Origin of the sequence: Rhodoplanes elegans (assembly GCF_016653355.1) — a bacterium.
Taxonomy (GTDB): domain Bacteria; phylum Pseudomonadota; class Alphaproteobacteria; order Rhizobiales; family Xanthobacteraceae; genus Rhodoplanes; species Rhodoplanes elegans.
Genome location: NZ_NHSK01000164.1, coordinates 1 through 57329 on the forward strand (window position 1 = coordinate 1; position 57329 = coordinate 57329).

Here is a 57329-nt window from a genome sequence, read left to right on the forward strand (position 1 = left end):
ACCCGGGCGATGCCGGGCTCGCCGACGCGGCGGCCGCGGCCGACGGCTGCGTCGCCCGCGCCATCGCGCTGTCGGGCGGGTCGCTCCTGGCGTTGCGCGAGAAGGTGGCGGCGCTGCTCGCCGACCTGCCGCGCCCGGACCCGCGCGGCCTGCACGCGCTCGGCGACACGCTGGAGCGGGCCGACCGCGAGACCGTGGAGGCCTTCGTCGACACGGTGCGGGACTGGCTGTCGGCGCAGCTGCGCCGCGGCGCGCCGGCGCCGGCCCGCCTCGCCCCCTACGCCGAGGCGTGGAGCCGGCTCGACGCCGCCGCCCGCGACGTCCTCACCCTCAACCTCGACCGCCGCGCGCTGGTCTTCGCGGTGTTCGGCTGGCTTGCCGAGGCGGCACGGGGTTGATACCCAGGCCCGGGCGAGAGGGCTCAAGAACCTCATGGTGAGGAGCGCTCCGAAGGAGCGCGTCTCGAACCATGTGGCCGCCCTCGTCCTTCGAGACGCGGCCTTCGGCCGCTCCTCAGGATGAGGGCGGATCGAGTTCTTGGCGCGGTCGCGCGCCCGAGAAATTGCGAGCTGCAGAACAATGGCCTCCAAGCGCTACTACCTCACGACCGCCATCGCCTATCCGAACGGGGCGCCGCACATCGGCCATGCCTACGAGGTGATCGCCACCGACGCGATCGCCCGCTTCATGCGGCTCGACGGCTACGACGTGCACTTCCTCACCGGCACCGACGAGCACGGCCAGAAGATGGTGCAGACGGCCGCCAAGGCGGGGCTCGGCGCGCGCGAACTCGCCGACCGCAACGTCGCGCTGTTCCGCGCCATGGACGAGAAGCTGAACATCTCGCACGACGACTTCATCCGCACCACCGAGGAGCGCCACCACCGCTCGTCGAAGGCGATCTGGGAGCGGATGAAGGCGAACGGCGACGTCTATCTCTCGAAGTACGAGGGCTGGTACTCGGTGCGCGACGAGGCGTTCTACGCCGAAAGCGAGACCCAGCTCGATCAGAACGGCACCCGCGTGTCGACCAAGACCGGCACGCCGGTCGAGTGGGTCGCCGAGGAGAGCTGGTTCTTCCGGCTGTCCGCCTATCAGCAGAAGCTGCTCGACCTCTACGAGCGGGTGCCCGACTTCGTGCTGCCGAAGGAGCGCCTCAACGAGGTCGCGAGCTTCGTGCGCGGCGGTCTTCAGGATCTGTCGATCTCGCGCACCACCTTCGACTGGGGCATCCCGGTGCCGGGCGACGAGAAGCACATCATGTATGTGTGGGTCGACGCGCTCACGAACTACATCACCGGCGTCGGCTTCCCCGACACCGACAGCGCCATGTTCCAGAAATACTGGCCGGCCGACCTGCACGTGATCGGCAAGGACATCGTGCGTTTCCACGCCGTCTACTGGCCGGCCTTCCTGATGTCGGCCGGCGTCGCGGTGCCCCGCCGGGTCTTTTCGCACGGGTTTCTGTTCAACCGCGGCGAGAAGATGTCGAAGTCGGTCGGCAACGTCATCGATCCGATCGCGCTCGCCGACGCCTACGGGGTCGACCAGCTCCGCTACTTCTTCCTGCGCGAGGTGCCGTTCGGTCAGGACGGCAACTACTCGCACGAGGCGATCGTCAACCGCATCAACGCCGATCTGGCGAACGATCTCGGCAATCTGGCGCAGCGCTCGCTGTCGATGCTGGGCAAGGCGTTCAAGGGCGTGATGCCGACGCCGGGCGCGTTCTCCGAAAACGACAAGACGATCCTGGCCGCGACCGACGCGCTGGTCGGCAAGGCGCGCGAGCAGATGGCGACCCAGCAGATCCATCAGGTGCTCAACGCCGTGTGGGCCGTCGTCGCCGACGCCAACCGCTACTTCGCCGGCGAAGCCCCGTGGGTGCTGGCGAAGACCGATCCGGTGCGGCAGGGCACGGTGCTCTACGTCACGGCCGAGGTGCTGCGACAGGTCGCCATCCTGGCCCAGCCCGTGATGCCGACGGCGTGCGGCAAGCTGCTCGACATCCTGGCCGTGCCGGCCGACGCCCGCGACTTCTCGCGGCTCGGCGGCCACGAGCGGATCGCGCCGGGCAGCCAGCTCCCGCCGCCGAGCCCGGTGTTCCCGCGCTGGATCGAGCCGGCGACGGAGTGAGAGCGTTGACCGACAGCCACAGCCTGCGTCCTCGTCCCGAGGAGCCCGCGACAGCGGGCGTCTCGAAGGACGCGGCCTCGGAGCCGGCCACGCACGGGCCGCATCCTTCGAGACGCCGCCTGCGGCGCCTCCTCAGGATGAGGTCGGAGTCATTCGGTCGCGGACCGACCGCGGAGTGACCGGAATGCTGGTCGACAGTCACTGCCATCTCGACTTCCCCGACTTCGCCGACGATCTCGACGGGATCGTCGCGCGCGCTCGTGCCGCCGGGGTCGGCCGCATGGTCTCGATCTCCACGCGGGTGCGCCGGCACGATGCGCTCCTGAAGATCGCCGAGCGCTACGACGACGTCGTCTGCTCGGTCGGCACCCATCCGCACCAGGCCGGCGAGGAGCGCGACGTCACGCTGGACGAGCTGCTGGAGCGGGCGACGCATCCCAAGGTCGTCGCGATCGGCGAGGCCGGGCTCGACTACTTCTACGACTACGGCCCGCGCGACCTCCAGAAGGCGGGCTTTCGCATGCATGTCGAGGCGGCGCGGCGAACGGGGTTGCCGCTGGTGATCCACTCCCGCGAGGCGGACGCCGACATGCAAAAGATCCTGGAGGAGGAGGCAGGGCGGGGGCCGTTCACGGCGGTGCTGCACTGCTACACGGGCGGGCGGAAGCTCGCCTTCCGGGCCGTCGAGCTCGGCCACTACGTGTCGTTCACCGGCATCGTGACGTTCAAGAAGTCGGAGGAGCTGCGCGCGCTCGCCGCCGACCTTCCGGCCGACCGCATTCTCGTGGAGACCGACGCGCCGTATCTGGCGCCGGGAAAATTCCGCGGCAAGCGCAACGAGCCGGCCTATGTGGTGGAGACGGCGAAGGTGCTGGCCGAGACCCGTGGCGTGACGCCGGAGGCGTTCGGGGCGCAGACCACGGAGAACTTCTTCCGGCTGTTCGCCAAGACGCCGCGGCCGACGGAGGCGGGGACGTGAGACTTTGACGACGGCCTCCGCTCGTCCCCGCGAAGGCGGGGACCCAGCGCGACAAGACTGGATTCCCGCTTGCGCGGGAATGAGCGGAGTATGGGGCAGGGCGAGTCGACGAACGCGGAGTTCGACATGACGCTGACGGTCACGATCCTCGGCTGCGGCTCGTCGGGCGGGGTGCCGCGGCCGGCGCTCGGCTGGGGCGTGTGCGATCCGACGAACCCGAAGAACCGGCGCCGGCGCTGCTCCCTGCTGGTCGACCGCGCCGGCCCCGAGGGGACCACGCGGGTGCTGGTCGACACCTCGCCGGACCTGCGCGAGCAGCTCATCGACGCCGGGGTCGAGTGGCTCGACGCCGTCCTCTACACCCACGAGCACGCCGACCACACCCACGGCATCGACGACCTGCGCGGGCTCTTCCTCAAGCGCCGCCAGCGGCTCGACTGCTATCTGGACGAGGCGACGTGGCGGGTGATGTTCGCGCGCTTCGGCTATTGCTTCGTCACGCCGCCGGGCAGCCAGTATCCGCCGATCTGCAACGAGCACCGCATCGCGCCCGGTCATCCCGTCACCATCCATGGGCCGGGCGGGCCGGTGACGGCCCTGCCGTTCGTGCAGGACCACGGCGACATTCCCTCGCTCGGCTTCCGGTTCGGCGGCGTCGCCTATTCGAGCGACCTCGTCGACATGCCGGAGGAGAGCGCCGCGCTGCTGCACGGCCTCGATCTGTGGATCGTCGACTCGCTGCGCGACCGCCCGCATCCGAGCCATTTCTCGGTCGGCCAGGCCCTCGCCTGGATCGAACGTCTGAAGCCGAAGCGCGCGATCCTCACCAACCTGCACAGCGATCTCGACTACGCCGAGCTCAAGGCGCGCCTGCCGGCCGGCGTCGAGCCCGCCTATGACGGCATGCGGGTGCGCCTCGCCGACGGCGAGGCGGTGGTGGAGGAGACGGCGCAGGCCCGGTTCTGACGTGGGTGCCGCTGCTGTCGAGACTCAACCGCGCGGCGTCCAGAAGCCGAGCTGCAGGGCGGCGGCTTCGTCTTCCAGCAGCGGGCCGATCACCGCGACGGGGCGCTGGCCTGCGCCGAAGACGGTGCGGCAGGGCAGGTCGAGGGTTGGGTTCTCGGGATGGTCGCCGGTCTGCGCCTTCAGATGGCGCTCGCTCTGGCCATAGACGACGCGGCCGATGCCGGCCCAGTAGATCGCCCCGGCGCACATCGCGCAGGGCTCCGCCGACGTGTAGAGCGTGCAGGTTGCGAGGAATGCCTGCGGGTGGGTGCGCGAAGCGCGGCTCGCCAGCAGGCGCTCGGCGTGCGCCGTCATGTCCCGGCCCTCGGCCGTGTAGCCGTTGCCCTGCTCCATCAGCACGGTGCCGTCGGGGCCGACCAGGATGGCGCCGAACGGATGGTCGCCGCCCTCGCGCGAGCCCCGGGCGACCTCGAAGGCGCGGCGTAGCAAACTCTCGTGGTCGAGGTCGGGCAGGGGATGGCTCATGGCCTCACGCGTCTCGGCGGTCTATCTCTTCAGCGCTCGGATTTCGGCAGCGACCACGGCACCAGGGTCCGTTGCGCGAGCCCGACCAGACGGAACAGCACGAGGCTGATCGCGACCAGCACGACCAGCCCCGCGAACGCCGCCGGGATCTTGAAGAACGAGGTGGAGAACAGGATGAAGAAGCCGAGCCCGCGCTCGGCGGCGACGAACTCGGCGACGACGGCGCCGATCACGGCGAGCGTGGTCGAGATCTTCAGCGCCGAGAACAGGTGCGGCACCGCATAGGGCAGGCGGATGTGGAGAATCTCGCGGTTGCGCCCGGCGCGCAGCGAGCGCGACAGCTCGATCAGCTCCTCGGGCGTCGACAGGAGGCCCGTGACGGTCGAGACGACGATCGGGAAGAACGTGATCAGGAACGTGATCGCGACACGCGGCAGGTCCGAGGCGCCGAGCGTCACGACGATGATGGGCGCCACCGCGACGATCGGGGTCGACTGCACCACGACTAGCATCGGATAGAGGGTGCGCGACAGCAGCCGCGACGAGGCGAGCGCGACGGCGAGCGGCACCGACACGACGATGGCGAGGACGTAACCCATCAGCGCGACCCGCAACGTCGCCCAGATGTGCCCGAGCCAGACGTCTACGGGCGTCGCCAGCCCGGCCGACAGGATCGCGCTCGGGGCGGGGAGCAGGAAGGACGGGATGGCGAACAGATGCGTCGCGCCCTCCCACGCGGCGAGCGCCGCCGCGAAGGCGATCGCCGGCGCGAAGCGGTCGAGCCAGACGAGAAGCGTCGTGCCCACGCCGACGGCGGGCGTCGACGCGGGAGCGTCGGCATCCGGAACGACGGTCTCGGAGGGGGCTGCGGTCGTGTCCGTCATGGCGGCCTCACGCGGCTGCGGGGCGGGTGAAGAGGGTGCCGCGGATATGATCGGCGAGCGCATGGAAGGTCGGGTCCGTCAGGGTGGCGAGGGAGCGCGGGCGCGGCAGCGGGACGTCGAGGATTTCCCGCACACGGCCGGGCCGCGGCGTCATCACCACGATGCGGTCGGCGAGCAGCACCGCCTCCGGGATCGAGTGGGTGATGAACAGCACGGTCTTCGGACGCTCCGACCAGATGCGCAGGAGCTCGAAGCTCATCTCGTCGCGGGTGAGCGCGTCGAGTGCCGAGAACGGCTCGTCCATCAGCAGGATGTCGGGGTCGAGCAGCAGCGCTCTCGCGATCGCGACGCGCTGCTGCATGCCGCCGGACAGCTCGTCGATGCGCTTGTCGGCGAAGTCTGCGAGATCGACCAGCGCGAGCAGCTCGCGGGCGCGCGTGCGTTCCGCCTCGCCGACCCGCCCGTACTTGTGGCGCATCGGGAACGTGACGTTGCCCAGCACGTCGAACCACGGCAGCAGGGTCGGACGCTGGAACACGATGCCGATCTCGTCGCGCGGCTCGGTCACCGGCATGCCGTAGATCTCGACCGACCCGTGGGTCGGCGCGATCAGGCCGGCGATCAGCCGCAGCAGCGTGGACTTGCCGCAGCCGGACGGCCCGAGCACGGCCACGAACTCGTGACGGCCGATGTCGAACGAGACTCCGTCGAGCGCCGTCACGGCGCGGCCGGCCGCGGTCTCGAAGACCTGGCCCGTTCGTTTGAAGGAGATCACCGGGGGCTGCATGATCGGTCCTTGTGAGGTCGATGTGAGAAGGCCGCGCGATTGAAGTGCCTTGTCTCCGCCCTCGCCCTGAGGAGGCTGCGAAGCAGCCGTCTCGAAGGGCGAGGGCGGCCCGGACCGGGGCCCGGGCCGCATGGTTCGAGACGCGGCCTGCGGCCGCTCCTCACCATGAGGGCAGAGGTGGGCGAGCTACTGCAGTCCTCACTTCGCCGCGGCGCGGTCGACGACGGTCTCGGGGTCGAGCTTGTCGAGCGGCAGGTTCTGCGCCTTGGCGACCCACTCCCACGACGTCTTCAGGAGCGCGGCGTCGAACGCCCCGTCGCCGTCGCGCTTGGACACCTCGTTGACCATCAGCGGGATCGACGAGACGAACTGCTTCTCGGCCGTGGCGACGTCGATCTCCGGCACCATCGCCTTCAGCGCCTCGGCCGCGGCCTTGGGATCGGCGATCGCCATCCGGGTCGCCTCGGCATAGGCCTTGACGAACTTCTTCACGACCGCGGGGCGTTCCTTCAGCATCTTCTCTGAGACGAACAGCGACAGGCCGTAGCCGTCGTAGCCGTAGTTCGACCACGGCAGCACCGCGAGCTTCTTCTTCGCCTCGCCGACCGGACCTTCGAAGGCGGCCGCGACCGTCACCCAATTGATGGTGGCGACCACCTGGCCGGCGGCCAGCATCGGGGCCAGGGCGCCGGGATCGACCTTCAGGAGCTGCACGCTCGCCGGGTCGATGCCGTTGGCGCGCAGCACCAGCGGCCACGCCACGTTGGAGGACGAGAAGGTCGCGGTCGCGATCTTCTTGCCGGCGACGTCCTTCAAGCTGGTGATGCCCGAGCCTTCGGTGGTGAAGATCGCGTCGGCCTGCTTGGTGTAGATCGAGTACACGGCCTTCACGGGCACGCTCGTCTCGGCCTTGGCCTGCAAGAGCGCCGCGAGCCCGCCGGTGCCGATGTCGGCCGCGCCGGTGCCGAGCTTGGTGACGACGTCGCTCGAGCCGCGGCCGCTCTGGATCACGACGTCGAGCCCTTCGGCGGCGAACAGGCCCTTCTTCACCCCGAGATAGGGCGCCGCCTTGTCGCCGGCCGGCAGCCAGTCGATCATGAAGGTGACCTTTTCGGCGGCTCGGCCGGGGGTGCCGAGCAGCACGGCCAGCGACAGCGCCAGCACGGTGATCCGGGTCGCTCTGCCTGTCATCGAGTCCTCTCTCGTTGTTGAATTCTGGTGGCGAAATCGTCGGCGGTGAGATCGTCGGCGATGGAATGGTCGGCGGTGACGTATTCAGTGGTGGCGTGCTCGACGCGGCGTCTCGCCGTCGTCGTCGTGAGGAACGGTGTGATCGCCTCGGCCAGAAGCCGCGGCGCGACGAGCTGCGGGGCGTGACCGGTCGGCAGCGACACGACGGCGGCGCCCGGCACCAGCGCCTGCATGCGTCGCTGCAAGATCGGGACCACGGAACGATCGGCCGTGGCCTCCACATAGAGCCGCGGCACGCGACCGAAGCGCGCGGCGGTGAGCCGCGGCCGCACGGCGCGGCCGCCCTCGGGCTGCGGCGTGAGTCTTCGCGCGGCGCTGCGGGCCGTCTCTGCGGGACAGTCGTGATAGAAGAAGGCGAGTGCCGCGGCCTCCGGCACGGTGCTGCTGCTGCGGTCGTCGGACCAGACGAGATGCGGGCCGATGCCGGCCGCCTCCGGATGCTCGCCGATCGTGCCGCGCACCAGATCGGCGAACGCCATGCCGTCCGGCAGCATCATCCCGGTCACGTAGACGATGCGGGCGACGCCGTCGGGATCGGCCTCCGCCACCTGCGAGGCGACGAGGCCGCCGCCCGAATGGGCGACGAGCGACACCGGTCGCCCGATGCGCGCCATCGCGGCGCGCACGTGCCGGACATGGAGATCGAGCGACACCGGCTCGGTCGCCGGCGTCGTCCCGTTGCCGGGCAGGTCGAGCGCCTCGGCCGCGAGCCCGGCGGCGGCGAGCGCGGGCACGAAGGCGTCCCACGCCCAGGCGCCCTGCCAGGCGCCGTGGATCAGCAGCACCGGATCGAACCGCATTGCCGTGCCCGCGCGCAGAACCGCGCTCAAGCGTAGGTCCGGGCGTACATGTCCTTCAGATGCGCCTCGACGGTCGTCGGCGGGTATTTGGGCGTGTCGCCCGGCGCCAGGCAGGTCGGGATGCAGTCGATCGGCTGGTCGGGATTGCCGGTGTAGAAGAACGGCACCGAGTAGCGCTCGCGGCCCGGTACGTTGACGACCCGGTGCAGGGTCGAGCGGTAGCGGGCATTGGTCCAGCGGGCGATCAGGTCGCCGAGATTGACGACGTAGGCGCCCGGGACCGGCGGGGCGTGGATCCAGGTGCCGCCCGCCTCGTCCCACACCTGCAGGCCGCCGATGTCGTCCTGCAGCAGGAGCGTCAGGCTGCCGAAGTCCGTGTGGGCGCCGCAGCCCTTCTCGCCGGGTGCCGCATTGGCGGGCTGGGGCGGGTAGTGCAGCAGGCGCAGCGTCGCCAGCGGGTCGCGGTCGAACACCGAGAAGTGGTCCTCGGGCAGATCGAGCGACAGCGCGATGCCGCGCATCAGCCGCGCTCCGAGATCCAGCATGGCGGCGAAATAGGCCTGCATGGTCGGGCGGAAGCCGGGCAGGTCGGTTGGCCACAGGTTGGGGCCGCGGTTGAACCGCCGCGCCACGACGCGCGGATCGTCGAGCGGCAGGTCTGGGCCGATGTAGAAGCCCTCCTTCAGGTCGGGCGGGGCGCCGGGCTCGAGCGTCTGCCCCTTCAGCGGCTCGTAGCCGCGGTTGCAGAAGGAGAGCGCCTTGTCGATCGCCTGCTTGCGCGCCATCGGCTGGTCGAAGAACGCCTTCGACTCGGCCAGCACGGCCGCGATCAGGCCCTGCGGAACGCCGTGCCCGGTCACGTAGAAGAATCCCTTGTCGAGGCAGGCGCCCCGCAGCGCCGCGCCGACGGCGGCGCGGGTTTCCGGCCGCGATGCGCTGAGACCGGAGACGTCGATGATGGGCAGTTGCGCTTCGGCGATGCGCACGGCGTCGAGGGTAGCCGCCATGGTCAGGTCCTCCGTGACTACGGAGAAAACCCTAGGCGGCGGTGCTGTGTTCGCGAAAGAAGAGAATATGGCTCGGGCCGATGCCGAAACGGCATCAGGCTCGCGCGTTCTCGACCTGCTCGCGGTCGGCGAGCGCTCCGGCGAGGATCTGCAGGAACACGTCGAGCACGGCCGGCAGCGACCGGCCGGCCCGGACATAGACGCCGAGGTCGCTCCACACCGGCCCGCCGCTGTCGAGCGGCACATGGACGAGCCGGCCCTCGTCGAGCTGGCGCTCCAGGCCGACCCGGGTCTGGAACGCGATGCCGGCGCCGCGCTCGGCGAGCTCGCGCATCAGCTCGATCGACGACGCGGTGACGGACGGCTCGAACGAGCGGGGCAGGCGGGCGAGGGCCGGCCCGAGCAGCTGGTTGATCGAGAGGTCCGGCGTCGCCAGGATGATCGGGTGGTCGAGGCAGGCGGCGAGGCTGACGGTCTTGCGCCCCGCCAGCGGATGGTCCGGCGGCATGATGGCGCCGAGCTTGAACCGGCTCACCGCCACCTGGCGCAACTCCGGCGACCGGCGCAGCGCGAAGGCGACCCCGACGTCGGCGTCGCCGGCCGCGATCGCGTCGGGAATCGCGAACGAGCCCATGGTCGACACCGCGACGGTGACGCGCGGCGCGCGCGCCCTCAGCGTGCCGATCACCTCCGGCAGCAGCGCGCCGCAGACGCCCTCCACGGTGCTGATCTTGATGTGGCCGGCGCGGGCGCCGCGCAGCCCCTCGATGTCGGAGCGGGCGCGCTCCAGATCCTGCAGCACCACGAGGGCGTGGCGGGCGATCGCCTCGCCGGCCGCGGTGAGCTTCAGGCCGGCCGGCAGCCGCTCGAACAGCGGTGCGCCGATCTCCGCCTCGAGCTTGAGGATCTGCCGATTGACGGCCGAGGAGGCGACGTTCAGGCGGCGCGCCGCCTCGCGGATCGAGCCGGCCCGCCGGACGGCGTCGAAATACACGATGGCGGCCGAATGGATGCGCACGCGGTCCTCTCGCGACACGGAACAGCCCGGATCTTACCGCGCGAGAACGCCAGTTTCGAACGATTCCGCGCCGCCCGGGCGCCGCGGCGCCCCACGGTGCAACGGCCGGACGAGCCGTCGTGCCACAGTATCGAAGCGGTAAGCATGTCGCGGCATCGTCGACATTATCGGTGTCGCCTAACCGCCCGTTAACCGCTTCGGCGAAATCATGGTCCCGCCGCGCCACCGACGAGGACCGCATGTTCTTCCAGCGAACGACCGCGAAGTCAGTCGCCGTGATCGATGCGTTCCACGCCGCCGCGCCCGGGCTCAGAACCCCGGAGCACACGGTGGCGCAGGCGGCCTTCGCCGGCCTCGCCCAGTCGGTGCTCGACCGTCACCGCACCCGCAGCTACCGCTCGCTGCCGCGCCGCACGATCCGCGACCTCGCGCTGATCCTGGTGCTGGTGCACGACGACCAGCCGTCCTTCGATCGCGCCCTGGTCGCGACCGGCATTCCGGTCGACGACATCATCGCGCTGCGCGAGCGCGCCAGCCGGCGCGACGACCTGATCGAGCGCAGCCGCCTCGCCATGCGGATGGCGCTCGCCGAGGCCCGCGCGGTGCGCCGTGCCGCCCGCGCCGCGACGCTCGCCGCCGCGGTGCCGCTCGACGACCCGCTCGAGGACATCCTCATGGCGCCGGAGCCGGCCTCGGGACCCGGCCGTCTCGCCGCCTGATCCCGCATCACGAGGAACAACGCCGGACGGGCACGGTTGGCCGACGGGGGCCAATCGGAGACCGTGATGTTCCTGCGCATAGATCGCCTGCAGACCGAGCTGCCGATGCCGAAGGAGGCGGATCCCAACGCGGCCGCCGCGTTGCAGGAGCTGCTCGGCGGCAAGTACGGCGAGATGTCCACGCTCGGCAACTATCTGTTCCAGAGCTTCAACTTCCGCAGCAAGTCCAAGCTGAAGCCGTTCTACAGCCTGGTCGCCAACATCACGGCCGAGGAGCTCGGCCATGTCGAGCTCGTCTCCACCGGCGTCGCGATGCTCAACAACGGCCCCGGCGACCCGGAGGACTACGACATCGGCGCGGCGCCGTTCGAGGACATGAAGGACATCCGGCTCGCCGCGTCGTTCCTGTCGAACGGCGGTGGCGCCATGCCGATGAACTCCAACGGCGCCTCGTGGAACATGGACTTCGTCACCACCACGGGGAACGTGATCTTCGACCTGCTGCACAACTTCCATCTCGAATGCGGGGCGCGGCTGCACAAGCTGCGCGTCTACGAGACGCTGACCGACCCGACCGGCCGCGAGGTCTGCGGCTACCTGCTGGTGCGCGGCGGCGTCCACGCGCACGCCTATGCGCTGGCGATCAAGAAGCTCACCGGCGTCGAGATCGAGAAGATGCTGCCGACACCGAACATCCCGACCGACCGGATTCCCGAATCCGCCAAGTACCTGGAGGAGGGGTCGCACCGCCGGCTCTACCGCTTCAGCCCGGACGACTACAAGGAGATGGCCGGCATCTGGGGCGGCGGCGAGCAGGCGTTGCCCACCGATCCGAAGGGCACGCTGGAGGTGGTCGACGGGCCGCCCGAGGGCGGCAAGATCCCGGAGCTGGAGGGCACGCCCTCGGCCTTCGCACCCGACTACGCGCCCGAGGAGATGTACGAGATCGCCACCAAGCTCTGGAAGAAGTCCCGGTAACGGCGGACGCGCGCCTGCCGGTATCCGCGGGGCGGTCGGGACGGAAGTCCCGGCCGCCCCGTTGCATTCGGGGCGCCGCGCCCCTATAAGCGCGCCATCTCACACGCGGATTCCGTAGGCTTCGTGCCGTCCGGTGGCGTCGGGCGACCCTTTCGCGTTCACGCGAAAATCGTCCGGGCTACATGATCCGCGGAGGAAAAACCGGAGAAGAAACAATGGCGCTGCCTGATTACAGCATGCGCCAGCTCCTCGAAGCTGGCGTGCATTTCGGCCACCAGGCCCATCGTTGGAACCCGAAGATGAAGGATTACATCTTCGGCGCCCGCAACAACATCCACATCATCGATCTCGCCCAGACGGTGCCGCTGCTGCACCAGGCGCTGAAGACGATCTCGGACACGGTCGCCCGCGGCGGCCGCATCCTGTTCGTCGGCACCAAGCGCCAGGCCCAGGACATCGTCGCCGACAGCGCCAAGCGCTGCGCCCAGTACTACGTCAACTCGCGCTGGCTCGGCGGCACGCTGACCAACTGGAAGACCATCTCGGAGTCGATCAAGCGGCTGCGCAAGCTCGACGAGATGCTCGCCTCCGGCGAGGCCCAGGCCTACACCAAGAAGGAGCGGCTGACGCTCACCCGCGAGCGCGACAAGCTCGACCGGGCGCTCGGCGGCATCAAGGACATGGGCGGCCTGCCCGACCTCCTGTTCGTGATCGACACGAACAAGGAGGACATCGCGATCAAGGAGGCCAAGCGCCTCGGCATCCCGGTCGCCGCGATCGTCGACACCAACTGCAACCCGGACGGCATCACCTACATCGTCCCGGGCAACGACGACGCCGGTCGGGCGATCAGCCTGTATTGTGACCTCGTCTCGCGCGCCGCCATCGACGGCATCTCGCGCGCCCACGGCGAGGCCGGCATCGACATCGGCGAGGCCGAGGCCCCGATCGTGGAGGACCTGCCGGCCGAGACCGCCACGGGCGGCGTCGGCTACGAGCAGCTGTCGGGGCCGCGCGGCGTCGCCGACGACCTCAAGAAGCTCACCGGCGTGTCGCCGGCGATCGAGCGCAAGCTCAACGACCTCGGCATCTTCCACTACTGGCAGATCGCCGCCTTCGGCCCCGATGCGGCGAGCCATGTCGGCGACGCCGTCGGCCTGCCGGGCCGGGTCGAGAAGTGGATCGCCAAGGCGAAGGAGCTCAGCGCCGAGGCCGAGTGACGACAAGGCGGCGCCGGGCAGGGGTCCGCGCCGCCTTCGACCCGTATGCGCCGCCGCCGGTCCGCCGGCCGGCGGCGCCGTCACGGTGACGTCAAGTTAGTCGTGGATGCCCGGGGCCGGCGCGGCCGGACGGGTCCGGTCGCCGACCGGACGATCCGGTCCTCCGACCGGACCCGCGAGCGTCCCGTCCAGAGGACAATTCGAAATGGCGAACATCAGCGCTTCCTTGGTGAAAGAGCTCCGCGACAAGACCGGCGCGGGCATGATGGACTGCAAGGCCGCCCTCGGCGAGACCAACGGCGACCTCGAGGCGGCGGTCGACTGGCTGCGCAAGAAGGGCCTCGCCAAGGCCGCCAAGAAGGCCGGCCGCATCGCCGCCGAGGGCCTGATCGGCGTCGCCGTGAAGGACAAGAAGGGCGTCGTCGTCGAGGTCAACTCGGAGACCGACTTCGTCGCCCGCAACGACCTGTTCCAGGGTCTCGTCCGCATGGTCGCCCAGGTGGCGCTCGACGTCGGCACCGACATCGAGAAAATCGCCGCCGCCAAGGTCGGCGACACGACGATCGCCGAGGCGCTGTCCTCGGCCATCGCGACGATCGGCGAGAACATGACGCTGCGCCGCGCCGCGGGCCTCGAGGTGTCGCAGGGCGCCATCGGCCAGTACGTGCACTCGTCGGTCGGCGAGGGCCTCGGCAAGATCGGCGTGATCGTCGCGCTGGAGTCGCCCGGCAAGACCGACGAGCTGGTCGCGCTCGGCCGCCTCGTCGCCATGCATATCGCCGCGTCGAACCCGCTCGCGGTCGACGAATCCGGCGTCGATCCGGCCGTGGTGGCGCGCGAGAAGGAAGTGCTGGCCGACAAGGCGCGTCAGCAGGGCAAGCCCGACAAGGTGATCGAGAAGATCGCCGAGTCCGGCATCAAGACCTTCTACAAGGAGGTCTGCCTGCTCGATCAGCCCTACATCCACGACACCGGCAAGACCGTCGCCCAGGCTCTCAAGGAGTCCGAGGGCAAGGTCGGCGGCGCCATCAAGGTGACGGGCTTCGTGCGCTACGCCCTCGGCGAGGGCATCGAGCGCAAGGAGTCGGACTTCGCCGCCGAGGTCGCGGCCGCGGCCGGGCAGGGCTGATCTCCTCGATCGTGATCGCGGCGCGGCCCACGGGCCGCGTCGCCACATGAGGTCGCCGCTCGAGACCACCGGACGAGTCCTCGTCGCACGAGATCGTCACGCGAGGTCGAGCGGCTGCGCGGGAGAGGTCACATGTCGACGGCGCCTTATCGTCGGGTCATCGTCAAGCTCTCGGGCGAGGCGCTCGCCGGCACCGAGCAGCACGGCATCGATCTCGACACGGTCGATCGCTTCGCCGCCGACCTGATCGCCGCCCAGGCGCTCGGCGTCACGCTCGGCGTCGTCGTCGGCGGCGGCAATCTTCTGCGCGGCGCCACCGCGGCGTCCCACGGTGCCGACCGCACCATCGCCGACGTGATGGGTATGCTGGCGACCGTGATGAACGCGCTGGCGCTCGAGTCGGCGATCGAACGCCTCGGCGGGCGCGCCCGCACCGTCTCGGCGATCGCCATGCCGCAGGTCTGCGAGACTTACGAACGCCGCGCCGCGCGCCGCCATCTCGACGACGGCCGCATCGTGCTGTTCGCCGCCGGCACCGGCAACCCGTTCTTCACGACCGACACTACGGCGGTGCTGCGCGCCGCCGAGATGGGCGCCGAGGCGGTGCTCAAGGCGACCAATGTGGACGGCGTCTACAGCGCCGATCCCAAGCGTGATCCGACCGCGGTGCGCTATGACCGTCTCGGCCTCGACGAGGCGATCGAGAAGCGCCTCGGGGTCATGGATCTGACCGCGTTTTCCCTTGCCCGGGACCATCGCATCCCTATCATCGTGTTCTCGATCCGCGAGCCGGGGGCCGTCGAGTCGGTCTTGCGGGGAGCCGGTCGCGCCACCATCGTCGGCGGCTGACGTGCGGGCGCACGCGACCCCGGCGACGGCGGGGCCACCCGCGAGACCGCGATGCCATCCGCGTTTGCAGCGTCCATAGCGTTCATAGCGAGCGGCGCGCCTGAAGAATCCGAGTCCCGCTCGGGTCCGGCGGCATCGCTTCTGGAGAAGTGTCGATGAGCGAGACCTACGACATCAACGAGCTGAAGCGTCGCATGCAGGGCGCCATCGGGGTGCTCAAGCAGGAGCTCGGCGGCCTGCGCACCGGCCGCGCCTCGACGGCGCTCCTCGACCACGTCCAGGCCGAGGTCTACGGCAGCCACATGCCGCTCAACCAGCTCGCCTCGATCAGCGTGCCGGAGCCGCGGCTGATCAGCGTGCAGGTGTGGGACAAGTCGGCCGTCCACGCGGTCGAGAAGGCGATCGTCGCCGCCAATATCGGTCTGACGCCGAACACCGAGGGGCAGGTGATCCGCCTGCGCGTGCCGGAGCTCAACGAGGAGCGCCGCAAGGAGCTGGTCAAGGTCGCCCACAAGTACGCGGAGACGGCCCGCGTCGCGGTCCGTCACGTCCGGCGCGACGGCATGGAGCTCCTCAAGAAGCTCGACAAGGACGGCAAGATTGGTCGCGACGATCACGAGCGCATGTCGGAGGAGGTCCAGAAGGCCACCGACCAGGCGATCGCCGACATCGATCACACGCTCGCCACCAAGGAAAAAGAGGTCATGACGGTCTAGCCCGGTGCGGGGCGAGGGGTGGATGACGTTGTGATCGGGGCGCCCGGAGCCGAGCCATGTCCACGGCCGTGACGACGTCGGAGGCGGCACTCGGCGGGCCCGGACCGGGCTGCGCCGCGCCGCGCCACGTCGCCGTGATCATGGACGGCAATGGCCGCTGGGCGGCGCAGCGCGGCCTGCCGCGTCGCGAAGGCCATCGCCGCGGCGTCGAGGCGTTGCGGCGCACCGTGCGGGCCGCCGGCGCGCTCGGCATCGGCATCCTCACCATCTTCTCGTTCTCGTCGGAGAACTGGTCGCGACCACCGTCCGAGATCAGCGACCTGATGGGGCTGCTGCGGCGCTTCATCCGCAACGACCTCGTCGATCTGCACAAGAGCAACGTCAAGGTGCGGGTGATCGGCGAGCGCACGACGCTCTCGCCCGACATCGCCGGCCTGCTGCGCGAGGCCGAGGACCTGACCCGCGCCAACACCGGGCTCGTCCTCGTCGTCGCCTTCAACTACGGCTCGCGCCAGGAGATCGCCCGCGCGGCGCAGCGCCTCGCCGCCGAGGTCGCGGCCGGCCGCCTCGCCCCCGAGGCGATCACGGCCGAGCTGATCTCGTCGCGTCTCGACGCCCCCGACATCCCCGATCCCGACCTCATCATCCGCACCAGCGGCGAGCAGCGCCTGTCCAACTTCCTGTTGTGGCAGGCCGCCTACAGCGAGCTGGTGTTCGTGCCCCTCTATTGGCCCGAGTTCGACCAGGCCGCCCTCGAGGGCGCGATCGCCGAGTACCGGCGGCGCGAACGTCGGTTCGGTGGCCTGGCGGCGGCGGGCGCCGGACCTTGACCGTGCCCGATGACGCGACCCCGACGGCCATCCCCGATCCATCCTCGAAGAAACGCAGCGACACGCTGATCCGCGTCGTCTCCGCCGTGGTGCTGGCGCCGCTCGCCATCGGCGCCGTGCTGGTCGGCGGCTGGCCGTTCGTCCTGTTCTGGACCGTGGCGGCGATCGGCGTGCATTGGGAGTGGGCGTCCGAGATCCTCGGCCTGCCGCGGAACCCGCAGGCGGTCGGGGCCGGGACGCTCGCCTTCGCCGGGCTGGTCGCCGGCATGGGGCATCCGGGTCTCGCCGTGCTGGTCCTCGCCGGCGGCCTCGCCGCCATGGCGGCATGGTTCCCCGCCCGCCGCGCCTGGTGCGTCGGCGGGCTCGCCTATGCGGGCCTGGTGCTGGCCGGCCCGGTGGTGCTGCGAGCCGATGCCGTGTGGGGCGTGACGGCGATCTTCTTCCTGTTCGCGGTGGTATGGGCGACCGACGTGCTCGCCTATTTCGGCGGCCGAACCTTCGGCGGGCCGAAGCTCGCCCCGTCGATCAGCCCGGGCAAGACCTGGTCGGGCGGCATCACCGGGGCGGTCGGCGGCGTGGTCGCCGGACTTCTCGTCGCGGCCCTCGCCGAGGTTCCGAATCTCCTCGCCGTGGCGGCCCTCGCCTTGGTACTGTCCGCCGTCTCGCAGGCCGGCGATCTCTTCGAGTCGGCCGTCAAGCGGCGCTTCGGGGTCAAGGATTCCAGCCGGATCATTCCGGGACACGGCGGCCTGATGGACCGGCTCGACGGCTTCCTGGCCGCCGCCGGGGCGGCCGCCCTGCTCGGGGCGATGCGCGGCGGCCTCGACGGCGCGGCGCACGGACTTCTGGTCTGGTGATGGCCGGTCCGGTCACGGCTGGGTCCGGTGACCCCCGGCCTGGTGATTGCTCGTCTGGTGATTGTTCTGGTGTATCGACATGAGCCCCGTTCCCTATGACATGACGCCGGCCGTCGCCCCCGTGGAGCGCAGCGTGACGCTGCTCGGGGCGACCGGCTCGATCGGATCGTCGACCGTCGACCTGATCCGCCGCGCCCGCGACCGCTACCGGGTCGAGGCCGTGACGGCCGCGAAGAACGCCGCGGCGCTCGCCGCGCTCGCCCGCGAGCTCGGGGCGAGGTTCGCCGCCGTCGCCGATCCGGCCCTCTACGACGAGCTGAAGACGGCCCTGTCGGGCTCGGGCATCGAGGCGGGGGCGGGGCCCGAGGCGCTGGTCGAGGCGGCGCGCCGCCCCGCCGACTGGGTGATGGCCGCCATCACGGGCGCCGCCAGCCTGAAGCCGACGCTCGCGGCGGCCGACCGCGGCGCCATCGTGGCGCTCGCCAACAAGGAGTGCCTGGTCTGCGCCGGCACCCTGTTCATGCGGCGCGCCGCGGCGGCGGGCGCCACCGTGCTGCCGGTCGATTCCGAGCACAACGCCGTCTTCCAGTCGCTCGCCTCCGGCCGCCGGGCCGAGGTCGCCCGCATCATCATCACGGCCTCGGGCGGCCCGTTCCGCACCTGGCCGATCGAGCGCATCCGCCAGGCGACCGTCGAGGAGGCCCTCAAGCATCCGAACTGGTCGATGGGGCCGAAGATCACCATCGACTCGGCCTCGATGATGAACAAGGGCCTCGAGATCATCGAGGCGCACCATCTGTTCGCCGCCGGCGCCGACGAGATCGACGTGCTGGTCCACCCGCAGTCGATCGTCCACGGTGGCGTCGAGTTCGTCGACGGCTCGATGGTGGCCCAGATCGGTCCGCCCGACATGCGGGTGCCGATCGCCCACTGCCTCGCCTGGCCGGCCCGGATGGCGGGGGCGACCCGCCTGTCCTTCGACAAGCTCGCCAGCCTGACCTTCGAGGCGCCCGACGAGGTGCGGTTCCCGGCGCTGCGGCTCGCCAAGGCGGCGCTGACGACCGGGCAGGGCGCGCCGACCGTGCTGAACGCCGCCAACGAGATCGCGGTCGCGGCGTTCCTCGATCGCAAGATCGGCTTCCCGCATATCGCCGCCCTGGTCGAGGCGACGCTCGACGCCAGCGCCGCCCGCGGCGTGCTGCGCGAGCCGGCGGATCCCGACGAGGCGGTGGCCGTTGACCATACGGCCAGATCGCTCGCCCGCGACCTCTTGCCGGAAATCGCCGCAAAGGCATTCTAGCAAGATTAACAAATGGTGGACGGTCGTATCCGTCCCGCAACCCTCGACGAGGTCGTGATGGGATCCAATCTGCTCGCGTCGATCAACGATCTCGGCCTCGGCTTCCTGGGCTACCTGATCCCGTTCCTGTTCGTGCTCACCATCGTGGTGTTCTTCCACGAGCTCGGGCACTACCTGATCGCGAAGTGGAACGGCATCAAGGTGCTGACCTTCTCGATCGGGTTCGGTCCCGAGATCGTCGGCTTCGACGACCGTAGCGGCACCCGCTGGAAGCTCTCGGCGATCCCGCTCGGCGGCTACGTCAAGTTCTTCGGTGACGAGAACGCGGCGAGCGTGCCCGACCAGGACGCGCTGTCCGGCCTCTCCGAGGCCGAGAAGCGGCAGACCTTCCCGGGCCAGTCGGTGGGCGCGCGGGCGGCCGTCGTGGTCGCCGGTCCGCTGGCGAATTTCCTTCTCGCCATCGCGATTTTTGCCGGCATCTTCATGTTCTACGGCAGGCAGGTCACGAGCCCGCGCGTGGATACGATCCAGACCGGGAGTGCCGCCGAGGCGGCCGGCTTCGCGGTCGGCGACGTGGTCCGGGCGATCGACGGCCGGCGGATCGAGAGCTTCTCCGACATGCAGCGCATCGTCAGCGGCTCGGCCGGCCAGACGCTGCGCGTCGAGGTCGACCGGGGCGGCGCGCCCGTGACCCTCTCGGTCGTGCCGATGCTGCGGGAAATCAAGGACAATTTCGGCAACACCCATCGCCAGGGCGTGCTCGGAATCACCCGCTCGATGGCCCCCGAGGACGTCAAGCTGGAGACCGCCGGCCCGCTCCGGGCGGCATGGATGGGCGTCGAGGAGACATGGTTCATCGTCGAGCGGACGCTCGGCTACATCGGCGGCATCGTCGTCGGCCGAGAGAGCGCCGACCAGCTCGGCGGCCCGATTCGCATCGCCCAGGTCTCGGGCCAGGTGGCGACGGTCGGCTTCGTCGCCCTGATGCATCTGGCGGCGGTGCTGTCGGTGTCGATCGGTCTCCTGAACCTGTTCCCGGTGCCGCTGCTCGACGGCGGGCACCTCATGTTCTACGCGATCGAGGCGGTGCGCGGCCGGCCCTTGTCGGAGCGTGCCCAGGAGGTCGGCTTCCGCATCGGCTTCGCTCTCGTGATCATGCTCATGATCTTCGCAACCTTTAACGATATCTTGCACTTGGCCTCGTCATAATGTGCGCACAAGTCTGCCATAATGTGTGACGTGACGGCCACTGGGGGCGCCCAAATGGAGGGTCTGGGGGGACTCTCTGTTCCCAGCGGTGGCTAAAGCCGATACAAGCGGAGGCGGAATCGTTCGCGACGGGCGGTGGTGGGGATTCTTTTGGGGGCCCATAGCGTATGGCACTGGGGTTGAAGGCAAATCGGACGTTTTTCGCGATCGCCTTGATGGTCGCTCAGACGTTCACGGCGGGGGTCGTCGCGACCGTGTCGGTCACGCCGGTCCAAGCGCAGTCGGCGTCGCAGATCGTCGTCGAGGGCAATCGGCGCGTCGAGGCCGATACGATCCGGTCCTACTTCAAGACCGGACCGGGCGAGCGTCTCGACGCCGCGAAGATCGACGAGGCCCTCAAGTCGCTCTATGCGACGGGCCTGTTCCAGGATGTGCGGATCACCCCGTCGGGCGGACGCATCGTGGTCACCGTGGTGGAGAACCAGGTTCTCAACCGCGTGGCCTTCGAGGGCAACCGCAAGATCAAGGACGAGCAGCTCTCGACCGAGGTGCAGTCGAAGCCGCGCGGCACCTTCTCGCGCGCCATCGTCCAGGCCGATACCCAGCGTATCGTCGACATCTATCAGCGCGCCGGCCGTTACGACGTCCGGGTCGAGCCGAAGGTCATCGAGCTGCCCAACGGCCGCGTCGACCTGGTCTTCGAGGTCGACGAGGGCGGCAAGACCGGCGTCGCCAAGATCGCCTTCGTCGGCAACAAGTCGTTCTCCGACTGGCGCCTCAAGGACGTCGTCAAGACCGGCGAGACCAACTGGCTGTCGTGGCTGAAGAGCAACGACATCTTCGATCCGGACCGGGTCGAGGTCGACCGTGACCTGATCCGCCGCTTCTACCTGCGCAACGGCTTCGCCGACGTGCGCGTGGTCTCGGCGATCTCCGAGTACGATCCGTCCCGCAAGGGCTTCACCATCACCTTCACGATCGACGAGGGCGACCGCTACAAGTTCGGCTCGGTCGAGATCCAGTCGTCGGTCCGCAACATCAACGTCAATCAGCTCCGCGCACGGCTGCGGACCAAGTCGGGCGGCGTCTACAACGCCGACGCGGTCGAGAAGACCGTCGAGGATCTCACCATCGAGGTCGCCAAGCTCGGCTATCCGTTCGCCAACATCCGGCCGCGCGGCGACCGCGACTTCAACGCCCGCCTCGTCAACGTCGTCTACGTGATGGAAGAGGGGCAGCGGGCCTATATCGAGCGGATCAACGTTCGCGGCAACACCCGCACCCGCGACTACGTGATCCGGCGCGAGTTCGACATCGTCGAGGGCGACGCCTACAACCGCGCGCTCATCGATCGGGCCGAGCGGCGCATCAAGAACCTCAACTACTTCAAGAGCGTCCGCATCACCAACGAGCCGGGCTCGGCGCCCGACCGGGTGATCGTGAACGTCGACGTGGAAGAGCAGGCGACCGGCGAGTTCTCGATCTCCGGCGGCTACTCGACGGCGGACGGCTTCATCGGCGAGGTGAGCGTCGGCGAGCGCAACCTGCTCGGCCGCGGCCACGTGGCCCGCGCCTCGCTCACCTACGGGCAGCGCTCGCGCGGCTTCGAGCTGTCCTTCGTCGAGCCCTATCTGATGGGGCAGCGGCTGGCCTTCGGTGTCGACGTGTTCGGCAAGGAGACCACTTCGACGAGCTACTACTCGTACACGTCGAGCACGATCGGCGGTAACCTGAAGCTCGGCATTCCGATCACCGACAACCTGTCGATCCAGCCGCGCTACACCGGCTACCGCCAGGAGATCGAGCTGTCGCAGGCCTACAACAACTGCTGGAACCCCTACGTCACGCCGGGGCTCCCGAGCAGCGCGCTGGGCTACTATCCGACGCCGCAGTACCAGTCGGCCATCGATCCCTCGACCGGCCAGGCGTTCACGTTCAACTGCTACGCCGACGGCGAGGCTTCGCTGGCGGTGCGGCGCGAGCTCGCCAACGGCCCGGTCTTCGTCTCGGCCCTGGGCGCGACCCTGAGCTACAACACGCTCGACAACAACAAGAACCCGGCCAACGGCCTGCTCGTCACCGTGTCCGAGGACTTCGCCGGCGTCGGCGGCGACGTGAACTACTCCAAGACCACCATCGACACCCGCCTCTACAACGAGATCCTGCCCGACGTCGTCGGCTCGATCCGGCTGCAGGGCGGCCTCGCGACCGGCTGGGGCGGCGAGAGCCTGCGCATGCTCGACCACTTCCAGGGCGGCCCGAACCTGGTGCGTGGCTTCCAGACGGCCGGCTGGGGTCCGCGCGACATCACGCCCGGCACCAACCAGGACGCGCTGGGCGGCTCGATGTACTGGGCCGTCAACCTCGAGGTCCAGACGCCCCTGTTCTTCGCGCCGAAGGACTTCGGCATGAAGCTCGCGGTGTTCGCCGATGCCGGTCAGCTCGTCGACTACAAGGGGCCGACCACCTGGGCGGAGCGCGGCCTCGTGATGCTGTGCCCGGGCTCGACCGTCAATCCGACGAACCCGAACGCCAACGTGCCCTGCTACGGCGACGACAACATGATCCGCTCGTCGGTCGGTGTCGGCCTGATCTGGGCGTCGCCGTTCGGTCCGCTGCGCTTCGACCTCGCCTATCCGATCTCCTACGCGGATTACGACAAGAAGCAGATCTTCCGGTTCGGCGGCGGCACCAAGTTCTGACGCCGCGCCCGACCGAACGCCGACCGGGCCGACCTCGGTCGGCCGGAGCAGACCCGCCCGGGGCCTCGTGCCCCGGGCGTCGCATTTCGGCCTCCCGCAAAAACCGGGGTGCGACGGCCATCGGGGCGTTGTCAGCCCCTGCCGAAACTGGCAACCCTCTCGCCATGTTTCATCCGGCCGATCGCCACGTCCATCCCATCGCGCCCCGTCGCCGGCGTCGTCACCCCGGGGCAGTGTCGCCGCCATGAGCGAACCGTTCTTCTTCACGCCTGCGACCACCTTGACGCTCGCCGAGATCGTCCGCCTGACCGGCGCCGAGCCGGTGGCCGGGGCGCCGCTCGACCGCGTCATCCGTGACGTCGCGACCCTCGACCAGGCCGGCCCGTCCGATCTCGCCTTCCTGGAGAACCCACGCTATCTCGACGAGCTTTCGCGCAGCCGCGCCGGCGCCTGCCTGATCGCGCCGCGGCTCGCCGCCGCCGCGCCCGAGCACCTGCCGGCCCTGGTCGTGAAGGACCCGCACCGGGCCTTCGTCGCGGTTGCCCGCGCCCTCTATCCGGCCGCCCTGAAGCCCGCGTCGCTGTTCGGCGGCCAGGGCGTCGCGCCCGGCGCCTCGGTGCACCCGGCGGCGCGGCTGGAGAGCGGCGTCACGGTCGATCCTGGCGCCGTCGTCGGGCCGGGCGCCGAGATCGGCTCCGGCACCGTGATCGGGCCGACCGCCGTGATCGGGCCGGGCGTCCGCATCGGCCGCGACTGTGCCATCGGGGCCGGCGTGACGCTCACCCATTCGTTGGTCGGCGACCGTGTCATCATCCATCCGGGCTGCCGCATCGGCCAGGACGGCTTCGGCTTCGTCATGGGGCCGGGCGGCCACCAGAAGGTGCCGCAGCTGCGCCGGGTGATCATCCAGAACGACGTCGAGATCGGTGCCGGCACCACGATCGACCGCGGCGGCACCCGCGACACCGTGATCGGCGAGGGCACCAAGATCGACAACCTCGTGCAGATCGGCCACAACGTGCTGATCGGCCGCCACTGCGTGATCGTCGCCCAGGTCGGCATCTCGGGCAGCACGGTGCTCGAGGACTACGTCGTCCTCGGCGCCCGCTCCGGCACCAACAATCACGTGGTGATCGGACAGGGCGCCCAGGTCGCGGCGCTCAGCGGGGTCAATTCCGACATTCCGCCGGGCCAGCGCTGGGGCGGCTTCCCGGCCAAGCCGGCCAAGGCCTGGATGCGCGAGTTGCGCGCCATCAATCGCCTCGCCCAGGGCAAGGGCGGCGGCGACAAACCCGAACGATCAGATGACGAAAAGCATTGAGGACGCCGCGATGACGGAGGCTGTCACGAAGCTGGAGGCGGCCGACATCTCGGCCATCATGAAGTCCCTGCCGCACCGCTACCCGTTCCTGCTGGTAGACCGGGTGATCAACATCCGCGGCGCCGAGTTCGGCATCGGCATCAAGAACGTCACCTTCAACGAGCCGCAGTTCATGGGGCATTTCCCGGAGATGCCGGTGTTCCCAGGCGTGCTGATGATCGAAGGAATGGCGCAGACCGCCGGCGTCCTCTGCGTGCTGTCCGGCGAGATCGGCCGCCCGCCCTACACGGTGTTCTTCACCACCATCGACAAGGTGAAGTTCCGCAAGCCGGTGACGCCCGGCGACACCATCGAGTACCACATGACCAAGATGTCGCGGCGGCGCAACATGTGGTGGTTCCGCGGCGAGGCGAAGGTCGCCGGCCAGCTGGTCGCGGAAGCCGAAGTCAGCGCCGTGCTGTCGGGAGTGTGAGACGCATGCCCATCATCGATCCGAGCGCCCGCGTCGCGGACGGAGCCCGTCTCGCCGACGACGTCGAGGTCGGCCCGTTCTGCACGGTCGGGCCGCACGTCGAGATCGGCGCCGGAACGAAGCTGATCTCGCACGTCGCGATCACCGGCCACACCGTGATCGGCGAACGCAACACCATCCGTCCGTTCGCGTCGCTCGGCACGCCGCCGCAGTCGACGCATTATCGCGGCGGGCCGACCCGGCTCGTGGTCGGCTCCGACAACGACATCCGCGAAGGCGTCACCATGAACACCGGGACCGAGGACGACCACGGCCTCACCCGGGTGGGCAGCCACTGCTTCTTCATGGTCGGCTCGCATGTCGGCCACGACTGCGTGGTCGGCGATCACGTCACCTTCGCCAACAACGCCGTGCTGGGCGGCCACGTCCAGGTCGGCAGCTACGTGGTGTTCGGCGGCCAGGCGGCGGTGCGCCAGTTCGTGCGCATCGGCGACTTCGCCATGATCGTCGGCCTGTCCGGCGTGCGGGCCGACGTGATTCCGTTCGGCCTCGTGCACGGCCAGTCGGCCGAGCTGATCGGCCTCAACGTCGTCGGCATGAAGCGGCGCGGCCTCTCCAAGGCCGACATCCACAAGGTGCATCGCGGCTTCGAGGCGCTGTTCTTCGGCGAGGGCACGTTCCGCGAGCGTCTCGACCTCGTCGCCGCCGACCTCGGCGACGACCCGCTGATCGGCCAGATCGTCGCCTTCATCCGCGCCGGCACGCGGCCCCTCACCATGGGCGTGAAGCGCGCCGCGTTGCGCGCCGCGACGTGACGGCGGGGCGATGACGGCCGCGGCCGCAGCACGCGCAAGCGAGCCGCTTGCCCTGGTGTGCGGCGGCGGCCGGTTGCCCGGCGACATCGCCGCCAAGGTCGCCGCGACGGGCCGGCCCGTCGTGCTGTTCGCCCTGACCGGCTGGGCCGATCCGGCCGTTGTGGAAAGATTCCGCCATCACTGGGTGCCGCTCGCCCGCTACGGCGCGTTCCGCCGCCTGATGCGCCAGGAGGGCTGCCGCGACGTCGTCGTGATCGGCGGCCTGACGCGGCCGTCGCCGTTCGGGCTGCGGCTCGACTGGGGCACCGTGCAGGTGCTGCCCAAGGTTCTTCGCGCGTTTCGGGGCGGCGACGATCATCTGTTGTCCAGTGTCGGCAAGATCCTGGAGGCGGACGGCTTTCGCCTCCTCGGCGCGCACGAGGTGGCGCCCGACATCCTGGCGCCGGCGGGCCTGTTCGGCACCCGGGCGCCGACCGCCCGCGACGACGCCGACATCGCGCTCGGCCTTCGACTGCTGGCGGCGACGAGCCCGTTCGACGTCGGCCAGGCCGTCGTGGTGGGGGACCGCTACGTGTTCGCCGTCGAGGCGGCCGAGGGCACCGACCGCATGCTGGCCCGTGTCGCCGAGCTGCGCGAGGCCGGGCGGCTGAAGATGCCGCGCGGCGTCGGCGTGCTGGTGAAGGCGCCGAAAATCGGCCAGGACCGCCGCTTCGACCTGCCGACCATCGGGCCGCAGACTGTCGACTGCGTCGCCCGCGCCGGGCTCGCCGGCCTCGCGGTCGCGGCCGGCGGCGTCATCCTGGCGGAGCCGCAGGAGATCGCGCGGCGCGCCGAGGCGGCCGGCGTTTTCGCGATGGGTGTCTCGGCCCCGGAGGCGTCGCCATGACGGCGGCGCGGTGTCCGACCATCGCCGTGGTGGCGACCGAGGCGTCGGGCGACCGGCTCGGCGCCGGCCTTCTGCAGGCGCTGCGCGCCCGCGTGCCGGGGGCGCGTTTCGTCGGCCTCGGCGGTCCCGAGATGGCCGGGCAGGGGCTGAAGAGCCTGTTTCCGATCGACGAGCTCGCCATCATCGGCATCACGGCGATCGTCTCTCGCCTTCCGGAGCTGCTGGGAAAGATCAAGGCGGCGGCCGACGCCATCGTGGCCGAGACGCCGGACGTGCTGGTGATCATCGACAGCCCGGAGTTCACCCACCGGGTCGCCAAGCGGGTGCGGAAGGCGATGCCGGGGCTGCCGGTCGTCGACTACGTGTCGCCGTCGGTGTGGGCGTGGCGGCCGGGCCGGGCGCGCGCCATGACGGCCTATGTCGACCACGTGCTGGCGCTGCTGCCGTTCGAGCCGGCGGCGCACCAAAGGCTCGGCGGGCCGGCCTGCACCTATGTGGGGCATCCGCTCGCGGCGGAGACGGCGCTGCTGCGTCCCGGTTCCGAGGAGGCGGCGCGACGCGTGGAAAAGCCGCCCGTCGTGCTGGTGCTGCCGGGGAGCCGCCGCGGCGAAATCGCGCGTCACACCGGGCTGTTCGGGGAAGCGCTGGAGAAACTGGTCGAACGTGCCGGGCCGGTCGAGGCCGTGCTGCCCACCCCGGCGCATCATCTGTCCCGGGTGCGCGAAGCCACGGCCGACTGGCCGGTCCGGCCCCGGATCGTCGCGACGCCCGAGGAGAAATGGGCGGCGTTCCGGCAGGCCCGTGCGGCGCTCGCCGCGTCCGGCACGGTGACGCTGGAACTCGCCGTCGCCGGCGTGCCGACCGTCGTCGCCTACAAGCTCTCGGTGATCGAGGAGATGATCGGCCGGCTGTTGATCAAGGTGCCGTCGATCGTGCTGGCGAACCTGGTGCTCGGCGACAACGTGATGCCCGAGCTGATCCAGCGCGCCGCGACCCCCGTCACGCTCGCCGCGGCGCTCGCACCGCTCCTCGGCGACACGCCGGAACGCCGCCGCCAGACCGAGGCCTTCGCCCGCCTCGACGCCATCATGGAGATCGGCACCGCCCAGCCGAGCGAGCGCGCCGCCGACGTGGTGCTCGCGGCGATGGGGCGGTGATCGCCGAGCCGGCCCCGAAGGTCCTCAGGCGCTCGGCTCGGCGGGCCGCGGGCTCGCGTCGAGCCGCTTCATGCTGCTCTGATAGCTGTACCGACCGGCGGGATGGATGCTCAGCGACACCTCGGCCAGCATGCCGGGGCTAAGGATGTACTGCCGGCGGATCGAGAGGGCGTGGCTCTGCGGCGCCGCGCGCAGCACCGTCGCGAGGTCGTCCGGGACGCCCACCGCCGTGATGGTCTGACGGATCTCGCTGATCGAGCGGCCCGAGATCGACTCGAGCAGCGTCCCGAAGATGGCGACGTGGTCCTCCATCCGGGCCTGTACGGCGGCGCTGAAGCTGGCGTGGATATAGACGTCGGTCCAACAGATCGGCGTCTGCGTGGCGTCGTCGGGGATCAGCCGCACGAAGGAGATCCGGAGCCAGCGCTGCCCGGGCCGGCAGCCGAGGCGCGCCGCGAGGTCGTCGTCGGCCACGACCTCGCCGACGGCCTGGATGCGGCGCACGGTCTCGACGCCGAACTGCTGGACGGCCTCGATCGAGCCCAGCGTGTGCGAGAAGGTGCCGGTCCGGTCCGCCGCCGGCAGCGCCTCGACCCGGGTTCCCGCGCTCTTTCGCCGGCTGACCAGTCCCGAGTTCTGGAGCTCCTGCATGGCGGCGCGGACCGTCGCGCGGCTGACCGCGAACTGCTTCGCGAGATCGTTCTCGTTGGGAAGGAACGAGCCGACGGGGTGGCGCCCGTCGGCGATCGCCGCCGTGATCGCCCGCGCCACAAAGGCGTAACGCGTTTCCAAGAACGTTCTCCTTCGGCGCAGTCACGCGCGGTCAGCTCAAGACACCCGACGCGGGCGGAACGTCAAGACAGGGCTTGACGGTCGGGCTATGTCCGTACATAGTTATGTACGGACATAAAAAGAAGTACGGACCATCTCCCGATCGACCGTCCCGCGACCGCGCCTCCGCGGCCCGTCGGTGCCGATCGAGACCAGCTCTCCCCTCGACCCTCCGACCGACCCGGTGCCCAGCCGTGTCGGCCCCGACCCGTGCGAGCCCGACCATGCAGGTGCGCCCCACCGCGACCACCGTCCTCGATTCGATCCTGTATCGCGACGCGTTCGGCACCCCCGCGATGCGGGGCGTCTTCTCCGATCTCGCCCGCGTGTCCCGCTATGTCGAGGTCGAGGTCGCCTTGGCCCAGGCGGAGGCGCGGTGCGGCCTGATCCCGCCGGAGGCGGCGGCCGAGATCGCGCGGCTCGCCAAGGCCGAGGCTCTCGATTTCGATCTCCTGGGGAAGGAGACGGATCTGGTCGGCTACCCGATCCTGCCGCTCGTCCATCAGCTCGCGACCCAGTGCGGAGAGGCCGGCCGGTATCTCCATTGGGGCGCCACGACCCAGGACATCATGGACACGGCCGTGGTCCTGCAGGTGCGCGATGCGCTGGCGCTGGTCGCGTCGGACGTCGACTCGCTGCGCGAGATCCTCGCCGGTCTGGCGCGGCGCCATCGCGGAACGCCGATGGCGGGGCGCACCCATCTGCAGCACGCGCTGCCGATCACGTTCGGATACAAGGCCGCCATCTGGCTGGCGATGTTCGACCGGCACGCCGAGCGGCTCGCCCAGCTCCCCCCCCGGGTTCTGGTCGGATCCTTCGGCGGCGCCGCCGGCACGCTGGCGTCGCTCGGCGGCGACGGGCTCGAGGTGCAGAAGGCGCTCTGCGAAGAGCTCGGCCTCGGCGTGCCCGTCTCGACCTGGCATGTCGCGCGCGACGGCTTCGCCGAAACCGTGAACCTGCTGGCGTTGATCACCGCCTCGCTCGGCAAGATCGCGCTCGATGTCATGATCATGGCGTCGACCGAGTTCGGCGAGCTCTACGAGCCCTTCACGCAGGGGCGCGGCGCGTCGTCGACGATGCCGCAGAAGCGCAACCCGATCTCCTCCGAGCTGATGCTCGCCGCCGCCAAGAGCGTGCGCCAGCACGCCGGGCTGATGCTCGACGCGATGATCCAGGATTTCGAGCGCGCCACCGGCCCGTGGCACGCGGAATGGATCGCCATTCCCGAGGCGTTCCTGCTGACGGCGGGCGCGCTCCACCAGGCGAAGTTCGCGCTGGGCGGTCTCGTCGTCGACGAGGCCAGGATGGCCCGCAATCTCGGCCTCACCGACGGGCTGATCGTCGCCGAGGCCGTGATGATGCGGCTCGCCCCCGCGCTCGGACGGCAGACGGCGCACGATGTCGTCTATGCGGCCTGCCGGGCCGCCGCCGAAGGGCAGGGCACGCTGTCCGACGTGCTCGCCCGTGATCCCGCCGTCGCCCGCCATCTCGACCGAGCCGCGCTCGACCGGCTCACGGATCCGGCGAACTACCTCGGTCTCGCGGATGAGATGGTCGATCGGGTTCTCGCGAGCCGACCTCGGGATTCGGACAACCAGAACACGTCCCGCTGACGCCAGGAGGAAATGATGAACGCCATCCGAGCCCTCGCCTTCGCCCTCGCCGCGCTGCCGGCGGTGGCGCCGGCCGCGACCGGGCAGACGTTTCCGAACCGGCCGATCATGATGGTCATGCCGTACTCCGCCGGCGGGCCGGGTGACACGATCACCCGCCTCGTCGCGCAGGGCATGACGCAGACGCTCAAGCAGCAGATCGTCGTCGACAACACGTCCGGCGCCGGCGGCTCGATCGGCAGCGCCAAGGTGGCGCAGGCGGCGCCCGACGGCCATACGCTGCTGATGATCCATGTGAGCCACGCCACCAACCCGGCGCTCTATCCGAAGCTGCCCTACGATCCGATCAAGGACTTCGAGCCGATCGGCCTGGTCGTCGACCTGCCGGCGGCCTTCGTGGCCCGGAAGGACTTGCCGCCCCAGACTTTCGCCGAGTTCCTGGCCTACGTGAAAGCCAATCGGGAGAAGGTCAACTTCGCCCATGCGGGGATCGGCTCCTCGGCTCATCTGTGCGGATTGCTGTTCGGGAGCGCGATCGGGGTCGACATCACCAGCGTGCCGTATCGCGGCGCCGGGCCGGCTCTCAACGACATGATGGGCGGCCGTGTCGACGCGATGTGCGACCAGATCGTCAATGTCGTCCGGCATGTCGAGTCCGGCGGCATCAAGGGCTATGCGGTCACCGGAAGCGAGAAGGCCGCGGCTCTGCCGAACCTTCCGACCGTCACGTCGGCCGGACTGCCGGGCTTCACCTACATGGTCTGGTACGGTCTGTTCGCCCCGAAGGGCACGCCCAAGCCGGTGATTGACACGCTGGTCGCCGCCCTGAACGAGGCCCTGAAGGATCCGACCATCAAGGCGCGCCTCGCCGAGCTGGGCGCCGACACGGTGTCTCCCGAACGCGCCACCCCCGGAGCCCTCGCCGTGCATCTGAAAGCCGAGATCGACAAGTGGGGCCCGGTCATCAAGGCCGCCGGCGTCGTCGGCGCACAATGACGACCCGCGCGGCACCGCCCGGATACCGACTCGAAAGCGACGCTTTCGGCACCGTCGAGATCCCGGCCGATCGTTACTGGGGCGGGCAGACCCAGCGGGCGCTCGGGGTCTTCGTCATCGGCGAGGAGCGCCTGCCGGCCTGCCTGATCCACGCGACCGGCCTGCAGAAGCTCGCCGCCGTCGGCGCCAATCGACGGCTTGGCCAGATCGCGCCCGACCTCGCGGAGGCGATCGCCCGCGCCGCAGCCGAGGTGCGGGAGGGGCGGTTCGACGGGCACTTTCCGCTGCCGGTCTGGCAGACCGGCTCGGGCACCCAGACCAACATGAACGCCAACGAGGTGATCGCCAACCGCGCCAACGAGCTGCTCGGCCACGGCCTGGGGACGCGGTCGCCGGTCCACCCGAACGATCACGTCAACCGGTCGCAATCCTCCAACGACAGCTTCCCGACCGTCATGCAGATGGTCACGGCGCTCGAGTTGCGCGATCGCCTGATGCCGGCGCTGGAGACGCTCAGTGGCGCGCTCGTCGACAAGGTTCGCGCCTTCGCCGACGTCGTCAAGATCGGGCGGACGCATCTGATGGACGCCGTGCCCATGACGGTCGGCCAGGCGTTCGACGCCTTCGCGCGGCAGATCGAGGCGGGCCGGGCGCGGTTCACGAGCACGATGCCGCGCCTTCTGCTGCTCCCGCAGGGCGGCACGGCGATCGGCACCGGCCTCAACGCCCCGCCGGGCTTCGATGCGGCGTTCTGCGACGAGGCGTCCCGCCTCGCCGACCTCGCGTTCCGGCCCGCGGCGAGCAAGTTCGAGGGCATGGGCGCCCACGACGTGCTGGTCGAGGTGTCGGGGCATCTCAACGTCCTCGCCGTCTCGCTCCTGAAGATCACCAACGATCTGCGGTGGCTCGGCTCCGGCCCGCGCTGCGGGCTCGGCGAGATCGTGATTCCCGACGACGGCCTGTCGTCGTCGATCATGCCGGGGAAGCGCAACCCGACCATCGCGGAAGCCGTCGCACAGGCGGCGTTCCAGGTGATCGGCAGCCATGCCGTCGTGACGGCGGCCGGTGCGTCGGGGACCTTCGAGCTCAACGTCGCGAAGCCGGTCCTCGTCTACAATCTGCTCGGCGCCATCCGGCTGATGTCCGATGCGGCGACGCTCCTCGCGACGCGCTTCGTCGCCGGACTCGCGGTCGATCGCGCCCGCCTCGCCGCGAACGTCGACAACGCGCTGCTGCTCACGACCGCGTTGAACCCGGTGCTGGGCTACGATCGGGTGGCGGAGATCACCCGGATCGCCATGCGGGACGGGATCACGCCGCGGCAGGCGGCCGTGTCGGGGGGCTTCATCAGCGAAGCCGACTACGACGCGCGCGTCGACGCGGTTGCCATGGCGACCCCGGCGAAAGCGCCCGGGACGAGCTAGGCCGCGGCCGCCACAGGGGGCGGGCCGGCGAGGCGCTCGACCTCGTCGGCGCTCAGCACCACCCCGTCGAGGCCGAGGCCGGTGAACTCGGTGTTGACCCAGATCACCCGGGCGCGCAGGCGCCGGCCCTCCACCTCGACCTCGCAGACGCCGTTCGGGGCGAGCCCCGGCACGTTGCTGATGCGCAGCCCCGTGGTGCCGAGATCGATCATCCGGCTCGGGTGCGACCGGCCGTTCACCGTCACGGTGACGGCGCGGTCGCATTTGGAGCGGCTCTCGGCCCGACGGTCCTCGACCTCCTTGGCGAGCGCTGCGAGCAGCGTCTCGACCGCGCCGCGCAGGACGCGGGTCGAGCCGACGAGATCGGCCGCGGTGCTGTTGACCATCGCGGCCTCGGCATTGGTGCGCGAGATCGCGTCGGCGACGCCAGTGACGTTGCGGTCCACCTCGCTGAAGTCGACGTTCTTCGAGATCTGGCCGGTCGCGGCGTCCTGCTGCTCGACCGCGGCGGCGATCGAGGTGGTGAGGCCGGCGATCTCGTTCATCCGCACCGCCATGTCGGCGATCGCCCCGACCGCCTGCTGCGAGGAGCGCTGGATCTCGGCGATCTGGCGGGAGATGTCCCCGGTCGCCTTCGAGGTCTGGCTGGCCAGCGCCTTCACCTCGGAGGCGACCACCGCGAACCCCTTGCCGGCCTCGCCGGCCCGCGCCGCCTCGATGGTGGCGTTCAGGGCCAGCAGGTTGGTCTGCTCGGCGATCGTGGTGATCAGCGCGACGACGTCGCCGATGCGGGCCGCCGCCTCGGCGAGGCCGGACACCTCGGAGTTCGCCCGCGCCGCCACGGCGGCGGCGTCGTTGGCGATGCCGCTCGCCCGCGCGGTCTGGCCGGCGACCTCGCGGATCGAGGTGCCGAGCTCGCTGGTCGCCCCGGCGATCACCTGCACGGCGCCGGAGGCGTGGATCGAGGCGGCGACCGCGTCGTCGGCCTTGCGCGCCGCGACGGCGGCGATGTCGCCGAGCGCCGCGCCGGTCGTGGTCATGCGCGCGGCGCCGGCGTCGACCACGGCGAGCGTCCTGCCCACCTGATCGCGGAAATCGTCGATGATCGCCACGAGCTGGTGATGATGGGCGCGCTTTTGCTCCTCGCTCGCCATCGTCTCGCCCTCGAGCCGGAGCCGCTGCAGCGCCGTGTCGCGGAACACCGCGACGGCCCGGAGCATCTCGCCGATCTCGTCGGTCCGGCCGACGCCGTCGAGGGCGACCGAGGTGTCGCCCTGGGCGAGCCGCAGCATGTTGTCGGTGAGGGCGTGGACGTCGCGATGGATGGCGCGTCCGAGCACGATCAGGAGCCCGATGGCGAGGAGCGCGATGCTGCCGCCGAGCAATGCCGACCACAGCAGGCTGTTGCGCGCCTCGGTCGACACCGCGGCGGTGGCGTCGCGCAGGCCGGCCCCGAACGTCTCCTCGAGCGTCTTGAGCGCGTCGATGCGCGCCGTCGACGTCGCCCACCAAGCCTTCGGGTCGACCCCGGCGACCGCGCCCGAGGCGAGGCTGTCCTTGGCGGCGCGGCGGAAGTCGTCGACCGCCGTGTTGGTCGGCGAGGCATCGAAGGCCGCGAGCGCCGCGACCGCAGTCGGCCCGCCCGCCATGCGGGCGACGCCGAACCAGTCGCCCTGGCGTCCGCCGAGCCGGGCGTAGAGCGTGTAGTCGTCGGGCGTGAAGCGGCCGGCCGAGAAGCCGCGCGCGCCGGTCGCCCGCTCCAGACCGGCGAGCTCCTTGGCCGCGACGATCGCCTTGTAGGACAGCGCCGCGCGGGCGATGCGGGCCTCGTCCGTCAGGGTGCCGAGGCGATCCAGGACGGCGATCAGGCGGTCGATCACGGCCGTGTAGCTGCGCGCCACCTCGACGCCGCCGATCGAGAACCCGTCGATCGTGGTGCGCAGCGGCGGCACCTGGTCGAGCGCGCCGGCGGCGTCGCGCAGCGCGGCGGCGAGCCCGGGATCGGCGCCGGCGACGCCCGTCACGGCGGCCCGGAAGCCGGTCGCGGCCGCGTCGGTGTCGCGCCGCTGGCGCGGCACGATGTCGGCGAAGACGGCGCCCTTCGACGCCGCATAGGTCGAGGAGGCGCCGCGCTCCTTCTGCAGCTCGTGGACGAGCCCGCCGATGGTCGGGGCGACCGTGACCAGCTCGGCGACGCGCTGCGTCTCGTCGAGCCGTGTCCAGGCGCCGTGCACCTGCACGGCGGCGAACACGCCGAGCCCGGCGACCGGCAGCAGCGACAGGATGGCGACCTTCATCGAAAGCTTCATGAGACGACGTCGCGGCGACCGGCCGCCTCCCGTGCGGACAGGATCGGTGAGAATGGCTGGACTGAACGGAAATGCGGACTGACGTCGGTGTCGCCCGGCAGAGCAGGGGCACGGCGCGCCGTGGCCTCGTAGCAAAAGCTATGATGTCTTGATTAATGGAGAGTAACGGGCGGTAATTTTAGGGTGTCTGGGGAAACACCAAGATGTTTTGTGCTTTCGCCTATTACAATTGGGCTATTTATACGGTGATACCTCTTTCGGGTGACCGATGGGCGGCGGCTATAGCTCCGACCGGCGACGCACCGGCGATCACGCGCCCGCCGGAAACGAAACGGGGCGCCCCGTGGGCGCCCCGTGCATCGTGATCCGACCGCGCGGGCCGGAGAGGTCTCGCCTCACACCCGACGGGCGATGTCGGTGTACTCGCGGCGGGTGGCGCCGGTGTAGAGCTGGCGGGGACGGCCGATCTTCTGGCTCGGATCCTCGATCATCTCCTTCCACTGGGCGATCCAGCCGACCGTGCGGGCCAGCGCGAACAGCACCGTGAACATCGAGGTCGGGAAGCCCATCGCCTTGAGCGTGATGCCCGAATAGAAGTCGATGTTCGGGTAGAGCTTCTTCTCGATGAAGTACTCGTCGTGGAGGGCGACGCGCTCGAGCTCCATGGCGACCTCGAGCAGGTCGTCGTTGACGCCCGTCTCGGCCAGCACCTTGTGGCAGGTCGTCTGCATGATCTTGGCGCGCGGATCGTAGTTCTTGTAGACCCGGTGGCCGAAGCCCATCAGGCGGAACGAGTCGTTCGGGTCCTTGGCGCGGCGCACGAACTCCGGGATGCGCTCGGGCTTGCCGATCTCCGACAGCATCTTCAGCGCCGCCTCGTTGGCGCCGCCGTGCGCCGGGCCCCACAGGCAGGCGATGCCGGCCGCGATGCAGGCGAACGGGTTGGCGCCCGACGAGCCGGCGAGCCGCACCGTCGAGGTCGAGGCGTTCTGCTCGTGGTCGGCGTGCAGGATGAAGATGCGGTCCATGGCGCGGGCGAGGACCGGGTTCACCTTGTACTCCTCGGCCGGCACGGCGAAGCACATGCGCAGGAAGTTCGCCGAGTAGTCGAGCTCGTTCTTCGGATAGATGAACGGTTGGCCGATCGTGTACTTGTAGGCCATCGCCGCGATGGTCGGCATCTTGGCGATCATGCGGATCGAGGCGACCATCCGCTGGTGCGGATCGGAGATGTCGATCGAGTCGTGATAGAACGCCGACAGCGCGCCGACGCAGCCCACCATGACGGCCATCGGATGCGCGTCGCGGCGGAAGCCCTGATAGAACCGGGCCATCTGCTCGTGCACCATGGTGTGGCGGGTGACGCGCAGGTCGAAGTCCTTCTTCTCGGCGGCGGTCGGCAGCTCGCCGTAGAGGAGCAGGTAGCAGGTCTCGAGGAAGTCGCCGTGCTCGGCCAGCTGCTCGATCGGGTAGCCGCGGTAGAGCAGGACGCCTTCGTCACCGTCGATATAGGTGATCTTCGACTCGCAGCTCGCGGTCGACGTGAAGCCGGGATCGTAGGTGAAGATGCCGGCCTTGCTGTAGAGCTTGCTGATGTCGAGGACATCAGGGCCGATGGTCCCTTGATGGATCGGGAACGTACAGCTCTCGCTGCCGATCGTGAGGGTCCCGGTCTTCGTGTTGGCGCCCGATTTAGCGTCCATAGGCTCCTCGGATGTCAGGGGTCGAGCGAGCACACGCGGGCTCGCGCCGGCGGGCGGTCCACGGGGTACTTCTGCGCCCAGCCGAGCCCTGCGTACCGCATCTCGTGCAGTGCGGCAAGGTGACGCCACGGGCGCCGCGGACGCGTGGCTAAACGCTCGACATACAAGGCGATATGGGGACGTGACCGCCCTGCCGGAAGCGCCCGGGGCGGGCGCCGGCCGGTTGGCGTCATTGATCGCGATCAAACATCCGGCATCGGGCCGGCCGGACCGCCGTCCGTTCAGGCCTCGGACGCGACCGTCGCCAGGCCGGCCTGGTCGGTGAGGCGGCCGAGGCACTCCTCGCGGCCGAGCGTCGCCAGCACCTCGAAGATGCCGGGCGACGTCGCGCGGCCGGTGAGGGCGGCGCGCAGCGGCTGCGCCACGGCGCCGAGCTTGAGACCCTGCTCCTCGGCGAAGCTGCGCACCGCCGCCTCGGTCGCCTCGGCGGTCCACGGCTCGACCGGCGCCAGCGCAGTCGCGAGCCGTCCGAGCACGGCGCGGGCGTCCGCGGTCAGCAGCGCCTTCGCCTTGTCGTCGAGCGCGATCGGCCGGTCGGCATAGACGAAGCGCGCCTGCTCGACGAGATCGACCAGCGTCTTGGCGCGCTCCTTCAGGCCCGGCAGCGCCAGCAGCAGCTTGTCCCGCAAGGCCGGCGTCAGCTTGCGGGCGAGCTCGTCGCCCTGCGCCATGTGGGGCAGGAGCTTCTCGATCTCGGCCAGCAGGGCGGGCGCGTCGAGCTGGCGGATGTAATGCCCGTTGAGGCTCTCCAGCTTGGCGAAGTCGAAGCGCGCCGGCGAGCGGCCGATCTGGGGCAGGTCGAACGCCGCGACCATCTCCTCGGTCGAGAAGATCTCCTGGTCGCCGTGGCTCCAGCCGAGCCGGACCAGATAGTTGCGCATCGCCGCCGGCAGGTAGCCCATGGCCCGGTAGGCGTCGACGCCGAGCGCGCCGTGCCGCTTCGACATCTTCGAGCCGTCCGGCCCATGGATCAGCGGGATGTGGGCGAAGGTCGGCACCGTCCAGCCGAGCGCGTCGTAGATCTGCTTCTGGCGCGCCGCGTTGGTGAGGTGGTCGTCGCCGCGGATCACGTGGGTGACGCCCATGTCGTGGTCGTCGACCACCACGGCCAGCATGTAGGTCGGCGTGCCGTCGGAGCGCAGCAGCACGAGATCGTCGAGGTTCTCGTTCTGCCAGACGACGCGGCCCTGCACCTGGTCGTCGATCGCCGTCTCGCCGATGAGCGGTGCCTTGAGGCGGATCACCGGCTTGACCCCGGCGGGCGCCTCGGAGGGATCACGATCGCGCCAGGTGCCGTCATAGAGGCGGGTGCGGCCCTCGGCCCGCGCTTTTTCCCGCATGGCGTCGAGCTCGGCCTGCGAGGCGTAGCAGCGGTAGGCTCCGCCGGAGGCGAGCAAGGTCTCGACGACCTCTCGGTGCCGTGCTGCGCGGGAAAACTGGTAGACGGTGTCGCCGTCCCAATCGAGGCCGATCCAGGCGAGGCCGTCCAGGATGGCGTCGATCGCGGCTTGCGTGGAGCGCTCGCGGTCGGTGTCCTCGATGCGCAGCAGCATCTTGCCACCGCGGGCGCGGGCGTAGAGCCAGTTGAACAGCGCCGTGCGGGCCCCGCCGATATGTAGGAAGCCGGTCGGGGAGGGGGCGAATCGGGTGACGACGGTGTCTTGCGTCACGGTGTCTTGCACGGCGGTGTCGGACACGAGGCTCTCGGAAGGCTGTCGGCCGCGCGCGGCCGGGAAAACGGGCGCGCCCCTTTAGCACAGAAGTGCGGGCACGCAATCGACGCGTCGGGCGAGGGGCCGGGCGAGGCCGGCCGGCGGGGCGGGACCCCGGCCGGAGGGCAGGGGCCGATCGCCCTTGGCGCCCCTGCCCGAATTTGGCACAAGACCCGGATGTGTGCCGCTGCGCGCGACTCGTGCGGCGGTACGGGACCACGGGACACCGACGTCCACAGGACAGCGACAATGACGGCAGTCGAACCGGTCGCCGCCGAAGCGGGCCGCGACTTCATCCGCGACATCATCCAGGCCGACCTCGAAACCGGCCGCCGGAGCGAGGTCGTCACCCGCTTCCCGCCGGAGCCGAACGGCTATCTGCACATCGGGCACGCCAAGTCGATCTGCCTCAACTTCGGCGTCGCGGCCGAGTTCGGCGGCCGCTGCCACCTGCGCTTCGACGACACCAACCCGGTGAAGGAGGAGCAGGAGTACATCGACTCGATCGAGCGCGACGTGCGCTGGCTCGGCTTCGATTGGGGCAAGCATCTCTACTACGCCTCGGACTATTTCGAGCAGCTCTACGGCTGGGCCGAGCACCTGATCCAGGCCGGCAAGGCCTATGTCGACGACCAGACCCAGGAGGAGATCCGCGCCACCCGCGGCACCCTCACCGAGGCCGGCACCGACAGCCCGTTCCGCAACCGCTCCGTCGCCGAGAACCTCGACCTGTTCCGCCGCATGCGGTCCGGCGAGTTCCCGAACGGCGCCCGCGTGCTGCGGGCCAAGATCGACATGGCGTCGGGCAACATCAATCTGCGCGACCCGGTGCTCTACCGGATCCTCCACGCGCATCATCCGCGCACCGGCAACACCTGGTGCATCTATCCGAGCTACGACTTCGCCCACGGCCAGTCGGACGCGATCGAGCACATCACGCACTCGATCTGCACGCTCGAGTTCGAGGACCACCGGCCGCTGTACGACTGGTTCATCGAGAACCTGCCGGTGCCCTCGAAGCCGCGCCAGTACGAGTTCGCACGGCTCAACATCACCTATCTGGTGCTGTCGAAGCGGGTGCTGACCACGCTGGTGCGCGAGAAGTACGTCACCGGCTGGACCGACCCGCGCATGCCGACGATCTCTGGGCTGCGCCGCCGTGGCGTGCCGGCCGAGGCGCTGCGCGACTTCGCCAAGCGCATCGGCGTCGCCAAGGCGAACAGCGTCGTCGACATGCAGATGCTCGACTTCTCGATCCGCGAGGTGCTGAACCGCACGGCCGAGCGCCGCATGGCGGTGCTCAAGCCGCTCAAGGTGGTGATCGAGAACTATCCGGAAGGGCAGAGCGAGACGCTCGAGGCCGTCAATCATCCGGACGACCCGGGCAAGGGCACGCGCAAGCTCACGTTCTCGCGCGAAATCTATGTCGAGCGCGACGACTTCCAGGAGACGCCCGTGAAGGGCTTCTTCCGCCTGTCGCCGGGCCGCGAGGTGCGGCTGCGTTGGGCCTATTTCATCACCTGCAAGGAGGTGGTGAAGGATGCCTCCGGCGAGGTGGTCGAGCTGCGCTGCACCTACGATCCCGCGACCAAGGGCGGCAACGCCCCGGACGGCCGCAAGGTCAAGGCGACCATCCATTGGGTCTCGGGCGTCGACTCGATCCCGGCCGAGGTGCGGGTCTACAACAACCTGTTCAAGAACCCGGCGCCGACGCCGGCGACCTTCGCCGAGGACCTCAACCCGCAGTCGCTCGAGGTGTTGACCGGCGCCCGGCTGGAGCCGTCGCTCGCCGACGTGCCGGTCGCGCAGGCCGTGCAGTTCGAGCGCCAGGGCTATTTCTGCCCGGACGAGGACTCGCGCCCCGGCGCCCTCGTCTTCAACCGCACCATCGGCCTGCGCGACACCTGGGCGAAGGTGCAGAGCGGCGGGTAGGGGGACTTCAACCCTCTCGCTTTGACTCCTCTGCCTTGCGCCGTCGGAGGTCTCGTGTCCCGGGCGCGGCGCAACGCGCCGCGAACCGGGACCCAGGGGCCACGGACGAGGGCTCGCCGTGCCGGTCGGCGTTCTGCGTCGTGCGGCCCGTCGTGCGGCCCTGGACCCCGGCTCTGCGGCGCATCAGGCCTGCGGCCTGCCGCGCCTGGTCCGGGGCACGAAGCTATCCGTTCCCGCAGGAGAACGGTGACGGACTATTTGTTTCCGTTGTGTTCATCCTGAGTATCCCGGAAAACTAGAATACGCTTCAGGCTCCAGCCAACCGCGGAGTGCCGCATGGCGGAGCCGGGCAGGGGGCCCGCACGGACGCGCGGGCGCGTCGGCGTCCTTCCGGTCGGCCCGCGGCCGCAGCCGGGGGCCGGGGCGGCGGGCGGCCGCGCGTATCCGCTTCCGGTGCGGCTCGGCGACCTCGCTCATGCCGGCGGCCGGATCCTTGCCGGCTGGGCGGCCGCCGAGGTCGAGCCCGGGCGGCTGTTCCCGTGGCTGGCGATCGGCGTCGCGCTCGGCATCGTCCTCTATTTCGCCGCGGAGACCGAGCCGGCCTTGTGGGCGGCCGCAATGGCGTTCGCCACCGCGCTCGGGCTGGTCGTCGCGACCCGCCGGCGCGCCGCCGTGTTCGCGGCGATCGGGATCGCCGCGGTCGCAGCCGGGTTCCTCGCCGCGACCGTGCGGGGCCGCGTGGTCGACGCCCCGGTGCTGCGCCAGCCCGCGTTCGGGGCGAAGCTCACCGGCTTCGTGGAGAAGCGCGAGGAGCGCGAGAAGAGCGACCGCATCGTGCTGCGGGTCGCGGCCTTCGAGATGCCGCGCGGCGGGCCGGTCGCGGCCGGCCTGCGGCCGGAGCGCGTGCGGGTGTCGGTGCGCAAGGGGACGGCGCCGCCGGTCGGCGCCCATGTGGCGCTGACGGCGCGGCTGTCGCCACCGCTCGCGCCACTGCGGCCGGGCGGCTACGACTTTTCCCGCGACCTCTGGTTCCACGGTATCGGCGCCTCGGGATTTGCGCTCGGCGCCGTGCGGCCGGCGCCGGCCCCGGTCCCGCCGGACCTGACCTTGCGTGCTGCCGCCGCGATCGATGATTTGCGCGAAAGCATCGACGCGCGCATCCGCGCGGCGCTGCCGGGCGACGCCGGCGCCATCGCCTCGGCCCTGATCACCGGCAAGCGCGACGCCATCTCGGCCTCGGTCAACGACGCCATGTACGTGTCGAGCCTCGCCCATGTGCTGTCGATCTCGGGCTATCACATGGCCGTGGTCGCCGGCCTCGTCTTCGTGGTGCTGCGGGCGGGTCTCGCGCTGGTGCCGCGGCTCGCGCTGACGCGGCCGATCAAGAAGTGGGCGGCCGGCGCGGCGCTCGTCGCGGCGGCGTTCTACCTGATCCTGTCGGGTGCCGAGGTGGCGACCCAGCGCGCCTTCGTGATGACGGCGATCGTGCTGTTCGGCGTGATGGTCGACCGCCGCGCCGTGACGCTGCGCACCCTCGCCGTCGCGGCGCTCGCCGTGATGCTGCTCACCCCGGAAGCCGTCGTGCATCCGAGTTTCCAGATGAGCTTCGCCGCAACTCTGGCGCTCGTCGCCGTCTACGAGAAGGGGCTGCCGTGGCTCGCCGCGGCCCCGCGCAGCGCGCTCTCCGCGCGGCTCGCGTTGTGGGGCGCCCGCGAGATCGTCGCCCTGATCGTCGCCTCGCTGGTCGCCGGACTCGCGACCACGATCTTCGCGGCCTACCACTTCCACCGCGTCGCGCCCTACGGCGTGCTGGCCAATCTCGGCGCCATGCCGGTGGTCTCCGGCTTCGTGATGCCGGTCGGGATCGTCGCGCTCGTCGCCATGCCGTTCGGCTTCGACGGTCCGCTCTGGCGCCTGATGGGCGCCGGCATCGACTGGATGACGGCGGTCGCCCAATGGGTCGCGGCGCTGCCCGGAGCCGTCGGCCGGGTCCCGGCCTTCGGAGCCGATGCGCTGCTGGTCGCGACCGCGGGCCTCGTCGTGCTGGCGCTGCTGCGCACGCCACTGCGGTGGACGGGCGCGGCCCTGCTCGTCGTCGCCATGCTGCTCGCCGGCGCTTCGGAAAAGGCCGACGTGCTGATCGCGCCCGGCGGCGAGGCCGTGGCTGTGCGCGGCGCCGACGGCCGGCTCACGGTCCTGCGCATCGGATCGCTCAACTTCGCGGCGCGCGACTGGCTCGCCGGCGACGCCGACGCGCGGCCGCCCGACGGGGCGGAGGTCGCCGCGGGTTTCGCCTGCGATCCGGCCGGTTGCGTCGCCCGCCTTGGCGACGGGGCCGCCGTGGCGGTAGCGCGCACCGCCGAGAGCTTCGCCGACGACTGCGTTCGTGCCGCCCTGATCGTCGCGCTGCGCGATCCGCCCGACGGCTGTCGGGCGACCGTGATCGACCGCGCCATGCTGAAGGACACGGGCGCGCTGGCGCTGCGGCGGACCGCAGATGGTTTCGCCGTCACCCGCACCCGCGCGCCGGGCTACGATCGACCGTGGTCGCCGGCGCCGACCGCCCCGGCTCGGCCCGCTCTTCCTTCTGCCGGCGGCACGGCCGCAGGCACGTCCCGCTCGGCTCCTCCGCCCGATGCCACCCCGGCGATCGAGGACATCGATCCGGACTGAGCGGCGACGCGAGCACGCACGGCATCGCGTCCCGGGCGAAGACCCGGGACCCAGCGCGAGAAGGCACGGTGCCGCCTGTGCGTCGCCGGTGCGCCGACGCCCCCCTCATGGTGAGAAGGCCGTGCAGCGGCCGTCTCGAACCATGCGGTCACGCCAGGGGCCACGTCCTTCGAGACGCCGCCTTCGGCGGCTCCTCAGGACGAGGACGAAGGAGGGAAGGCGAGGACGAAGGAGGGAGTTCGCCACCCTCGGCGACACCCCGGGGACGCGGCAGCGGAAACCCGCCGCTCTGTACCGCCGCCTCAGTACCGCCGCATCAGGCCGACCAGCTTGCCCTGGATGCGCACCCGGTTGGGGGGAAGGATGCGCACCTCGTAGGAGGTGTTGGCGGGCTCCAGCGCGATCGAGGCGCCGCGGCGCCGGAAGCGCTTGAGCGTCGCCTCCTCCTCGTCGACCAGGGCGACGACGATGTCGCCCGTGTCGGCATTCTCGGAGCGGCGGATCAGCGCGATGTCGCCGTCGAGAATGCCGGCGTCGATCATCGAGTCGCCGCGCACCTCGAGGGCGAAATGGTCACCGGCGCTCAGCAGCTCGGGCGGCACGTTGACGATCGAGCTCTTGGTCTGGATCGCCTCGATGGGGGTGCCGGCGGCGATCCGGCCCATCACCGGCACGGCGACGGGGCGGGCCGTGTCCTCGTCCTGCGGCTGCGGAGCGGGCGGGCGGACCCGGCCGAGATTTCCTTCGATCACGCTCGGCGTGAAGCCGCGGGCGCGGCCGCCCGCCATGACGCCGTGGCCGACCGACTCGGGCAGCTTGATCACCTCGATGGCGCGGGCGCGGTTGGGCAGGCGGCGGATGAAGCCGCGCTCCTCCAGCGCCGTGATCAGGCGGTGGATGCCGGACTTGGAGCGCAGGTCGAGCGCATCCTTCATCTCGTCGAAGGAGGGCGGCACGCCGCTTTCCTTCAGGCGTTCGTGGATGAACCGTAACAGCTCGAACTGCTTCCGCGTCAACATGCGTCGTCCCCCGGGGCTTGCTCAGGCAGTGCACCGCAGCCGCCTAAACAAATCATGAACATACCCTATCTGTTCGGCATGTGTTCCGCAACCTTTTAATGTCAGCCGGGGGAATCGACAGGACGCGGCGATTGTTGGTTAGCCCTAAGGGGCGGTTCAGGCGAGCAAAACCGGCGCGGGCCGGATGCGGCCCCAGGGTTTCTCCGATCCCGATGACGCGGGCGCCCGGTCAGGCCGGCAGCCGAATCACCCGGCAGGGGCCGCCGGCCGCGACGGAAGGCGCGTGCGGCGGGCGCATCAGGAGGCCGTCGGCGAGGCCGAGCGGCGCGAGCAGCGAGGAATCCTGGTCCGTCACCGGCGTCGCGACGAGTCGCCCCTCGGCATCGCTCGACAGCGTCGCACGAAGAAAATCGGCGCGCTCGTCGTTGGCTTTCACGGCGGCGCCGGCGACCGCCGGCTCGTCCGGGATGGCGAGGTCGGCGCGGCCCTGAAGCCGGCGCAGCAGCGGCACCAGGAACAGCACCGCGGTGACGAAGGACGACACCGGATTGCCGGGCAGGCCGAGCACGTGGATGTCGCCGAGGCGGCCGCTCATCAGCGGCCGGCCGGGCCGCATGGCGATCTTCCAGAACGCGAGCTGCATGCCCTCGGACGCCAGCGCCGTCTGCACCAGATCGTAGTCGCCGACCGAGGCGCCGCCGGTGGTCACCAGCACGTCGACGCCTTCGGCGCGGGCGCGCCGGATCGCCGCGACCGTCTCGTCCAGGCGGTCCGGCACGATGCCGAGATCGATCGTGGCGGCGCCTTCGTGGCGGGCCAGCGCCGCGATGGCGAAGCCGTTCGAGTAGACGATCTGGCCCGGGCCGGGCGGCGTGCCGGGCGGCACCAGCTCGTCGCCGGTGGCGAGCAGGCCGACGCGCGGCCTCCGATGCACCGGCACGGCCGGGTGGTTCATGGCGGCGGCGAGCGCCAGGTCCCGCATCGAGAGGCGGCGGCCCTCGCGCAGCAGCACGGTGCCGGCGGAGAAGTCGCGGCCGCGGTTGCGGACGTGGCGGCCCAAGAATCCGGCGGCGGCCGAGAAGGTCACGGTGTCGCCGTCGCGGGTGGCGTTCTCCTGAACGACGACCGTGTCGGCGCCCGCCGGCATCACGCCGCCGGTGAAGATGCGGGCCGCCTCGCCTTGGCCGACCGCACCGTCGAACGGCCGCCCGGCCGGCACCTCGCCGATCACCCGCAGCCGGGCACCGGGTGCCTCGACGTCGGCGAACCGCACCGCATAGCCGTCCATGGCGGAGACGTCGTCGGGGGGCTGCGTGCGCTGGGCCGCGAGATCGGCGGCGAGCACGCGGCCGTGCGCGTCGCCGACCGGCACGCTCTCGGTCGGCAGCGGCACGGCGCGCTCCAGCACCCGGGCGAGGGCCTCGGTGACCGACAGGGGCGCGGCCATCAGGCGTCCCCGTCGCCGGCGTCGGGCTGGTCGGCGCGGAAATGGCCGGACTTGCCGCCCTGCTTCTCCAGGAGCCGCACGCCCTCGATCCGCATGCCGCGCTCCACCGCCTTGACCATGTCGTAGATGGTGAGGCACGCGACCGACACGGCGGTCAGCGCCTCCATCTCGACGCCGGTCTGGCCGGCGACCTGCACGGTCGCGGTCACGCGCAGGCCGGGCAGGGCCGGCTCGGGCGTGATCTCCACCTCGGCCTTGCTGATCATCAGCGGATGGCAGAGCGGGATCAGTTCGTGCGTCTTCTTCGCCGCCATGATGCCGGCGACGCGCGCGACGCCGAGCACGTCGCCCTTCTTGGCGTCGCCGCGCAGCACGAGGTCGAGCGTCTCGGCCGTCATCACCACGCGACCTTCGGCGACGGCGATGCGCTTGGTCGACGCCTTGTCGGAGACGTCGACCATGCGGGCCTCGCCCCGCGCGCCGATATGGGTGAGCTGCGGCTCGTCGGTCATGCAGGGGTCCGGGTTGGTTCGCGGAACGGTGTCGTTGTCGGGTTCGATCACTCGGCGGCCGGTGCGGCGGCGCCGCGGCCGAGCAGGGTGCGGGTTGCCGCCGTCACGTCGGCCTGGCGCATCAGGCTCTCGCCGATCAGATAGGTCGAGATGCCGACGCGCGCGAGGCGGCTGAGGTCGTCGGGCGTGAAGATGCCGCTCTCGCCGACCAGCACGCGGTCCTTCGGCACCAGTGGCGCGAGGCGCTCGGAGACCTCGAGCCTCGTCTCGAAGGTCTTGAGGTCGCGGTTGTTGATGCCGAGGAGGCGCGACGAGAGCTTCAGGGCGCGTTCCAGCTCGGCCTCGTCGTGCACCTCGATCAGCGCGTCCATGCCGTGCTCGGCCGCGGTCTCCTCGAGGTCGCGGGCGGTGCGGTCGTCGACCGCCGCCATGATGATCAGGATGCAGTCGGCGCCGAGCGCGCGCGCCTCGACGACCTGATACGGGTCGTAGAGGAAGTCCTTGCGGATCACCGGCAGCGCCGTCGCGGCGCGCGCCGCGATCAGGTGGTCGGGGCGGCCCTGGAAGCTCGGACCGTCGGTCAGCACCGACAGGCAGGTGGCGCCGCCCGCCTCGTAGGCGCGGGCGAGCGCCGGCGGGTCGAAGTCGGCGCGGATCAGCCCGCGCGACGGGCTCGCCTTCTTGATCTCGGCGATGAGCGCCGGCTGGTGGCGCGCCAGCCGCCGCTCGATGTCGCGCAGGAAGCCGCGCGGCGGCGTCGCGGCCTTCGCCACCTCGGCGACCGCCATGTAGGGGTGCGCCTTCTTGGCGGCGGCGATCTCGGTGCGCTTGTAGGCTTCGATCTTCTGCAGGATGTCGGCCATCGGGCTCACGCCTCGCGCTCGGGTCTTCGGGACGCCACGTCCGGGCTCACGCGTTCGACACGGCGATCAGCCGGCCGAGGCTGCCCTCGGCGGCGCCCGTGTCGATCGACTGGGCCGCGAGCGCGACGCCGCTGGCGAGATCGGCGGCCTTGCCGGCGACGACGAGCGCGGCGGCCGCGTTGAAGATCGCGACGTCGCGATACGGGCCCTTGCGGCCTTCCAGCACGGCCTTGAGCGCGACCGCATTGGCGGCGGCGTCGCCGCCGCGCAGCGCCTCCGGGGCGGCGCGGGGAAGGCCGACCTCCTCGGGCGTGATCTCGAAGGTCGTGACCGTGCCGTTCTCCAGCGAGGCGACCGCGGTCGGGCCCGCCGTCGTGATCTCGTCGAGCCCGTCGGAGCCGTGCACCACCAGGGCGCGCTCGGAGCCGAGATTCTTCAGCACATGGGCGAGCGGCTCGACCCACTGGCGCGAGAACACGCCGACCATCTGGCGCTTGACGCCGGCCGGGTTCGACAGCGGCCCGAGCAGGTTGAAGATCGTGCGGGTGCCGAGCTCCACCCGGGTCGGCCCGACATGCTTCATCGCGGGATGGTGCACGGGCGCGAACATGAAGCCGATGCCGGCCTCGCGGATGCAGCGGCCGATCTGCTCCGGCGAGAGCTCGATGCGCACGCCGAGCGCGGCGAGGACGTCGGCGGCGCCCGACTTGGAGGAGAGCGCGCGGTTGCCGTGCTTGGCCACCGGGACGCCGGCGCCGGCGACGATGAAGGCCGCGCAGGTCGAGATGTTGAACGAGCCGGAGGCGTCGCCGCCGGTGCCGACCACGTCGACGGCGCCCGCCGGCGCCTCGACCTTGAGCATCTTGGCCCGCATCGCCGAGACGGCGCCGGTGATCTCCTCGACGGTCTCGCCGCGCACCCGCAGCGCCATCAGGAGCGCGCCCATCTGCGACGGCGTCGCCTCGCCCGACATCATCCGGGCGAACACCGCGGCGGCCTGCTCGCGGGTCAGCGGCGCGCCCGTGGCGACCTGCGCGATCAGCGTCTTCAGCTCGACCATTGGAAGCCTCACTGCGGCCGGGACGCCGGGCGCCCGTCGGTCCGGCCCGCCGCCTCGTTGAAGGCGCGGGCGATGTCGAGGAAATTCTTCAGGATCAGATGGCCGTGCTCGGACTTGATGCTCTCGGGGTGGAACTGCACCCCGTGCACGGGCCGCGTCTTGTGCTGCATGGCCATGATCAGCCCGTCGGTCTCGGCCGTCACGGCGAGGTCGTCGGGCAGGGTGCCACGCTCGACCACCAGCGAGTGGTAGCGGGTCGCCCGGAACGGACCGTTGATGCCGCGGAACAGGCCCTGGCCCTCGTGCGACATCTCGGAGAGCTTGCCGTGCACCGGCACGGGGGCGCGCACGACCTGTCCGCCGAACGCCTGGCCCATCGCCTGGTGGCCGAGACAGACGCCGAGCATCGGTACGGTTGCCGAGGCCTTGTCGATCAGCTCCAGGCAGATGCCGGCCTCGTTGGGCGTGCACGGCCCCGGCGACAGCACGATCGCTTCCGGCGCGGCCGCGAGCACCGCGTCGGCCGTCACCTTGTCGTTGCGGTGGACGACGACGTCCGCCCCCAGCCCGCCGAGATAGTGGACGAGGTTGAAGGTGAAGCTGTCGTAGTTGTCGATCAGGACGATCATGGCGCCCGCCGCCCCCCTCTCGGGTCTTAGACCGCGCGGGCAAAGGGGGTCAAGGCGCGGCCGACCCGGCTCGGCGTCCACCGCATCGCCGGCGGCGATCGCCCGCGGGTCCACGCGAGCGCGCGCGGGCCACCGCGCCCCGTGCATCCCTACCATTCCAAACAGAGGTACGATGTTCAGGAGAAATTATGAAACGCGGGCTAATTCGAAAGTCGAGGTTTCGAATGGGTGGCTGGAAATGCGCATTAGGACGATGTTCCTTATCTGCCTGGCCGGAGCGTCCGTGCCGGGGTTGGTGACAGCCGGTATGCTGGTTCAGGACGGTCTCGCGCGGGTGTCTCGCGCGCGCGTCTCCGGGGACGCCGTCGCGGTCGTGACGACGGCGATGCGGATCCCGGAGAGCCTCGCCGCCGAGCGCGGCCACTACAACCTCGGCCTCTCCGCCGATGCGGCCATGGATGCGGCCACGCGGGCGACGATCGCCAAGCAGCGCGAGGAGACCGATGCGCGGCTGGCGGCGGCCGTCGACCTGCTGCGCGGTTCGTCGCTCGACTCCCGCGGGCCGATCGAGACGCTCGGCCGGGTCGCCGCCGATCTGAAGAACCTCCGACAGGGCGTGGACGCTGCCGTGGCGCGGCCGAAAAAGGAGCGTGATCCGGAGGCCTTTTCGGCCTCTGTCGTCCTGTCCGACAAGACCTACGCGACGCTCGACTCTCTGGTCGACGCGGTCGACGCCGCGGCCGCCGGCCAAATCCGGGGAGTCGCGACCTATATCGACATCGCCCGCAAGAGCGCGGCGATGCGGCTCAACGGCGGCGATCGCGGCACCGTCCTGATCCAGGCGATGAACTCCGGCGCGCCGATGACCCGCGAGCAGCTCGACCGCATCGCCGAGATGCGCGGGCGCATGGAGCAGGACTGGCTCAGCATCGTCGCGGCCTCCCGCCGGCTCGGCGATCCGCCCCAGGTGGCGGAGGCGATGGCGGCGGTGAAGCAGCGCTTCTTCGGCGAGATCGGCGCCCTCTACGCGCAGATCATGTCGGCCGGGCTGAGCGACGGAAAGTACCCGATCTCGATCCCCGATTATCGGCGCCGCCACCTTCCCGGGCTGCAGAGCATCCTGCTGCCGCGCGACGCGGCGCTCGCCACCGCGGCCGAGGTGGTGGCGGCCGAGCGGCACGACGCCCTCGTCCAGCTCGTTCTCGCGCTCGCCTTCATGGCGGTCGCGGTCGCTGCCGTGGCGGGCGCCGCCGTCGCCTTCGGGCGTCGGGTACTGCGGCCGGTCGCCGACCTCACCGGGGTGATCGGCAAGCTGGCCGAGAAGCAGAACGACGTCGCGGTGCCGGGCCGCGACCGCTCCGACGAGCTCGGCGACATGGCGCAGGCGCTCGAGGTCCTGCGCGAGAACGCCATCGTGGCCGAGCGGATGAGTGCGGCCCGCGACGCCGAGCGCCAGGCCAAGGACGAGCGGGCGCAGCGCGTCGACGCCGTGACGAACCGCTTCCAGACCGAGATCGGCGAATTGGTGCGCAGCCTGTCGGCGGCCGCCGCCGGCATGGAGGCGACGGCGCAGTCGCTGAGCGCGACGGCGCGCGACAGCACCAGCAAGGCGACCGCCGTGGCGGCCGCCGCCGAGCAGACCTCGGTCAACGTCCAGACCGTCGCGACGGCGGCCGAGGAGCTGTCCGTCACCACCCAGGAGATCGGCCGGCAGGTGGCGCAGTCCTCGTCCATCGCCGACCGCGCCGTGGAGGCGGCGCGCCACACCGACGCGACCGTGCAGCGGCTCGCCGACGGCGCCCACAAGATCGGCGAGGTGGTCGGGCTCATCCAGACCATCGCGTCGCAGACGAACCTGCTGGCGCTCAACGCCACCATCGAGGCGGCCCGGGCCGGCGAAGCCGGCAAGGGCTTCGCGGTCGTCGCCTCGGAGGTGAAGTCGCTCGCCAACCAGACCGCCACGGCGACCGAGGAGATCGCCGCTCAGATCGCCGACATCCAGGACGCCACCAGCGACGCCGTCGACGCGATCCGCGGCATCGCCGGCACCATCGACGAGGTGAGCCGCATTTCGACGACGATCGCCTCGGCGATCGAGGAGCAGGCGGCGGCGACCCGCGAGATCGCCCGCAACGTCCAGGAGGCGGCGCGCGGCACCCAGCAGGTGTCGGGCAACATCGTCGGCGTCACCCAGGCGGCGACGGCGGTCGGCGGCGCCGCCGGCGAGGTCCTCGACGCGGCCGGCGCGCTCGCCCGCCAGTCGGATCGCTTGAAGCAGGGCGTCGATGGATTTTTGGAGGAGGTCCGCGCCGCCTGACACTGCTTCGAGGGGGGACGGCTGGTCGCCCACGGCGACGCCGACCGTCTCCCCGCCGCGTTTCGGGCGCGCGGCGCTTTCGAGGGCGATCTAGAAAAGGCGGCCCTGGCCGTCGTCCGGCACTTCGACGAAGCGGCCGGCGTCGGCGAGGTCGGCGCGCAGCCGCATCGCCTGGGCGAGGATCTCCTCGATGGTCGGGGCGCTGGCGATCTCGAAGGTCGCGGGGCCGGCGACGCGCAGCTCGACGGTCGAGCCTTCCTGCAGGCCGAGCACCTCGACGACCTCCTTGGGCAGGCGCACCGCCAGACTGTCACCCCACTTCGCGACCTGCACCTCGGCCTCCGCAATTCGACGTCTCGAGAACGGCGGGTGTCCTACCGATCCGGCCGCACGGACGCAACCGGAAACCCGCCATGCCGGCCATGATCCGAAAACGGGGAGGTGGGCTAGTTCAGCGGGTTAGGTATCGCTCGGAGGTTTCGGTTCGCAAGCGGGGCCGCCATCGTCGTCCGGGAACCGGCGGTGCGCCGCCGATCTCTTGCCCCGCTACTGCCCGCGCTTCGCCGCGCTGGCGAACCGGCGCGCCTCCTCGGCGGCGCGGAACAGGGCCTTGGCCTTGTTGACGCATTCCTGCTGCTCGGCGGCCGGGTTCGAGTCCGCGACGATGCCGGCGCCGGCCTGGACATACATGGTCCCGTCCTTCACCAGCGCGGTGCGCAGCACGATGCACGAGTCCATCTCGCCCGCCGCCGAGAAGTAGCCGACGCAGCCGGCGTAGAGGCCGCGCTTCTCCTTCTCCAGCTCGTCGATGATCTGCATGGCCCGCACCTTCGGCGCGCCCGAGACCGTGCCGGCCGGAAAGCCCGCCGCCAGGGCGTCGAGCGCGTCGTGCGAGGAGCTGAGTGTGCCCTCGACGTTCGAGACGATGTGCATCACCTGGCTGTAGCGCTCGATGAAGAACTGGTCCGTCACCGTAACGGTGCCGATCTCGGCGACCCGGCCGACATCGTTGCGGCCGAGGTCGAGCAGCATCAGGTGCTCGGCGCACTCCTTCGGGTCGGCGAGCAGCTCCTCCTCCAGCGCCTTGTCCTCGTGCGGGGTGGCGCCCCGCGGCCGGGTGCCGGCGATCGGCCGGATCGTCACGGTGTTTTCGCGCACCCGCACCAGAATCTCGGGGCTGGACCCGACCACCGCGTAGCCGCCGAGATCGACGAAGAACAGGAACGGCGCCGGGTTCACGCGGCGCAGCGCGCGATAGAGTGCGAAGGGCGGCAGCGCGAACGGCGTCGAGAACCGCTGCGCCAGCACGACCTGAAAGATGTCGCCGGCCGCGATGTACTCCTTGGCCCGCCGCACCATCGCGGCGTACTCGTCCGGCGTGGTGTTGGAGACGGGTGCCGGGTCCGGCAGCTCGGCGATCGTCGCGGCCTGCTCCTTCAGGAGCGGGCGGTCGAGCGCGTCGACCACGGTGGTGAGCCGCTCCACGGCGCGCGCGTGGGCGAGGCGGGCCGGGACGGCAGGATCGGGCCGCACCGGCGTCACCACCGTGATGGTGTCCTTCACGGCGTCGAACACGATGACGATGGTCGGCCGCAGCAGCACGGCGTCCGGGATGCCGATCGGGTCCGGATTGGCGGCCCCGATCTCCTCCATCTGCCGCACCATGTCGTAGCCGAGATAGCCGAAGACGCCGGCCGCCATCGGCGGCAGCGCGTCGGGCAGCACGATGCGGCTGTCGGCGATCAGCTTGCGCAACGCCGCGAGCGGCGGCTCGGGGCAGGGCGTGACAGTATCGGGAACCCCGCGCCCCGGTCGCGCGATCTCGGCTTTGCCGTCGCGCACCCGGAATACGAGGTCGGGATCGAGCCCGATGATCGAGTAGCGGCCGCGCACCGCGCCACCTTCGACCGACTCCAGGAGAAAGCTCGCCGGCTTGCCGTCCGCCACCTTGATGAAGGCGGAGACCGGCGTCTCCAGGTCGGCCACCAGCGTGGTGGAGACGACCTGGGCGATGCCGCGCCCATAGGCGTCCACGAAAGCGTCCGCCTGCGGTTCGATCTGCATGTCACGCCACGCTCGCGTCGGCCGTCTTACTGCTCGGCCGAGCCCCGTCCGACGGCCTGCGCGAGCGCCGTCTGGTTGATCTTCACGTTCAGCTCGTTCTGCAGCTGGGCGACGTACTGCGCCATCACGTCGTCCGCATAGGCGTTGCGGAGCTGCTCGACGAGCTTCTTGACGTCGGCGCTGCCGGCGTCGAAGGGCGGCGGCTTGATGTCCGTCACCTTGAAGACGATGCGCTCGGTCGGGCCGGAGCCCGCCGCCGTGCCGACGCCGTCCTTCGGCGTCTTGAACACCAGCTCGACGACGTCGGTCGGCAGCGGCCCGCGGGCGCGCCGCTTCAGCGCCGGGGCGGTCTCGACCTTGAGGCCGTCCTTGGTCGCGACATCGGCGAACCAGCCGCCGGCCTTGAGCGCCTCGACCATCTGGTTCGCCTTGGCGGTCAAGCGCTTGCCGATCTCGTCGGAGCGCCAGCGCTCGGCGACCCGGTCCTTGACCTCGTCGAACGGCCGCTCGCGCGACGGCGTGATGCCGGCGACCTCGTACCACAGGGAGCCGCCGCCCGTGATCGACAGCGGCTCGTTCTCGACGCCGATCTGGGTCGCGAAGACGGGGCCGAGCACGTCGACATTGGCGGGCAGCGCGGTAGTCTGGCCGTCCGGTGTGCGGCCGGAGCGGTCGACCGCGTCGATGGTGCGCACCGGCAGCTTGAACTTGGCGCCGATCTCGTCGAGCCGGCTGCCGGCGGCGAGCTCGTCCTCGATCTTGTCGCGCAGGTCGGCGAGCGACGCGCGGGCGCGGTCGACCGCGAGGTCCTTCTTGATCTGCGCCTCGATCTCGGCGAACGGCTGGGTGTGGCCCGGCTCGATCTTGGTCACCCGCAGGATCGCGGTGGTGAAGCGGCCGGTGACCGGGGCGCTGATGCCGCCGTCCGGCAGGCCGAAGGCGGCCTCGGCGATCGCCGGGTCGAGCATGTCGGCCTTCGCCACCAGGCCGAGATCGAGATCGGCGGGGGCGACGTTGCGCTCGGCGGCGAGCGCCTCGAACGTGGTGCCGGCGGCGAGCTTCTCCTGGGCCGCCTTCGCCTCCTCGGGCGTCGGGAAGGCGATCTGCTGCACCTGCCGCTTCTCCGGCACGGTGAAGCGGGTCTGCGCCGCCTCGTAGGCCTGCTTGGCGTCGGCGTCGCTGACCTCGATGGTGCCGGCGATCTGCTCCGGCGTCAGCTCGAGCAGCATCACCTTGCGGTATTCGGGCGCGCGGAACAGGAACTTGCGCTGGTCGTAGTAGGCCTGCAGCTCCTCCGGGGTCGGAACCGGAAGGTCGCCCGCCTTGGCGGCGTCGAGCACGACATAGTCGACGAAGCGTTCCTCGTTCTCATAGCGGGCCATCGCCTCGGCCGTCGTCACCGGGGCCGCGACCTCGCCGCCGATCGAGCCGGCGAGCTGGCGGCGCAGCGACATGCGGCGCTGCTCGGCGATGAAGCGCTGCTCGTTGTAGCCGGCCTGGCGGATCAGATAGGCGAAGCGCTGCTGGTCGAACTTCCCGTCGATGCCGCGGAACACCGGATCCTGCATGATCTGCCGCACCACCTCCTCGTCCGACACGGCGAGGCCGAGCTGGCGGGCGCGCTCGTCGAGCACGGCCTCGGCGATCAGGGTGGTGAGGATCTGGCGGTCGAGCCCGGCGGCGCGCGCCTGGTCGGGCGTGATCGGCCGGCCGATCTGGCGGCCGTACTGCTGCAGCCGGTCGTTGTAGGTCTGCCGGAACTGCTCGATGGTGATCTCGCTCTTGCCGATGGTCGCGACCGTCGACACGCCGAAGCCGCGGAAGATGTCGCCGATCCCCCAGATCGCGAAGCTGATGACCAGGAAGCCGACGACGGCCGCCATGACGATCTTGCCGAGCCAGTTGGATGAGGCTTTGCGGATTCCGCGGAGCATGAGTCCTGTTCGCAATGGTTGGGGGCGCCTTCACGCGACATCCGTGGGTCGGGTCGAGGAAGCGGGCCCCGTCGATCGGTCGCGCTGCCCGCCGGCCAGGCCGGCGGCGCGCGTGGGGGAGCGCCGTCGCGGACGATCATCGTCGGCCGGTCGGCGGCGGCGCGCATCATAGGGGGGGCGCCGCACCCCCGCAACTTCGCCGAAAGGCCTGAGGCACGACGGATTTTGTCGCACCGGCGGTACGATCGTGGCATAACCCGGGCGACCCTGAGAGGCCCCGGTCGGGCCGGCCGGCGCGCGGCGTCGCGCCTTCGATTCGGGCCTTCGAGCATCGCGAGGACGAGATGGCGGCTGAGCGGCGCCCGCTGGTGGCGGGCAACTGGAAGATGAACGGGCTGAAGGCCTCCCTGAACGAGATCAGCCTGATCTCCCAAGGGCTCGACGGGCTGTGGCGGACCACGGACATCCTGATCTGCCCGCCCGCCACGCTGGTCTACACGGCGGCCGCGGTGGCGATCGGCACCAAGGTCGCGATCGGAGCGCAGGACTGCCACGCCGAGCCGTCGGGCGCCTTCACGGGCGACATCGCGGCCGAGATGCTGGCCGAGGCCGGGGCGACCGCCGTGATCGTCGGCCACTCGGAGCGCCGCACCTACCACAAGGAGAGCGACGCCGAGGTGCGCGCCAAGGCGCTCGCCGCCTGGCGGGCGGGCCTGACCGCGATCGTCTGCATCGGTGAGACCAAGGACGAGCGGGTCGCCGGCAAGACGCTGGAGGTGCTAGGCGTGCAGCTCGCCGGCTCGCTGCCCGACGGGTCGACGGCGGCGAATCTCGTGGTCGCCTACGAGCCCGTGTGGGCGATCGGCACCGGCCTCACCCCGACGGTGGCCGACGTCGCCGAAGCGCACGGCTTCATCCGCGACCGCCTGGTGGCGCGCTTCGGCGCCGAAGGGGAGGGCGTGCGGGTCCTCTACGGCGGCTCGGTGAAGCCGTCGAACGCCGCCGAGCTGATGGCGGTCGCCAATGTCGACGGCGCCCTGGTCGGCGGCGCCAGCCTCAAGGCGACGGACTTCTTGGGGATCGCGGGGGCGTATCGGTAGACGCGAGTCTCTCGGCCGGAGCGTCGTCGCCGGGCTCGACCCGGCGACCCATCTCCCTGCGACAGAACGCTTTTTGATGAAGTGATGGATGCGCGGGTCGAGCCCGCGCATGACTCTTCTCCGCGCGGCACAAGCGATTTGTGCATCCCATGGCGCGGTCGCGGACGAGCGGGACCGAGCGGCCACCTGCTGCGGAATTCGCCTCCGCTTTTACCGGACCTTACGAATTCCGTGAGATGATTCGCCTCGGCCGCGACCCCGGCCGTTGCCCCGGCCTGCGGCGCCGGAGGCGTGCCATGAACAACCCTGTGACCCCCGACCCCTTCTCTCGATTCCTCGACATCGCCGGACTCTCCTTCAGCGCCCAGGCCGTCATCGCGATGCGCACCATGACGCTCGCGCGCGGCGGTCCCGCCGCGTTCCGCGAGGCGCACCGCATGGTCGCCGAGAAGGTCGTCGCCGGCCTCGAGGCCGAGGCGGCCGCGATGCGCACGCTGCTGACCGGCGGCAGCTTCGACGACGCCGCCCAGCAGGCGCTCGTCCCGGTGCGCCGCTGCGTCGAGGACAACATCCGCCGCCTCTCGCGCCCGCCGTACTGAGCCGCGCCGAACGCGCGCGTCCGTCCCGCGTTGGTCCGCAGCGAGGCGGGCGACGGGCGATCTTCTCATGACGGACGAGACGGCGGACTGCGTGATCGTCGGCGGCGGGCCGGCCGGGCTCACCGCGGCCATCTACCTGGCGCGCTTCCGCCGCCGCGTCGTGCTCTACGATGCGGGCGAAAGCCGCGCCGCGTGGATCCCGGAATCCCACAACTATCCGGGCTTTGCCGGCATCGCCGGGCCGGCCCTCCTGATGCGGCTGCGCGACCAGGCGGAGCGCTACGGCGCCGACCTTCGGCACGGCGAGGTCGAGCGGCTGGTGAAGCCGGACGGCCTGTTCGAGGCGTCCGTCGGGACCGCGGTGGTGCGGGCCCGCGCCGCCCTGATCGCCACCGGCATCGTCGACGAGAGCCCCGCGTTGCCCGCCCTGCAGGCGCTGGTGAAGGCGGCGCGGGTGCGCTACTGCCCGGTCTGCGACGCCTACGAGGCGATCGACCAGACGATCGGCGTCGTCGGGCCGATCCGGCGCGCCACCGCGAAGGCGCTGTTCCTGCGCACCTTCAGCCGGTCCGTCGTGGTGCTGCCGCTCGACGACGAGCGGCTTCCGGAGAACGAGGCCCGCGAGGCCGCGGCGGCCGGTCTGACGATCGCGCCGGGGCCGATCCACGACCTCGCGCCCGACGGCGACCGGATCGTCGCGACGGCGGCGGACGGCGCCCGCATCGGGCTCGACGTGCTCTATCCGGCGATGGGCGCGCAGGCGCGCTCCGATCTCGCCATTTCGCTCGGCGCCCATGCGACCGACGGCGGCTGCCTCACCGCGGACGGCAAGCAGCAGACCGCCGTGCCGCTTCTCTTCGCCGCCGGCGACGTGACGACCGACCTCCACCAGATCAGCGTCGCCACCGGCCACGCGGCCATCGCCGCGACCGCCATCCACAACGCGCTGGACCGGAATTTCTGCTGAGCGCGATCAGCCGGCCGCGCTAGATCACCTCGCTGGTCATTCCGGGGCGGCGCGT

General features: G+C 70.7%; 48 protein-coding genes and 1 pseudogene. 29 read left to right on the forward strand and 20 right to left on the reverse strand.

The window, feature by feature from the left end; genetic code table 11:
• The 4 genes and pseudogenes from CCR97_RS20480 to CCR97_RS20495 all read left to right on the forward strand — a co-directional run.
• Positions 1-398, forward strand: a pseudogene (locus tag CCR97_RS20480) (DNA polymerase III subunit delta'); the annotation flags it as partial.
• Positions 399-579: 181 nt separating this feature from the next.
• Positions 580-2133 (forward strand): methionine--tRNA ligase, encoded by a 1554-nt coding sequence (gene metG / locus CCR97_RS20485; protein ID WP_201159793.1) that lies wholly within the window; start codon positions 580-582, stop codon positions 2131-2133.
• Positions 2134-2317: 184 nt separating this feature from the next.
• Entirely contained in the window at positions 2318-3112 is a 795-nt protein-coding gene (locus CCR97_RS20490; protein ID WP_111359296.1) for a TatD family hydrolase, read from the forward strand.
• Between the two features lie 126 nt (positions 3113-3238).
• Positions 3239-4078 carry an MBL fold metallo-hydrolase gene (locus CCR97_RS20495; protein ID WP_111359301.1) on the forward strand — a complete coding sequence of 280 codons (840 nt, stop codon included), beginning with the start codon at positions 3239-3241 and terminating at the stop codon, positions 4076-4078.
• Positions 4079-4102: 24 nt separating this feature from the next.
• Here the strand turns inward: CCR97_RS20495 and CCR97_RS20500 are convergent, their stop codons facing one another.
• The 7 genes from CCR97_RS20500 to CCR97_RS20530 all read right to left on the reverse strand — a co-directional run bounded on the left by CCR97_RS20500 (position 4103) and on the right by CCR97_RS20530 (position 10350).
• Entirely contained in the window at positions 4103-4603 is a 501-nt protein-coding gene (locus tag CCR97_RS20500; protein WP_111359297.1) for a nucleoside deaminase, read from the reverse strand.
• 29 nt (positions 4604-4632) lie between these two features.
• Positions 4633-5487: an ABC transporter permease gene (locus tag CCR97_RS20505; RefSeq protein WP_111359298.1), complete on the reverse strand. Its 855-nt coding sequence runs from the start codon at positions 5485-5487 to the stop codon at positions 4633-4635.
• A 7-nt stretch (positions 5488-5494) separates the two neighbouring features.
• Positions 5495-6274, reverse strand: coding sequence for an ABC transporter ATP-binding protein (locus tag CCR97_RS20510; protein ID WP_111359299.1), 780 nt, complete (start codon positions 6272-6274; stop codon positions 5495-5497).
• Positions 6275-6472: 198 nt separating this feature from the next.
• Complete coding sequence (locus tag CCR97_RS20515; protein ID WP_111355713.1) at positions 6473-7465, reverse strand: ABC transporter substrate-binding protein; 993 nt, start codon at positions 7463-7465, stop codon at positions 6473-6475.
• On the reverse strand, positions 7462-8355 hold the full coding sequence (locus CCR97_RS20520; protein ID WP_201159794.1) for an alpha/beta fold hydrolase: 894 nt from the start codon (positions 8353-8355) through the stop codon (positions 7462-7464). The genes CCR97_RS20515 and CCR97_RS20520 overlap by 4 nt, the downstream gene beginning before the upstream one ends.
• Positions 8352-9332: an isopenicillin N synthase family dioxygenase gene (locus tag CCR97_RS20525; RefSeq protein WP_111355711.1), complete on the reverse strand. Its 981-nt coding sequence runs from the start codon at positions 9330-9332 to the stop codon at positions 8352-8354. The genes CCR97_RS20520 and CCR97_RS20525 overlap by 4 nt, the downstream gene beginning before the upstream one ends.
• 94 nt (positions 9333-9426) lie before the next feature.
• Positions 9427-10350, reverse strand: a complete 924-nt coding sequence (locus CCR97_RS20530) for a LysR family transcriptional regulator (RefSeq protein ID WP_111355710.1) — start codon at positions 10348-10350, stop codon at positions 9427-9429.
• Between the two features lie 239 nt (positions 10351-10589).
• On the opposite strand from CCR97_RS20530, the gene CCR97_RS20535 reads away from it, so the two are divergent.
• The 16 genes from CCR97_RS20535 to lpxB all read left to right on the forward strand — a co-directional run bounded on the left by CCR97_RS20535 (position 10590) and on the right by lpxB (position 27510).
• Positions 10590-11069, forward strand: coding sequence for a hypothetical protein (locus CCR97_RS20535; protein ID WP_111355709.1), 480 nt, complete (start codon positions 10590-10592; stop codon positions 11067-11069).
• A 66-nt stretch (positions 11070-11135) separates the two neighbouring features.
• Positions 11136-12047, forward strand: coding sequence for a manganese catalase family protein (locus CCR97_RS20540; protein ID WP_111355715.1), 912 nt, complete (start codon positions 11136-11138; stop codon positions 12045-12047).
• Between the two features lie 215 nt (positions 12048-12262).
• Positions 12263-13267, forward strand: coding sequence for a 30S ribosomal protein S2 (locus CCR97_RS20545; RefSeq protein ID WP_111355708.1), 1005 nt, complete (start codon positions 12263-12265; stop codon positions 13265-13267).
• A gap of 205 nt (positions 13268-13472) precedes the next feature.
• Positions 13473-14396, forward strand: a complete 924-nt coding sequence (gene tsf, locus CCR97_RS20550; protein WP_111355707.1) for a translation elongation factor Ts — start codon at positions 13473-13475, stop codon at positions 14394-14396.
• Positions 14397-14528: 132 nt separating this feature from the next.
• Positions 14529-15245, forward strand: coding sequence for a UMP kinase (gene pyrH / locus CCR97_RS20555; protein ID WP_111355706.1), 717 nt, complete (start codon positions 14529-14531; stop codon positions 15243-15245).
• A 155-nt stretch (positions 15246-15400) separates the two neighbouring features.
• On the forward strand, positions 15401-15961 hold the full coding sequence (gene frr, locus CCR97_RS20560) for a ribosome recycling factor (protein WP_111355705.1): 561 nt from the start codon (positions 15401-15403) through the stop codon (positions 15959-15961).
• A gap of 56 nt (positions 15962-16017) precedes the next feature.
• A complete protein-coding gene (locus tag CCR97_RS20565) occupies positions 16018-16791 on the forward strand; it encodes an isoprenyl transferase (protein ID WP_111355704.1) in 774 nt (257 codons plus the stop codon).
• Positions 16792-16793: 2 nt separating this feature from the next.
• A complete protein-coding gene (locus CCR97_RS20570) occupies positions 16794-17648 on the forward strand; it encodes a phosphatidate cytidylyltransferase (protein WP_245428725.1) in 855 nt (284 codons plus the stop codon).
• A 79-nt stretch (positions 17649-17727) separates the two neighbouring features.
• The gene (gene dxr / locus CCR97_RS20575; protein WP_111355703.1) at positions 17728-18948 is read left to right on the forward strand and encodes a 1-deoxy-D-xylulose-5-phosphate reductoisomerase; all 1221 of its coding nucleotides are present in this window, start codon (positions 17728-17730) and stop codon (positions 18946-18948) included.
• Between the two features lie 57 nt (positions 18949-19005).
• On the forward strand, positions 19006-20157 hold the full coding sequence (gene rseP / locus CCR97_RS20580) for an RIP metalloprotease RseP (protein ID WP_111355702.1): 1152 nt from the start codon (positions 19006-19008) through the stop codon (positions 20155-20157).
• A 167-nt stretch (positions 20158-20324) separates the two neighbouring features.
• Positions 20325-22859, forward strand: coding sequence for an outer membrane protein assembly factor BamA (gene bamA / locus CCR97_RS20585; RefSeq protein WP_201159795.1), 2535 nt, complete (start codon positions 20325-20327; stop codon positions 22857-22859).
• Between the two features lie 244 nt (positions 22860-23103).
• Positions 23104-24180 (forward strand): UDP-3-O-(3-hydroxymyristoyl)glucosamine N-acyltransferase, encoded by a 1077-nt coding sequence (gene lpxD, locus CCR97_RS20590; RefSeq protein ID WP_111355700.1) that lies wholly within the window; start codon positions 23104-23106, stop codon positions 24178-24180.
• Between the two features lie 10 nt (positions 24181-24190).
• Complete coding sequence (gene fabZ / locus CCR97_RS20595) at positions 24191-24652, forward strand: 3-hydroxyacyl-ACP dehydratase FabZ (protein WP_111355699.1); 462 nt, start codon at positions 24191-24193, stop codon at positions 24650-24652.
• Positions 24653-24657: 5 nt separating this feature from the next.
• Positions 24658-25467, forward strand: coding sequence for an acyl-ACP--UDP-N-acetylglucosamine O-acyltransferase (lpxA, locus tag CCR97_RS20600; RefSeq protein ID WP_111355698.1), 810 nt, complete (start codon positions 24658-24660; stop codon positions 25465-25467).
• Between the two features lie 10 nt (positions 25468-25477).
• Positions 25478-26353 carry an LpxI family protein gene (locus CCR97_RS20605; protein ID WP_201159796.1) on the forward strand — a complete coding sequence of 292 codons (876 nt, stop codon included), beginning with the start codon at positions 25478-25480 and terminating at the stop codon, positions 26351-26353.
• Positions 26350-27510, forward strand: coding sequence for a lipid-A-disaccharide synthase (gene lpxB / locus CCR97_RS20610; RefSeq protein WP_111355696.1), 1161 nt, complete (start codon positions 26350-26352; stop codon positions 27508-27510). The genes CCR97_RS20605 and lpxB overlap by 4 nt, the downstream gene beginning before the upstream one ends.
• A 24-nt stretch (positions 27511-27534) precedes the next feature.
• On the opposite strand, the gene CCR97_RS20615 is transcribed toward lpxB, so the two are convergent.
• A complete protein-coding gene (locus tag CCR97_RS20615) occupies positions 27535-28302 on the reverse strand; it encodes a GntR family transcriptional regulator (RefSeq protein WP_111355695.1) in 768 nt (255 codons plus the stop codon).
• A gap of 263 nt (positions 28303-28565) precedes the next feature.
• Between CCR97_RS20615 and CCR97_RS20620 the strand changes: the two genes are divergently transcribed.
• From CCR97_RS20620 to CCR97_RS20630, 3 genes are read left to right on the forward strand one after another with little or no spacing between them, the layout of a single operon-like run.
• A complete protein-coding gene (locus CCR97_RS20620) occupies positions 28566-29954 on the forward strand; it encodes a class-II fumarase/aspartase family protein (RefSeq protein WP_111355694.1) in 1389 nt (462 codons plus the stop codon).
• A gap of 15 nt (positions 29955-29969) precedes the next feature.
• Complete coding sequence (locus tag CCR97_RS20625; protein ID WP_111355693.1) at positions 29970-30950, forward strand: tripartite tricarboxylate transporter substrate-binding protein; 981 nt, start codon at positions 29970-29972, stop codon at positions 30948-30950.
• Complete coding sequence (locus CCR97_RS20630) at positions 30947-32374, forward strand: class II fumarate hydratase (RefSeq protein WP_111355692.1); 1428 nt, start codon at positions 30947-30949, stop codon at positions 32372-32374. Before CCR97_RS20625 ends, CCR97_RS20630 begins: the two co-directional genes overlap by 4 nt.
• On the opposite strand, the gene CCR97_RS20635 is transcribed toward CCR97_RS20630, so the two are convergent.
• From CCR97_RS20635 to gltX, 3 genes are all read right to left on the reverse strand, one after another.
• Positions 32371-34683 (reverse strand): methyl-accepting chemotaxis protein, encoded by a 2313-nt coding sequence (locus CCR97_RS20635; protein WP_201159797.1) that lies wholly within the window; start codon positions 34681-34683, stop codon positions 32371-32373. The genes CCR97_RS20630 and CCR97_RS20635 overlap by 4 nt on opposite strands.
• Before the next feature lie 395 nt (positions 34684-35078).
• Entirely contained in the window at positions 35079-36386 is a 1308-nt protein-coding gene (gltA, locus tag CCR97_RS20640) for a citrate synthase (protein ID WP_111356411.1), read from the reverse strand.
• Positions 36387-36667: 281 nt separating this feature from the next.
• Positions 36668-38116: a glutamate--tRNA ligase gene (gene gltX, locus CCR97_RS20645; protein WP_111356413.1), complete on the reverse strand. Its 1449-nt coding sequence runs from the start codon at positions 38114-38116 to the stop codon at positions 36668-36670.
• Positions 38117-38407: 291 nt separating this feature from the next.
• Here gltX and CCR97_RS20650 point away from each other — a divergent pair, with 291 nt between their 5' ends.
• Positions 38408-40090, forward strand: a complete 1683-nt coding sequence (locus CCR97_RS20650; protein ID WP_111356410.1) for a glutamine--tRNA ligase/YqeY domain fusion protein — start codon at positions 38408-38410, stop codon at positions 40088-40090.
• Between the two features lie 336 nt (positions 40091-40426).
• A complete protein-coding gene (locus CCR97_RS20655) occupies positions 40427-42763 on the forward strand; it encodes a ComEC/Rec2 family competence protein (RefSeq protein WP_201159798.1) in 2337 nt (778 codons plus the stop codon).
• Between the two features lie 302 nt (positions 42764-43065).
• Here the strand turns inward: CCR97_RS20655 and lexA are convergent, their stop codons facing one another.
• The 6 genes from lexA to CCR97_RS20685 all read right to left on the reverse strand — a co-directional run bounded on the left by lexA (position 43066) and on the right by CCR97_RS20685 (position 48293).
• Positions 43066-43782, reverse strand: coding sequence for a transcriptional repressor LexA (gene lexA, locus CCR97_RS20660; RefSeq protein ID WP_111356408.1), 717 nt, complete (start codon positions 43780-43782; stop codon positions 43066-43068).
• A 229-nt stretch (positions 43783-44011) separates the two neighbouring features.
• A complete protein-coding gene (locus tag CCR97_RS20665; protein ID WP_111356407.1) occupies positions 44012-45229 on the reverse strand; it encodes a molybdopterin molybdotransferase MoeA in 1218 nt (405 codons plus the stop codon).
• Positions 45229-45741: a cyclic pyranopterin monophosphate synthase MoaC gene (moaC, locus tag CCR97_RS20670; protein WP_111356406.1), complete on the reverse strand. Its 513-nt coding sequence runs from the start codon at positions 45739-45741 to the stop codon at positions 45229-45231. The genes CCR97_RS20665 and moaC overlap by 1 nt, the downstream gene beginning before the upstream one ends.
• Positions 45742-45788: 47 nt before the next feature.
• Complete coding sequence (gene trpC, locus CCR97_RS20675) at positions 45789-46604, reverse strand: indole-3-glycerol phosphate synthase TrpC (protein ID WP_111356405.1); 816 nt, start codon at positions 46602-46604, stop codon at positions 45789-45791.
• A gap of 46 nt (positions 46605-46650) precedes the next feature.
• Positions 46651-47664, reverse strand: a complete 1014-nt coding sequence (trpD, locus tag CCR97_RS20680; RefSeq protein ID WP_111356404.1) for an anthranilate phosphoribosyltransferase — start codon at positions 47662-47664, stop codon at positions 46651-46653.
• A gap of 8 nt (positions 47665-47672) precedes the next feature.
• Positions 47673-48293, reverse strand: a complete 621-nt coding sequence (locus CCR97_RS20685; protein ID WP_111356403.1) for an anthranilate synthase component II — start codon at positions 48291-48293, stop codon at positions 47673-47675.
• A gap of 307 nt (positions 48294-48600) precedes the next feature.
• Between CCR97_RS20685 and CCR97_RS32145 the strand changes: the two genes are divergently transcribed.
• Positions 48601-50610: a methyl-accepting chemotaxis protein gene (locus tag CCR97_RS32145; protein WP_201159799.1), complete on the forward strand. Its 2010-nt coding sequence runs from the start codon at positions 48601-48603 to the stop codon at positions 50608-50610.
• Between the two features lie 90 nt (positions 50611-50700).
• Here the strand turns inward: CCR97_RS32145 and CCR97_RS20695 are convergent, their stop codons facing one another.
• The 3 genes from CCR97_RS20695 to CCR97_RS20705 form a co-directional block, all read right to left on the reverse strand.
• Complete coding sequence (locus CCR97_RS20695) at positions 50701-50943, reverse strand: AbrB/MazE/SpoVT family DNA-binding domain-containing protein (RefSeq protein WP_111356401.1); 243 nt, start codon at positions 50941-50943, stop codon at positions 50701-50703.
• A gap of 213 nt (positions 50944-51156) precedes the next feature.
• The gene (gene trpE / locus CCR97_RS20700; protein ID WP_111356400.1) at positions 51157-52674 is read right to left on the reverse strand and encodes an anthranilate synthase component I; all 1518 of its coding nucleotides are present in this window, start codon (positions 52672-52674) and stop codon (positions 51157-51159) included.
• 26 nt (positions 52675-52700) lie between these two features.
• The gene (locus CCR97_RS20705; RefSeq protein WP_201159800.1) at positions 52701-54608 is read right to left on the reverse strand and encodes a SurA N-terminal domain-containing protein; all 1908 of its coding nucleotides are present in this window, start codon (positions 54606-54608) and stop codon (positions 52701-52703) included.
• 344 nt (positions 54609-54952) lie between these two features.
• Here CCR97_RS20705 and tpiA point away from each other — a divergent pair, with 344 nt between their 5' ends.
• The 3 genes from tpiA to CCR97_RS20720 all read left to right on the forward strand — a co-directional run bounded on the left by tpiA (position 54953) and on the right by CCR97_RS20720 (position 57274).
• A complete protein-coding gene (tpiA, locus tag CCR97_RS20710) occupies positions 54953-55708 on the forward strand; it encodes a triose-phosphate isomerase (protein WP_111356399.1) in 756 nt (251 codons plus the stop codon).
• A gap of 296 nt (positions 55709-56004) precedes the next feature.
• Entirely contained in the window at positions 56005-56307 is a 303-nt protein-coding gene (locus CCR97_RS20715; protein ID WP_111360583.1) for a hypothetical protein, read from the forward strand.
• Between the two features lie 67 nt (positions 56308-56374).
• Positions 56375-57274 carry an NAD(P)/FAD-dependent oxidoreductase gene (locus tag CCR97_RS20720; protein WP_111360584.1) on the forward strand — a complete coding sequence of 300 codons (900 nt, stop codon included), beginning with the start codon at positions 56375-56377 and terminating at the stop codon, positions 57272-57274.
• Positions 57275-57329 lie beyond the last annotated feature (55 nt).

Bases quoted from the DNA above. Each gene is read 5' to 3' on its own strand.
- CCR97_RS20490 (WP_111359296.1), top strand. From the start codon at position 2,318: ATGCTGGTCGACAGTCACTGCCATCTCGACTTCCCCGACTTCGCCGAC.
- CCR97_RS20705 (WP_201159800.1), bottom strand. From the start codon at position 54,608: ATGCTCCGCGGAATCCGCAAAGCCTCATCCAACTGGCTCGGCAAGATC.
- fabZ (WP_111355699.1), top strand. From the start codon at position 24,191: ATGACGGAGGCTGTCACGAAGCTGGAGGCGGCCGACATCTCGGCCATC.
- CCR97_RS20525 (WP_111355711.1), bottom strand. From the start codon at position 9,332: ATGGCGGCTACCCTCGACGCCGTGCGCATCGCCGAAGCGCAACTGCCC.
- CCR97_RS20685 (WP_111356403.1), bottom strand. From the start codon at position 48,293: ATGATCGTCCTGATCGACAACTACGACAGCTTCACCTTCAACCTCGTC.
- CCR97_RS20605 (WP_201159796.1), top strand. From the start codon at position 25,478: ATGACGGCCGCGGCCGCAGCACGCGCAAGCGAGCCGCTTGCCCTGGTG.
- CCR97_RS20635 (WP_201159797.1), bottom strand. From the start codon at position 34,683: ATGAAGCTTTCGATGAAGGTCGCCATCCTGTCGCTGCTGCCGGTCGCC.
- lexA (WP_111356408.1), bottom strand. From the start codon at position 43,782: ATGTTGACGCGGAAGCAGTTCGAGCTGTTACGGTTCATCCACGAACGC.
- CCR97_RS20625 (WP_111355693.1), top strand. From the start codon at position 29,970: ATGAACGCCATCCGAGCCCTCGCCTTCGCCCTCGCCGCGCTGCCGGCG.
- moaC (WP_111356406.1), bottom strand. From the start codon at position 45,741: ATGACCGACGAGCCGCAGCTCACCCATATCGGCGCGCGGGGCGAGGCC.
- pyrH (WP_111355706.1), top strand. From the start codon at position 14,529: ATGTCGACGGCGCCTTATCGTCGGGTCATCGTCAAGCTCTCGGGCGAG.
- CCR97_RS20630 (WP_111355692.1), top strand. From the start codon at position 30,947: ATGACGACCCGCGCGGCACCGCCCGGATACCGACTCGAAAGCGACGCT.
- CCR97_RS20620 (WP_111355694.1), top strand. From the start codon at position 28,566: ATGCAGGTGCGCCCCACCGCGACCACCGTCCTCGATTCGATCCTGTAT.
- lpxB (WP_111355696.1), top strand. From the start codon at position 26,350: ATGACGGCGGCGCGGTGTCCGACCATCGCCGTGGTGGCGACCGAGGCG.
- CCR97_RS20535 (WP_111355709.1), top strand. From the start codon at position 10,590: ATGTTCTTCCAGCGAACGACCGCGAAGTCAGTCGCCGTGATCGATGCG.
- dxr (WP_111355703.1), top strand. From the start codon at position 17,728: ATGAGCCCCGTTCCCTATGACATGACGCCGGCCGTCGCCCCCGTGGAG.
- CCR97_RS20505 (WP_111359298.1), bottom strand. From the start codon at position 5,487: ATGACGGACACGACCGCAGCCCCCTCCGAGACCGTCGTTCCGGATGCC.
- CCR97_RS20715 (WP_111360583.1), top strand. From the start codon at position 56,005: ATGAACAACCCTGTGACCCCCGACCCCTTCTCTCGATTCCTCGACATC.
- CCR97_RS20665 (WP_111356407.1), bottom strand. From the start codon at position 45,229: ATGGCCGCGCCCCTGTCGGTCACCGAGGCCCTCGCCCGGGTGCTGGAG.
- frr (WP_111355705.1), top strand. From the start codon at position 15,401: ATGAGCGAGACCTACGACATCAACGAGCTGAAGCGTCGCATGCAGGGC.
- tsf (WP_111355707.1), top strand. From the start codon at position 13,473: ATGGCGAACATCAGCGCTTCCTTGGTGAAAGAGCTCCGCGACAAGACC.
- CCR97_RS20650 (WP_111356410.1), top strand. From the start codon at position 38,408: ATGACGGCAGTCGAACCGGTCGCCGCCGAAGCGGGCCGCGACTTCATC.
- trpC (WP_111356405.1), bottom strand. From the start codon at position 46,604: ATGGCCGACATCCTGCAGAAGATCGAAGCCTACAAGCGCACCGAGATC.
- CCR97_RS20545 (WP_111355708.1), top strand. From the start codon at position 12,263: ATGGCGCTGCCTGATTACAGCATGCGCCAGCTCCTCGAAGCTGGCGTG.
- lpxA (WP_111355698.1), top strand. From the start codon at position 24,658: ATGCCCATCATCGATCCGAGCGCCCGCGTCGCGGACGGAGCCCGTCTC.
- trpE (WP_111356400.1), bottom strand. From the start codon at position 52,674: ATGCAGATCGAACCGCAGGCGGACGCTTTCGTGGACGCCTATGGGCGC.
- CCR97_RS20540 (WP_111355715.1), top strand. From the start codon at position 11,136: ATGTTCCTGCGCATAGATCGCCTGCAGACCGAGCTGCCGATGCCGAAG.
- CCR97_RS20720 (WP_111360584.1), top strand. From the start codon at position 56,375: ATGACGGACGAGACGGCGGACTGCGTGATCGTCGGCGGCGGGCCGGCC.
- bamA (WP_201159795.1), top strand. From the start codon at position 20,325: ATGGCACTGGGGTTGAAGGCAAATCGGACGTTTTTCGCGATCGCCTTG.
- tpiA (WP_111356399.1), top strand. From the start codon at position 54,953: ATGGCGGCTGAGCGGCGCCCGCTGGTGGCGGGCAACTGGAAGATGAAC.
- rseP (WP_111355702.1), top strand. From the start codon at position 19,006: ATGGGATCCAATCTGCTCGCGTCGATCAACGATCTCGGCCTCGGCTTC.
- CCR97_RS32145 (WP_201159799.1), top strand. From the start codon at position 48,601: ATGCTGGTTCAGGACGGTCTCGCGCGGGTGTCTCGCGCGCGCGTCTCC.
- CCR97_RS20565 (WP_111355704.1), top strand. From the start codon at position 16,018: ATGTCCACGGCCGTGACGACGTCGGAGGCGGCACTCGGCGGGCCCGGA.
- lpxD (WP_111355700.1), top strand. From the start codon at position 23,104: ATGAGCGAACCGTTCTTCTTCACGCCTGCGACCACCTTGACGCTCGCC.
- gltA (WP_111356411.1), bottom strand. From the start codon at position 36,386: ATGGACGCTAAATCGGGCGCCAACACGAAGACCGGGACCCTCACGATC.
- trpD (WP_111356404.1), bottom strand. From the start codon at position 47,664: ATGGTCGAGCTGAAGACGCTGATCGCGCAGGTCGCCACGGGCGCGCCG.
- CCR97_RS20515 (WP_111355713.1), bottom strand. From the start codon at position 7,465: ATGACAGGCAGAGCGACCCGGATCACCGTGCTGGCGCTGTCGCTGGCC.
- CCR97_RS20500 (WP_111359297.1), bottom strand. From the start codon at position 4,603: ATGAGCCATCCCCTGCCCGACCTCGACCACGAGAGTTTGCTACGCCGC.
- CCR97_RS20510 (WP_111359299.1), bottom strand. From the start codon at position 6,274: ATGCAGCCCCCGGTGATCTCCTTCAAACGAACGGGCCAGGTCTTCGAG.
- CCR97_RS20655 (WP_201159798.1), top strand. From the start codon at position 40,427: ATGGCGGAGCCGGGCAGGGGGCCCGCACGGACGCGCGGGCGCGTCGGC.
- CCR97_RS20495 (WP_111359301.1), top strand. From the start codon at position 3,239: ATGACGCTGACGGTCACGATCCTCGGCTGCGGCTCGTCGGGCGGGGTG.
- metG (WP_201159793.1), top strand. From the start codon at position 580: ATGGCCTCCAAGCGCTACTACCTCACGACCGCCATCGCCTATCCGAAC.